Origin of the sequence: Rhodococcus gannanensis, assembly GCF_042681175.1 — a bacterium.
GTDB classification, from domain to species: domain Bacteria; phylum Actinomycetota; class Actinomycetes; order Mycobacteriales; family Mycobacteriaceae; genus Rhodococcus_G; species Rhodococcus_G gannanensis.
Window position 1 is genome coordinate 90733 of record NZ_JBHUFB010000019.1, and the last position, 55334, is coordinate 146066.

The 55334-nt window shown below is 68.9% G+C and carries 57 protein-coding genes and 1 pseudogene (2 of these 58 only partly in view); 28 read left to right on the forward strand and 30 right to left on the reverse strand.

The window, feature by feature from the left end; genetic code table 11:
- Together ACFSJG_RS19750 and ACFSJG_RS19755 are read right to left on the reverse strand one after the other, a co-directional pair.
- Window positions 1-153, reverse strand: partial view of a sulfite exporter TauE/SafE family protein gene (locus ACFSJG_RS19750; protein WP_378486939.1) — the start only. The gene continues 585 nt to the left of window position 1, outside the view; only the first 153 of its 738 coding nucleotides appear in the window; it begins with the start codon at window positions 151-153; its stop codon lies off the left edge, out of view.
- Entirely contained in the window at window positions 150-2030 is a 1881-nt protein-coding gene (locus ACFSJG_RS19755; RefSeq protein ID WP_378487197.1) for a penicillin-binding transpeptidase domain-containing protein, read from the reverse strand. The genes ACFSJG_RS19750 and ACFSJG_RS19755 overlap by 4 nt, the downstream gene beginning before the upstream one ends.
- Window positions 2031-2168: 138 nt before the next feature.
- Between ACFSJG_RS19755 and ACFSJG_RS19760 the strand changes: the two genes are divergently transcribed.
- From ACFSJG_RS19760 to ACFSJG_RS19770, 4 genes and pseudogenes are all read left to right on the forward strand, one after another.
- The gene (locus tag ACFSJG_RS19760) at window positions 2169-2720 is read left to right on the forward strand and encodes a hypothetical protein (RefSeq protein WP_378486940.1); all 552 of its coding nucleotides are present in this window, start codon (window positions 2169-2171) and stop codon (window positions 2718-2720) included.
- 247 nt (window positions 2721-2967) lie between these two features.
- A pseudogene (locus ACFSJG_RS27135) lies at window positions 2968-3480 on the forward strand (ATP-binding cassette domain-containing protein); the annotation flags it as partial.
- 327 nt (window positions 3481-3807) lie between these two features.
- Window positions 3808-4455: an ATP-binding cassette domain-containing protein gene (locus ACFSJG_RS27140; RefSeq protein ID WP_417716669.1), complete on the forward strand. Its 648-nt coding sequence runs from the start codon at window positions 3808-3810 to the stop codon at window positions 4453-4455.
- Between the two features lie 28 nt (window positions 4456-4483).
- A complete protein-coding gene (locus ACFSJG_RS19770; RefSeq protein ID WP_378486942.1) occupies window positions 4484-5896 on the forward strand; it encodes an amidase in 1413 nt (470 codons plus the stop codon).
- On the opposite strand, the gene ACFSJG_RS19775 is transcribed toward ACFSJG_RS19770, so the two are convergent.
- Entirely contained in the window at window positions 5893-7998 is a 2106-nt protein-coding gene (locus tag ACFSJG_RS19775; protein WP_378486943.1) for an MMPL family transporter, read from the reverse strand. The genes ACFSJG_RS19770 and ACFSJG_RS19775 overlap by 4 nt on opposite strands.
- Window positions 7999-8108: 110 nt before the next feature.
- On the opposite strand from ACFSJG_RS19775, the gene ACFSJG_RS19780 reads away from it, so the two are divergent.
- From ACFSJG_RS19780 to ACFSJG_RS19790, 3 genes are all read left to right on the forward strand, one after another.
- Complete coding sequence (locus tag ACFSJG_RS19780; protein ID WP_378486944.1) at window positions 8109-8537, forward strand: MarR family winged helix-turn-helix transcriptional regulator; 429 nt, start codon at window positions 8109-8111, stop codon at window positions 8535-8537.
- 377 nt (window positions 8538-8914) lie between these two features.
- Window positions 8915-9571: a M50 family metallopeptidase gene (locus tag ACFSJG_RS19785; protein ID WP_378486945.1), complete on the forward strand. Its 657-nt coding sequence runs from the start codon at window positions 8915-8917 to the stop codon at window positions 9569-9571.
- Between the two features lie 16 nt (window positions 9572-9587).
- A complete protein-coding gene (locus tag ACFSJG_RS19790; protein ID WP_378486946.1) occupies window positions 9588-10619 on the forward strand; it encodes a TIGR03617 family F420-dependent LLM class oxidoreductase in 1032 nt (343 codons plus the stop codon).
- A gap of 9 nt (window positions 10620-10628) precedes the next feature.
- Here ACFSJG_RS19790 and ACFSJG_RS19795 read toward each other — a convergent pair whose 3' ends face one another.
- Window positions 10629-11963 (reverse strand): lipase family protein, encoded by a 1335-nt coding sequence (locus ACFSJG_RS19795; RefSeq protein WP_378486947.1) that lies wholly within the window; start codon window positions 11961-11963, stop codon window positions 10629-10631.
- Window positions 11964-12156: 193 nt separating this feature from the next.
- On the opposite strand from ACFSJG_RS19795, the gene ACFSJG_RS19800 reads away from it, so the two are divergent.
- Window positions 12157-12810, forward strand: coding sequence for an Ltp family lipoprotein (locus ACFSJG_RS19800; RefSeq protein ID WP_378486948.1), 654 nt, complete (start codon window positions 12157-12159; stop codon window positions 12808-12810).
- Between the two features lie 19 nt (window positions 12811-12829).
- Here ACFSJG_RS19800 and ACFSJG_RS19805 read toward each other — a convergent pair whose 3' ends face one another.
- The 5 genes from ACFSJG_RS19805 to ACFSJG_RS19825 all read right to left on the reverse strand — a co-directional run bounded on the left by ACFSJG_RS19805 (window position 12830) and on the right by ACFSJG_RS19825 (window position 17257).
- Window positions 12830-14362: an HNH endonuclease signature motif containing protein gene (locus ACFSJG_RS19805; RefSeq protein WP_378486949.1), complete on the reverse strand. Its 1533-nt coding sequence runs from the start codon at window positions 14360-14362 to the stop codon at window positions 12830-12832.
- 309 nt (window positions 14363-14671) lie between these two features.
- Window positions 14672-15106 carry a DUF6278 family protein gene (locus ACFSJG_RS19810; RefSeq protein ID WP_378486950.1) on the reverse strand — a complete coding sequence of 145 codons (435 nt, stop codon included), beginning with the start codon at window positions 15104-15106 and terminating at the stop codon, window positions 14672-14674.
- A 31-nt stretch (window positions 15107-15137) separates the two neighbouring features.
- Window positions 15138-15800 (reverse strand): DUF6308 family protein, encoded by a 663-nt coding sequence (locus tag ACFSJG_RS19815; RefSeq protein WP_378486951.1) that lies wholly within the window; start codon window positions 15798-15800, stop codon window positions 15138-15140.
- On the reverse strand, window positions 15793-16365 hold the full coding sequence (locus ACFSJG_RS19820; protein WP_378486952.1) for a hypothetical protein: 573 nt from the start codon (window positions 16363-16365) through the stop codon (window positions 15793-15795). The genes ACFSJG_RS19815 and ACFSJG_RS19820 overlap by 8 nt, the downstream gene beginning before the upstream one ends.
- A 64-nt stretch (window positions 16366-16429) precedes the next feature.
- Entirely contained in the window at window positions 16430-17257 is an 828-nt protein-coding gene (locus ACFSJG_RS19825) for a protein phosphatase 2C domain-containing protein (protein WP_378486953.1), read from the reverse strand.
- Between the two features lie 202 nt (window positions 17258-17459).
- Between ACFSJG_RS19825 and ACFSJG_RS19830 the strand changes: the two genes are divergently transcribed.
- The 3 genes from ACFSJG_RS19830 to ACFSJG_RS19840 are packed head-to-tail and all read left to right on the forward strand — an operon-like array spanning window position 17460 to window position 20001.
- Entirely contained in the window at window positions 17460-18404 is a 945-nt protein-coding gene (locus ACFSJG_RS19830; RefSeq protein ID WP_378487198.1) for a metal ABC transporter substrate-binding protein, read from the forward strand.
- Window positions 18401-19135 carry a metal ABC transporter ATP-binding protein gene (locus ACFSJG_RS19835; protein ID WP_378486954.1) on the forward strand — a complete coding sequence of 245 codons (735 nt, stop codon included), beginning with the start codon at window positions 18401-18403 and terminating at the stop codon, window positions 19133-19135. The genes ACFSJG_RS19830 and ACFSJG_RS19835 overlap by 4 nt, the downstream gene beginning before the upstream one ends.
- Complete coding sequence (locus ACFSJG_RS19840) at window positions 19132-20001, forward strand: metal ABC transporter permease (protein ID WP_378486955.1); 870 nt, start codon at window positions 19132-19134, stop codon at window positions 19999-20001. Before ACFSJG_RS19835 ends, ACFSJG_RS19840 begins: the two co-directional genes overlap by 4 nt.
- A 9-nt stretch (window positions 20002-20010) precedes the next feature.
- On the opposite strand, the gene ACFSJG_RS19845 is transcribed toward ACFSJG_RS19840, so the two are convergent.
- Complete coding sequence (locus ACFSJG_RS19845; RefSeq protein WP_378486956.1) at window positions 20011-21774, reverse strand: oleate hydratase; 1764 nt, start codon at window positions 21772-21774, stop codon at window positions 20011-20013.
- Window positions 21775-22044: 270 nt separating this feature from the next.
- On the opposite strand from ACFSJG_RS19845, the gene ACFSJG_RS19850 reads away from it, so the two are divergent.
- Window positions 22045-22962 (forward strand): SMP-30/gluconolactonase/LRE family protein, encoded by a 918-nt coding sequence (locus ACFSJG_RS19850; protein ID WP_378486957.1) that lies wholly within the window; start codon window positions 22045-22047, stop codon window positions 22960-22962.
- Here ACFSJG_RS19850 and ACFSJG_RS19855 read toward each other — a convergent pair.
- Window positions 22940-24448 (reverse strand): flavin-containing monooxygenase, encoded by a 1509-nt coding sequence (locus ACFSJG_RS19855; protein WP_378486958.1) that lies wholly within the window; start codon window positions 24446-24448, stop codon window positions 22940-22942. The two genes, ACFSJG_RS19850 and ACFSJG_RS19855, sit on opposite strands and share 23 nt — an antisense overlap.
- A gap of 113 nt (window positions 24449-24561) precedes the next feature.
- On the opposite strand from ACFSJG_RS19855, the gene ACFSJG_RS19860 reads away from it, so the two are divergent.
- The 5 genes from ACFSJG_RS19860 to ACFSJG_RS19880 all read left to right on the forward strand — a co-directional run bounded on the left by ACFSJG_RS19860 (window position 24562) and on the right by ACFSJG_RS19880 (window position 26833).
- Window positions 24562-24987: a hypothetical protein gene (locus tag ACFSJG_RS19860; RefSeq protein WP_378486959.1), complete on the forward strand. Its 426-nt coding sequence runs from the start codon at window positions 24562-24564 to the stop codon at window positions 24985-24987.
- An 80-nt stretch (window positions 24988-25067) separates the two neighbouring features.
- A complete protein-coding gene (locus tag ACFSJG_RS19865) occupies window positions 25068-25517 on the forward strand; it encodes a MarR family winged helix-turn-helix transcriptional regulator (protein WP_378486960.1) in 450 nt (149 codons plus the stop codon).
- A complete protein-coding gene (locus tag ACFSJG_RS19870; protein ID WP_378486961.1) occupies window positions 25514-25897 on the forward strand; it encodes a DUF5313 family protein in 384 nt (127 codons plus the stop codon). Before ACFSJG_RS19865 ends, ACFSJG_RS19870 begins: the two co-directional genes overlap by 4 nt.
- A gap of 42 nt (window positions 25898-25939) precedes the next feature.
- On the forward strand, window positions 25940-26446 hold the full coding sequence (locus tag ACFSJG_RS19875; protein WP_378486962.1) for a DUF3558 domain-containing protein: 507 nt from the start codon (window positions 25940-25942) through the stop codon (window positions 26444-26446).
- Window positions 26447-26455: 9 nt separating this feature from the next.
- The gene (locus ACFSJG_RS19880; RefSeq protein WP_378486963.1) at window positions 26456-26833 is read left to right on the forward strand and encodes a hypothetical protein; all 378 of its coding nucleotides are present in this window, start codon (window positions 26456-26458) and stop codon (window positions 26831-26833) included.
- 6 nt (window positions 26834-26839) lie between these two features.
- On the opposite strand, the gene ACFSJG_RS19885 is transcribed toward ACFSJG_RS19880, so the two are convergent.
- Both ACFSJG_RS19885 and ACFSJG_RS19890 read right to left on the reverse strand, forming a co-directional pair.
- The gene (locus ACFSJG_RS19885; RefSeq protein WP_378486964.1) at window positions 26840-27148 is read right to left on the reverse strand and encodes a rhodanese-like domain-containing protein; all 309 of its coding nucleotides are present in this window, start codon (window positions 27146-27148) and stop codon (window positions 26840-26842) included.
- Window positions 27149-27178: 30 nt separating this feature from the next.
- Window positions 27179-27913, reverse strand: coding sequence for a lysophospholipid acyltransferase family protein (locus ACFSJG_RS19890; RefSeq protein WP_378486965.1), 735 nt, complete (start codon window positions 27911-27913; stop codon window positions 27179-27181).
- 79 nt (window positions 27914-27992) lie between these two features.
- Here ACFSJG_RS19890 and ACFSJG_RS19895 point away from each other — a divergent pair, with 79 nt between their 5' ends.
- Window positions 27993-28430: a 6,7-dimethyl-8-ribityllumazine synthase gene (locus ACFSJG_RS19895; protein ID WP_378486966.1), complete on the forward strand. Its 438-nt coding sequence runs from the start codon at window positions 27993-27995 to the stop codon at window positions 28428-28430.
- 81 nt (window positions 28431-28511) lie between these two features.
- Here the strand turns inward: ACFSJG_RS19895 and ACFSJG_RS19900 are convergent, their stop codons facing one another.
- Both ACFSJG_RS19900 and ACFSJG_RS19905 read right to left on the reverse strand, forming a co-directional pair.
- The gene (locus ACFSJG_RS19900) at window positions 28512-29480 is read right to left on the reverse strand and encodes an alpha/beta fold hydrolase (protein ID WP_378486967.1); all 969 of its coding nucleotides are present in this window, start codon (window positions 29478-29480) and stop codon (window positions 28512-28514) included.
- 4 nt (window positions 29481-29484) lie between these two features.
- Window positions 29485-30321 (reverse strand): alpha/beta hydrolase, encoded by an 837-nt coding sequence (locus tag ACFSJG_RS19905; RefSeq protein ID WP_378486968.1) that lies wholly within the window; start codon window positions 30319-30321, stop codon window positions 29485-29487.
- A gap of 56 nt (window positions 30322-30377) precedes the next feature.
- Between ACFSJG_RS19905 and ACFSJG_RS19910 the strand changes: the two genes are divergently transcribed.
- Complete coding sequence (locus ACFSJG_RS19910) at window positions 30378-31337, forward strand: DUF5996 family protein (RefSeq protein ID WP_378486969.1); 960 nt, start codon at window positions 30378-30380, stop codon at window positions 31335-31337.
- Here the strand turns inward: ACFSJG_RS19910 and ACFSJG_RS19915 are convergent.
- The 4 genes from ACFSJG_RS19915 to ACFSJG_RS19930 all read right to left on the reverse strand — a co-directional run bounded on the left by ACFSJG_RS19915 (window position 31322) and on the right by ACFSJG_RS19930 (window position 34646).
- Window positions 31322-32035, reverse strand: a complete 714-nt coding sequence (locus ACFSJG_RS19915; protein WP_378486970.1) for an SIMPL domain-containing protein — start codon at window positions 32033-32035, stop codon at window positions 31322-31324. The two genes, ACFSJG_RS19910 and ACFSJG_RS19915, sit on opposite strands and share 16 nt — an antisense overlap.
- The gene (locus tag ACFSJG_RS19920; RefSeq protein WP_378486971.1) at window positions 32032-33315 is read right to left on the reverse strand and encodes a hypothetical protein; all 1284 of its coding nucleotides are present in this window, start codon (window positions 33313-33315) and stop codon (window positions 32032-32034) included. The genes ACFSJG_RS19915 and ACFSJG_RS19920 overlap by 4 nt, the downstream gene beginning before the upstream one ends.
- Window positions 33316-33381: 66 nt before the next feature.
- Entirely contained in the window at window positions 33382-34056 is a 675-nt protein-coding gene (locus ACFSJG_RS19925) for a DedA family protein (RefSeq protein WP_378486972.1), read from the reverse strand.
- Entirely contained in the window at window positions 34053-34646 is a 594-nt protein-coding gene (locus ACFSJG_RS19930) for a TetR family transcriptional regulator (RefSeq protein WP_378486973.1), read from the reverse strand. The genes ACFSJG_RS19925 and ACFSJG_RS19930 overlap by 4 nt, the downstream gene beginning before the upstream one ends.
- Before the next feature lie 151 nt (window positions 34647-34797).
- Between ACFSJG_RS19930 and ACFSJG_RS19935 the strand changes: the two genes are divergently transcribed.
- The 3 genes from ACFSJG_RS19935 (at window position 34798) to ACFSJG_RS19945 (ending at window position 37427) form a co-directional block, all read left to right on the forward strand.
- Window positions 34798-35604 carry an SDR family NAD(P)-dependent oxidoreductase gene (locus tag ACFSJG_RS19935; protein WP_378486974.1) on the forward strand — a complete coding sequence of 269 codons (807 nt, stop codon included), beginning with the start codon at window positions 34798-34800 and terminating at the stop codon, window positions 35602-35604.
- Window positions 35605-35697: 93 nt separating this feature from the next.
- Window positions 35698-36678 (forward strand): pirin family protein, encoded by a 981-nt coding sequence (locus tag ACFSJG_RS19940; RefSeq protein ID WP_378486975.1) that lies wholly within the window; start codon window positions 35698-35700, stop codon window positions 36676-36678.
- Between the two features lie 2 nt (window positions 36679-36680).
- Window positions 36681-37427 (forward strand): pirin family protein, encoded by a 747-nt coding sequence (locus tag ACFSJG_RS19945; protein ID WP_378486976.1) that lies wholly within the window; start codon window positions 36681-36683, stop codon window positions 37425-37427.
- Between the two features lie 4 nt (window positions 37428-37431).
- Here the strand turns inward: ACFSJG_RS19945 and ACFSJG_RS19950 are convergent, their stop codons facing one another.
- The 7 genes from ACFSJG_RS19950 to ACFSJG_RS19980 all read right to left on the reverse strand — a co-directional run bounded on the left by ACFSJG_RS19950 (window position 37432) and on the right by ACFSJG_RS19980 (window position 44606).
- Complete coding sequence (locus tag ACFSJG_RS19950; protein WP_378486977.1) at window positions 37432-38325, reverse strand: carbohydrate ABC transporter permease; 894 nt, start codon at window positions 38323-38325, stop codon at window positions 37432-37434.
- A gap of 11 nt (window positions 38326-38336) precedes the next feature.
- On the reverse strand, window positions 38337-39299 hold the full coding sequence (locus tag ACFSJG_RS19955; protein ID WP_378486978.1) for a carbohydrate ABC transporter permease: 963 nt from the start codon (window positions 39297-39299) through the stop codon (window positions 38337-38339).
- A 25-nt stretch (window positions 39300-39324) separates the two neighbouring features.
- Window positions 39325-40212 (reverse strand): phosphodiesterase, encoded by an 888-nt coding sequence (locus ACFSJG_RS19960; protein WP_378486979.1) that lies wholly within the window; start codon window positions 40210-40212, stop codon window positions 39325-39327.
- A 30-nt stretch (window positions 40213-40242) separates the two neighbouring features.
- The gene (locus ACFSJG_RS19965) at window positions 40243-41007 is read right to left on the reverse strand and encodes a tyrosine-protein phosphatase (protein WP_378486980.1); all 765 of its coding nucleotides are present in this window, start codon (window positions 41005-41007) and stop codon (window positions 40243-40245) included.
- Window positions 41008-41030: 23 nt separating this feature from the next.
- Window positions 41031-42392: an ABC transporter substrate-binding protein gene (locus tag ACFSJG_RS19970; RefSeq protein WP_378486981.1), complete on the reverse strand. Its 1362-nt coding sequence runs from the start codon at window positions 42390-42392 to the stop codon at window positions 41031-41033.
- Window positions 42393-42443: 51 nt separating this feature from the next.
- Window positions 42444-43580 (reverse strand): ABC transporter ATP-binding protein, encoded by a 1137-nt coding sequence (locus ACFSJG_RS19975; RefSeq protein ID WP_378486982.1) that lies wholly within the window; start codon window positions 43578-43580, stop codon window positions 42444-42446.
- A gap of 144 nt (window positions 43581-43724) precedes the next feature.
- Entirely contained in the window at window positions 43725-44606 is an 882-nt protein-coding gene (locus ACFSJG_RS19980; RefSeq protein WP_378486983.1) for a MurR/RpiR family transcriptional regulator, read from the reverse strand.
- Window positions 44607-44729: 123 nt separating this feature from the next.
- On the opposite strand from ACFSJG_RS19980, the gene ACFSJG_RS19985 reads away from it, so the two are divergent.
- Complete coding sequence (locus ACFSJG_RS19985; protein ID WP_378486984.1) at window positions 44730-45506, forward strand: pirin family protein; 777 nt, start codon at window positions 44730-44732, stop codon at window positions 45504-45506.
- Between the two features lie 21 nt (window positions 45507-45527).
- Here the strand turns inward: ACFSJG_RS19985 and ACFSJG_RS19990 are convergent, their stop codons facing one another.
- Both ACFSJG_RS19990 and ACFSJG_RS19995 read right to left on the reverse strand, forming a co-directional pair.
- Entirely contained in the window at window positions 45528-46499 is a 972-nt protein-coding gene (locus ACFSJG_RS19990; RefSeq protein WP_378486985.1) for an isopenicillin N synthase family dioxygenase, read from the reverse strand.
- Window positions 46496-46990, reverse strand: coding sequence for a nucleoside deaminase (locus ACFSJG_RS19995; protein ID WP_378486986.1), 495 nt, complete (start codon window positions 46988-46990; stop codon window positions 46496-46498). Before ACFSJG_RS19995 ends, ACFSJG_RS19990 begins: the two co-directional genes overlap by 4 nt.
- A 98-nt stretch (window positions 46991-47088) precedes the next feature.
- Between ACFSJG_RS19995 and ACFSJG_RS20000 the strand changes: the two genes are divergently transcribed.
- Complete coding sequence (locus tag ACFSJG_RS20000) at window positions 47089-48633, forward strand: helix-turn-helix domain-containing protein (RefSeq protein ID WP_378486987.1); 1545 nt, start codon at window positions 47089-47091, stop codon at window positions 48631-48633.
- On the opposite strand, the gene ACFSJG_RS20005 is transcribed toward ACFSJG_RS20000, so the two are convergent.
- A complete protein-coding gene (locus ACFSJG_RS20005; RefSeq protein ID WP_378486988.1) occupies window positions 48583-50037 on the reverse strand; it encodes a purine-cytosine permease family protein in 1455 nt (484 codons plus the stop codon). The two genes, ACFSJG_RS20000 and ACFSJG_RS20005, sit on opposite strands and share 51 nt — an antisense overlap.
- 197 nt (window positions 50038-50234) lie before the next feature.
- Between ACFSJG_RS20005 and ACFSJG_RS20010 the strand changes: the two genes are divergently transcribed.
- From ACFSJG_RS20010 to ACFSJG_RS20025, 4 genes are all read left to right on the forward strand, one after another.
- Window positions 50235-51140, forward strand: coding sequence for a PaaI family thioesterase (locus tag ACFSJG_RS20010; protein WP_378486989.1), 906 nt, complete (start codon window positions 50235-50237; stop codon window positions 51138-51140).
- A 59-nt stretch (window positions 51141-51199) separates the two neighbouring features.
- A complete protein-coding gene (locus ACFSJG_RS20015) occupies window positions 51200-51820 on the forward strand; it encodes a DUF4190 domain-containing protein (RefSeq protein WP_378486990.1) in 621 nt (206 codons plus the stop codon).
- Between the two features lie 97 nt (window positions 51821-51917).
- A complete protein-coding gene (locus ACFSJG_RS20020) occupies window positions 51918-52904 on the forward strand; it encodes a peptidase associated/transthyretin-like domain-containing protein (protein ID WP_378486991.1) in 987 nt (328 codons plus the stop codon).
- A 79-nt stretch (window positions 52905-52983) separates the two neighbouring features.
- The gene (locus ACFSJG_RS20025) at window positions 52984-54942 is read left to right on the forward strand and encodes a M13 family metallopeptidase (RefSeq protein WP_378486992.1); all 1959 of its coding nucleotides are present in this window, start codon (window positions 52984-52986) and stop codon (window positions 54940-54942) included.
- A 52-nt stretch (window positions 54943-54994) separates the two neighbouring features.
- Here ACFSJG_RS20025 and ACFSJG_RS20030 read toward each other — a convergent pair whose 3' ends face one another.
- A protein-coding gene (locus ACFSJG_RS20030) for a DUF2252 domain-containing protein (RefSeq protein WP_378486993.1) crosses the window boundary here: on the reverse strand, window positions 54995-55334 show its final stretch. Its footprint extends 1022 nt past the window's final position; only the last 340 of its 1362 coding nucleotides appear in the window; its start codon lies beyond the right edge, outside the window; its stop codon occupies window positions 54995-54997.

Genomic DNA, 55334 nt, shown 5'->3' on the forward strand with positions numbered 1-55334 from the left:
CGCGACGGTGTTGGTGACGTTCGCGGCGATCGGCGTCAACCCGACGGCGAGGAGCGCCGGATAGGAGACGATCGACGCGAGACCGGTGACGAACCCGACGAGCCCTGCCCCGAACCCTGCGACGACGAGCAGTAGGTAGTCGAGCGCGGTCACCGGGTCAGGTTCGTCTGGATGGGCCGGAGGAATCGGCCCGCGGCGTCGACGGCAGGCCCGGAGCTGTCGGCGCCCGCCACGAACACCGCGAAGGCGACGTCCTGGTCGATTCCGACGAACCAACCGTGGGCGGGTTGCCCGGCGACCTCGGCGGTGCCGGTCTTGCCTCGAACGTCCGGGATGTCGGCGAGTTGCGTTGCGGTTCCGGACGTGACGGTCTCCCGCATCATCGCCTGCAGGTCGTCGGTGACCGTCGTGGGCGCGGGCGTGGGTGTCGAGTCGCCGACGCCGGGTTGCCCCTGCACGAGCATCGGCGCGGGGGTGGAGCCGCGGGCGACCGACGCCGCGACGAGCGCCATCCCGAACGGGGATGCGGTCACCCGTCCCTGCCCGATCGCGGATTCGACCCGCTCGGCGGGGGTGTCGGCGGGCGGGACGCTGCCGGTGACGGTGGTGAGGCCGGGGGTCACGTAGTCGACGCCGAGCCCGAACTGCTGGGCCGCGTCGTGCAGGGCCGTCGGCGTCATCGACACGGCGAGCTGCCCCATCGTGGTGTTGCAGGATCGGGCGAACGCGGTGTGCAGTGGCACCGATCCGAGGTCGAAGTTGTCGTCGTTCGGGATCGTGCGTCCCTCGATGGTGGCGACGCCGGGGCACGGCAGAACGGTGTCCGGGGTCACCGAACCTCCCTGCAGGGCAGCAGATGTCGTGACGATCTTGAAGGTCGACCCGGGCGGGTAGAGGCCGGTCAGTGCGATGGGCCCCTGTGCGCCTGCGGCGGAGTTCTGGGCGACGGCGAGCACACCGCCCGTCGAGGGCCGGATCGCGACGATCGCCGCCTGCTGCGGGAGGTCGGCGATCGCCGCCTGCGCGGACGCCTGGATCGCGGGATCGAGGGTCGTCGCGATGTCCGGGGCCGCGGTGCCGTCCTGCCCCGCGAGCCACTGGGCCGTTCCGTCGGACTGCACGAGTTGGACGGCCCAGCCTGCGGTGTCGGCCTGCGCCTGCTCCCACAGGGTGCGCAGCCCCTCGAACGCCGGAGACTGCGTGTTCCTGTCGACGGTGAGCAGTCGGCTCTGCTTGACCTGGGTAACGCCGGGGATCGCGGCGAGCTGCGCCTCGATGGGCGCGAGGTCACTGTCGCGCAGGGCGATCACGGTCAGCGGGCGTCCCTGCGACGCAGCGAGATCGGTGCTGATCGACTCGGCCGAGATGGCCGGGGCGATCGGCTGGAGCAGCGGCGCGAGGGCTGCGGCCGACGCGGTGGGGTCGGGCACCGCCGCGGGGTCGAGCGTGACGAGGGTGACGGTCTGCTCGGTCATCAGGGGAGCGCCGTTGTCCGCGAGCACCGCGGGCGATCCTCCGGCGAGGGCGGTGTAGCGCAGGGTTGCGTCGGCCGTCAGCCCCGGGGCGAGGAGTGCGGGATCCCACGGGATGGCGCCACCGTCGGCGACGGCCTGCCCTCCCCCTGTCGTCGTGTAGGTCCATTCGCGAGTGGCGGGCTCCGTTGGTGTCGTGGTCGCGGCTTCGGAGGCCGTCGGCGTGGTCGTCTCGCCGGCAGCAGTCTGATCGGGACCGCCGGCGAACGTCCAGTCGGCGTCGAGGGTGAAGGTACCGGCGTCACTGTCGGTGCTCGCGACGACGAATCGCGCGTCGGTCGGGTTCAGCCCTTCGAACATCTGCCCGATCGCGCTGGAGGCGGCGGCAGGGTCGGACGTCAGAGCGGCTGCCGCCTGCACGTCGCGTCGGCTCAGTGCGTCCGCAAAGTCTTGCGCGGCGGTCTCCGTCTCCGTCGGCCCGGTACTGCAGGCGACACCACCGAGGACCAGCGCCGACACGGAGACGGCCACGACACCGAACGTGATTCCGGGGCTCATGCGCATGCCCCGACCCTAGGCGGCTCCGCCACCTGTGCGCGTTCTCGGTGGTACGCGCCACCAGAAGTGCGCACAGGTTCGGCGCGAGAGGCGTAGTCTTGTAATCAAGTAATCATTGCAACAGCCGAGGTGAGAGCAATGGGACACTCGTCGAACAGTCGCAGGTTCGGCCGCAGCGGCGGCTGGCAGCAGGCTCAGGCACCCGACACGCGCGACGTCGCCGACTGGTTCGGCGGACGCCTGCCCGACGACTGGTTCACCGGCCCGCCGACCATCGAGGTCGATCGGGAGGAGATCGTGGTCACGGGCGAACTTCCCCCACCCGACGACGCCACCGACGCGGCCGTCGAGGGCCGGGTGTCACGGTTCCGGGAGACGACGCGGTCGCAGCGGATGCGTATCGCGGACGAGGCGGAGGCCCGTTACGGCCGCAAGGTCGCGTGGGGCGTCACCGTGGGCGAGCACCACGTGCTCTTCACCCACCTGGCGGTGCCGGTGATGACCCGACTGCGCCAACCCGAACGCAAGGTCCTCGACACCCTGGTCGACGCAGGCGTCGCCCGATCCCGGGCGGACGCGCTGGCGTGGACGGTCCGCCTGGCAGGGCAGCACGCCGAGGAGTGGCTCGCCGAGCTGCGGGAGGCGATGCGCAAGGTGGACGACCTGCGCACCGAGGGGCCGCAGTTGTAGCACCGCTCATATTCGCTTGCACGAGTCGACGGCCCACGCCTACCGTGGACGGCGACCTGTTGTCGACGATCGGACGGACCATTGCTCATTCGGAGGTAGTTACCGCGCGCCGCGGTTCTCGCGTGCGCTTCGCGACCACCCCGAAGGAGCGTTCATGCCCTCACTCGTCCTGTCCGACCTCTCGTTCTCCTGGCCCGACGGCGATCCCGTGCTCGTGGGCGTCGACGCCGTCTTCCCGTCCGGCCGCACCGGCCTGGTCGGGCGCAACGGCGCAGGCAAGTCGACGCTCCTGCGCCTGATCGCCGGTCGGCTCACTCCCGATCGTGGCTCGGTCACCGTCGGTGGCGACCTCGCCTACCTGCGCCAGGACCTCACTCTCGACCCGACACGCACCGTCGACGCCGTTCTCGGCATCGACGGGCAGCGACAGGCACTGCACCGCATCGAGTCCGGCGACGGCACCGAGGACGACTACGCGACGATCGGCTCGCACTGGGACGTCGAGGAACGTGCCCTCGCCACGCTGGACCGGCTCGGGCTCGCGCACGTCGCGTCGGATCCGGCCGACCTCGACCGCACCGTCGGCACGCTGTCCGGCGGCGAGACGATCCTGCTGGGACTGACGGCTGCGCTGCTCACCGAGCCGGACGTCCTGCTCCTCGACGAACCGACGAACAACCTCGACCTGGCGGCGAAGGCGCGCCTGTACGAGGCGGTGCAACGGTTCGCAGGCATCGTGGTGGTGGTCAGCCACGACCGCACCCTTCTCGACCTGATGGACACCACCGCCGAGCTGCGCGACGGCGAGATCCGCTTCTTCGGAGGTAATTTCACGCACTACCAGCAGGTGATCGACGCCGAGCTGGAGTCCGCGCGGGCCGCGGTCCGCGACGCCCGCAACGACGTTCGCAGGCAGGGCCGCGAACTGGTGGAGGCGCAGGTGAAGCTCGATCGGAGGCAGCGGTACGCGAAGAAGACGGAGTCGAGCATTCCGAAGATCCTGGCGGGCAAGCGCAAGAGCGAGGCACAGGTGTCGGCGGGCAAGCTCCGCGGCACCCATCAAGAGAAGCTGGACGACGCGCGTCGCATGCTCGACGAAGCGCAGGAGGCGCTGCGGGAGGACCGCGAGATCCGGATCGACCTGCCGGACAGCGTCGTTCATCCAGGGCAGCGGGTTGTCGACGTCGATGCGACGCTGCGCACCGGGCAGCAGGTCGAGTTCGCGGTGACCGGCCCGGAGCGGATCGCACTCGTCGGCCGCAACGGCGTCGGCAAGACCACGCTGCTGCGGGAGATCGTCGACGCCCCACCGGCGGTGCCGTGGCGAGTGCTGCCGCAGCGACTCGACGTGTTCGACGAGTCCCGAACGCTGGCGCAGAACGTCGCCGACGCCGCCCCGCACGCGACCGACGAGCAGATCCGGGCGCGGTTGGCGCGCTTCCTGTTCCGCGGCCGCGGCGCCGACGTCGCCGCCGCGGCGTTGTCCGGGGGTGAGCGACTGCGGGCCGCCCTCGCGACGGTCCTGCTCGCGGAGCCTGCTCCGCGGCTGTTGCTGCTCGACGAGCCGACGAACAACCTGGACCTGCCGAGCGTCGCGCACCTGACGGAAGCACTGTCGCAGTTCCGGGGCGCGGTGATCGTGATCAGCCACGACACTGCCTTCCTGCGGGAGATCGGCATCACCCGATGGGTGGAGTTGACGGAGTCCGGCCTCGACGAAGTCGATCCGCTCTAGAGTCGGGTAACCGACCCGAAGGAGCACGATGTCCACCGGCACCACCGCGGTCCACGCCTTCCGCGACGACGCCCTCGCCGACCTCGACGCGACCGGTGTCGCGCAGCGCATCGCGTCCGGAGAGATCACCGCAGGTGAGGCGGTGGAGGCAGCCATCGCTCGGGCCGAGTCGGTGGCGTCGCTCGCGGCGATCGAGACGCCGGACTTCGCGCGGGCCCGCGGCGACGCGACCGACCCGCACGGCGGCCCGTTCGCGGGTGTCCCCACCTTCGTGAAGGACAACGTGGACGTCGCAGGGCTGCCCACCGGGCAGGGCAGCGCCGCGTTCACCCCGAATCCCGCGCGCAAGGACAGTCCCGCGGTGGCGCAGCTGCTGTCGACGGGCCTGGTGTCGCTGGGCAAGAGCCGGTTGCCTGAGTTCGGGTTCAGTCCGACGAGCGAGTTCGCGGACGCGGAACCTGTGCACAATCCGTGGAATCCCGCGTTCTCGTCGGGTGCCTCGTCCGGCGGCGCGGCTGCGTTGGTCGCCGCGGGCGTCGTGCCGATCGCGCACGGCAACGACGGTGGCGGCTCGATCCGGATCCCGGCGGCGGCGTGCGGGCTGGTGGGGCTGAAGCCGACCCGGGGGCGGATGGTTCCGGATCCCACCGACCAGACGATGCCGGTACGTCTCGTCACGCAGGGTGTCGTCACCCGGACCGTGCGCGACGCCGCCCGCTACTACGCCGCGGCGGAGGATCACCACCGCAACCGGAAGCTGCCGCCGGTGCGACTGGTGACGGGACCGAGCTCGACGCGGCTGCGCGTCGGCGTGATCCTCGACTCGATCGGCGGCCTGCGCAGCGACAGCGAGACCCGGGCGGCCGTCACCGCGACGGCGGACCTGCTGTCGGACCTGGGCCACCACGTGACCGATGCGCCGTTGCCGGTGGGCCCGCAGTTCGTCGACGACTTCTCGACCTACTGGGGTTTCCTGTCGTTCGCCATCTGCTCGGGCGGGAAGCGTCTGCTGGGACGCGATTTCGACAAGGCGCGCACCGACAACCTCACGAGGGGCCTCGACGCGCTGTACCGCCGCAACATCGTGAAGACGCCGGGGGTGCTGTACCGGCTGCAGCGCAGCGCCCACCTGTATGCGACGGCGTTCGCCGACTTCGACGTCATCGCCTCGCCGGTCCTCGGTCACACCGTCCCCGAACTCGGGTACCTCTCCCCCACCCAGCCTTTCGAGGAGCTGTTCGAGAAGCTGATCCGCTACACAGCGTTCACCCCGGCGAACAATGCCGCCGGCGGCCCGGCCATCTCACTCCCCCTGCACACGACCGCGGCGGGAATGCCGCTGGGCGTGCACTTCTCGGCCGCACACGGCGACGAGCGGACCCTGCTCGAACTCGCCTTCGAGCTCGAGCAGGCCAGCCCGTTCGCCCGGATCCAGGGTTAGGCGGTCACCTTCTCCGGTTCCTCGTCCGCCGGTTCCGGGCGCTTCGCCAACGCGCTCGGCCACCACACGCGCGGTCCGATGTCGTGGACGAGGGCCGGAACCAGGAGCGACCGCACCAGCAGCGCGTCGAGGAGCACACCGAACGCGACGATGAACGCGAGCTGCGCCAGGAAAATCAGCGGGATCACCGCCAGCGCCGAGAAGGTCGCAGCGAGAACCACTCCGGCGGAGGTGATCACGCCACCCGTCACCGTGAGTGCCCGCAGCACGCCGGGCCGGGTTCCGATCCGCAGTGCCTCCTCGCGGGCCCGTGTCATCAGGAAGATGTTGTAGTCGATTCCGAGGGCAACCAGGAACACGAAGGCGAACAGCGGGACCACCGGGTCGGCGCCCGGGAACCCGAGGATGTGGTTGAACACGATCGACGAGACGCCGAGTGTCGCGGCGAACGACAGGATCACTGTGCCCATCAGCAGCAGCGGAGCGAGCAGCGACCGCAGCAGCAGGCAGAGGATCAGGAACACCACCAGCGTCACCACGGGGATGATGAGGTTTCGGTCGTGGGTGGCCGTCGTCTTCGTGTCGAGGTCGGTCGCCGTCGGGCCCCCGACGAGTGCGTCGGCGCCGTCGACGGCGTGCACCGACTCGCGCAGACGCTCGACGGTGTCCTCCGCGGCCAGCGAGTCCGCGGGGTCGGACAGGGTGGCCTCGAGCGCCACCCGACCGTCGACGACCATCGGCGCACCGCCCTCGGTCACCACCGAGACCGACTCCACGCCGGGCACGTCTGCAGCCGAGCGGACCGCGTCCAGGGAGCCCTCCGCGGCGATGATCACTGCCGGGGAACCGTTTCCGGCGTTGAAGTGCTCGGTCAGCACCTTCTGGCCGGCGCTGGAGTCGGCTTCGAAGAGGAAGGTGTCGGACTGTGCGATGCCACTGGCCTTGAACTGCGGCAGGAACAACGCGAACAGGATCAGCACCAGTGTGGAGCCCACCCAGAACTTCCGCGGGCTGCGACCGATGCGCGTTGCGAGCTTCGCCCACCAGCCGTGCTCGGCCTCGATGTCCACCTTCCCGGTGTACTCGGGCCGACGCGGCCAGAACGCCGCACGGCCGATCAGCACCAGAGCGGCGGGCAGGAACGTCATGGACGCGGCGAACGACGCGGCGATTCCGATGGCGGCGACAGGTCCGAGGCCGCGGTTCGAGTTGAGGTCCGAGAGCAGCAGGCACAGGACACCGGCGATCACGGTCCCCGCGGACGCGGCAACGGGTTCGAGGGTGGCCCGCCAGGCGGTACGCATCGCGGCGTAATTGTCCTCGGTGCTGCGCAGTTCCTCACGGAAGCGCGCGACGAGCAGCAGCGCGTAGTCGGTGGCAGCGCCGAAGACGAGGATGAACAGGATGCCCTGACTCTGGCCGTTGAGGGTGATGGCGCCTGCGTCGGCGAGCACGTAGACGAGCAGGCTGGCGAGCACGAGCGCGAAGAGCGCCGAGAAGATCACCACGAACGGCAGGATCGGACTGCGGTAGACGACCACCAGGATCAGCATCACCACCGCGCCGGCGACGAGGATCAGCAGTCCGTCGATGCCGCCGAAGGCGGAGCTGAGATCGGCCGCGGTGCCTGCGGGTCCGGTGACGTACACGGACAGGCCGTCGGGTGCGTCCGCGAGCGCGTCACGCAGTTCGGCGACGCTGTCCTTGATCTCTCCGGTGCTGTCGACCGGGACGAACATCTGCAGGGCTCGGCCGTCCTCGGACGGAATCGGCGGCGAGAACTGCGGCCCGAATCCCTCTGCACCGGCGAGCGACTCGGTGTTGTCGGCAAGGAACGCCGAGTCGGAGGGGGTGATGCCGGAGTCCCGCTGGGCGACCACGATCGCAGGCACGAAGTCTGTGTCCTGGAACCCGGCCTGCAGCCGGGCGACCTCGGTCGCCTCCGCCGATTCCGGGAGGAACGTGGTGTTGTCGTTCGACTGGACGTCGGTGAGCTTGCCCGCGAACGGCCCGCCCGCGCCCGCGAGTGCGAGCCAGGCGAGAATCAGCACGGCTGGCAGAATCCAGCGCAGGCGTCTCGTCTTGCCGGTGGTCGTGGTCACGTGTCTTCCCTACCCGCCGACAGCTCGGCGTCCGTAGTGTCCGGATTCGGCACCAGTTTGCTCAGCCTGCTGAACAAATGCAAATGGCGCCGAACGAATCGAGGTGACGAATGAGACCCGACGACATCGACGACTGGCCCACCGGCCGGCTGTTGTCCACGGCGGCAAGGCTGGTCGAGCAGTCGTGGGAGTCGGTCTTGCGTGCACACGACCTCACCCACGCGGGCCTGTTCGTGTTGCACGCGGTCGAGCACGCACCCGCGTCCCAACGCGAGATCGCCCGTACCGCGCGCGTCACCGACCAGACCATGAGCCGCACCATCGAGAAGCTCGAACGCGCCGGATACGTCACTCGCGAGCCTTACCCCGGAGACGAGCGGCGCAAACTCGTCACCGTTACCGACACCGGACGCACCACCTACCGAAAACTGATCGAACTCGAACGCGAGGACGCAACGCTCACCGCCGCCGTCGGCGACGTCGCGGCTCTGCGCAGCCAACTGCTCGCACTCGTGCGCGCACTCCACACGGTGCCCTGAGACCCAAAAAGGCCCACACCCAATTGCGGGTGTGGGCCTCATCACACTGTCGGTGACGTGGACGCGCTTTCAGGACAGGCGCGGTTTACACCGAACCTGTCAGGACTGCGAGTAGATCCCCGCGCCGACGGCGACGGCGATCAGCGCGAGACCGCCGATACCCGCGAAATAGCTGATGGCGGCGATGTTGTCCTCGGACGAACCCATGCTTGAACTCCTTCTGTACGGGGATGCTGCTCACCGGCGGCTGGACGCCACGGAGTGGTGCAATGCCGGCTCGCAGGTCCATTGGTACCCACCGGACCGCCGACCCGCAAGGCCGACAACCTTCGGGATTCCTCCGAGCCGCCCCGCGACGTGACGGGCACCATGGTCGGGTGAACTCGTACTGGGCCGACTGGTCGGCATACCTTCCGCTGGCGCTCGCGGCGCTGCTGGTGCTGTGGCGGCCGCTGTGGAACCTGACACGCCACGCGGTGACCCTGGCCCACGAGGCCGGCCACGCCGTAGCGGCCGTCGCGACGGGGCGACGCCTGACGGGCATCCGGCTGCACTCCGACACGTCCGGGCTGACGCTGTCCCGGGGGAAGCCCCGCGGCCCCGGAATGGTGGTGACGGCGGCCGCCGGGTACCTCGCGCCGTCGCTGCTCGGTGTGGCCGGTGCCGCGCTGATCGCCCTCGACCAGCTGACGGCGCTGCTGTGGGGTGCGGTCGGCCTGATTGCGCTGATGGTGCCGTTCATCCGCAACGCCTTCGGGCTGCTGGTCCTCGTGGCGTCCGGTGCAGCGGTCGGTCTTGTCGCCTGGTACGGAACACCCACGGTGCAACTGCATTTCGGCTACACCGCGATCTGGCTGCTACTCCTCGGCAACCTGCGGACGATCGTCGAGGCGACCCGGCACCCGACCCGCGGTTCCGATCTCGACCAACTGCGCGGCCTCACCCATCTGCCTCGGCTCGTGTGGTCCGTGTTCTTCGTCGCGGTCGCGGTCGGGACCGGTGTCCTGGCCTGGCGGGCCCAGTACGCGGCCTGACCGGTAGAACGGACGGATGAAGGTCTACACCGGGACCGACGCCGCGATCGACCTGTCCGCAGTCGCGGACGTCGCGCGCCGCGCCGAGGCGGCCGGCTACGACGGACTGCACGTCTCCGAGACGGTGCACGACCCGTTCCTGCTGGCCCTGCTCGCCCTGCAGGCGACGGAGCGGATCGTGGTCCGAACCTCGGTGGCGCTGGCGTTCGTCCGCAGTCCACTACTCACCGCGTACACGTCCTGGGATCTGTCGACGCTGTCGGGTGGGCGGTTTCACCTGGGCCTGGGAAGTCAGGTGCGGCAGAACATCGAGGACCGGTACGCGATGCCGTGGACCGCGCCGTCGAACCGGATGCGCGAGTACGTCGGCGTCGTCCGGGCCGCGTTCGACACGTTCCGCACCGGCGACCTGGTGCCCTTCGAGGGCGAGCACTACCGGTTCACAAGAATGCAGCCGTACTTCAATGCCGGCCCCGACACCACCACCCCGGCGCCTCCCGTCTACCTCGGCGGCGTCGGCGAGCGGATGCTCCGCGTCGCGGGCGCGGTGGCGGACGGGCTGGTCACCCACCCGACGAACTCCGACCCCGGGTATCTCACCGACCGGTGCCTGCCGATGCTGACGGAAGGCGCTGCCGCCGCGGGCCGTTCACTGGAGCGGTTCGAGCTCGTCGCGGGACTGCAGGTGATCACCGGCCGCACCGACGCCGACGTCGCCACCGAACGCGAACGTCGGCGCCGCCTGTTCGCATTCCTCTACTCGACGCCCGCGTACCGGGGAGCGTTGGCGCGACACGGTTTCCCCGACCTGCAACCCGAGTTGGCAGAACTGGTGCGGCACGACGACTGGCGCCGGCTGACGGAGGTCGTCACCGACGACGTGCTGTCCGCGGTGGTGCCGACAGCCCGATACGACGCTCTCGCCGCCGTGGTGCGCGAACGGATCGCACCGTTGCAGGGCGTCGACGTCGGCGTCACCCTCGCGCTGCCCGACGACCCGGCCGACGACGCCGCGATGGCCGAGGTCGTCGCCGAGCTCCGCCGCTGACCGGCGCGGTCAGCGACCGACCTGCGGCGCGAGCGACGTGCCCGGCGCGATGTTCCCGCAGTTGGACGGCGCGGGCTGGCCGGCGAAGCGTCCGTTGATCCACTGCAGGGCGCCCGGCAGCCAGAGGATCGCACCCGGGACGTGGCTGAGTGTGTCGTACTGGTCGTACTGCACGGTCACCCCGGCAGCGCAGTACATCGCCATGAGGGTGCGCACGTCTCCCGCGAGCATCACGCCGTCGCCCGCCCCGGCGCCCGGCGTTCCCTCGAGGATGCCGTTCGCTCCCTGAGCGACGAACAGCGGAATCGTCGGCACCGCAGCGGTTCCCATGTTGATCTTGTTGACGGCTTCGACGTACTCGGGCACGGAGTTCGGGTCGGCGTACTCCGGCTTCACGAGGTCCTGCCACGTCAGGCCCGGGTACTGCAGGAGCACGTTCCCGATGGATGCATCTTCGAGATGCGCCATCACGTCACGACCTCGCTCGTTCAGATACGGGCCGAAATCGATTCCGTAGGAACGGCTCACGCCCAGGACGGCCATTCCTGCGACGCCCGCCCACATCGGACTGCCGCCGACATAGGAGAGGTTGTTCGCCGGATTGACCAGCACGCCACCCTGGGCCGCACCGACCAGGTCGTCGTTGATCTCCGGTGCGTACTCGGGACCGAGAATGGCCGCCCAGTTCGTCGCGATCGCACCGCCGGAGTAGCCCATCAGGGCGATGTCGGCGCCCGGCGTGATTCCGGTCGTGGGCACGGCTCGGGCAGCACGCAGCGAGTCGAGGGTCATCATCCCGTACTCGGGTCCGGCGGCGAAGTTCGCGTCGGGACCTTCGGTGTCAGGGAGGACGACGGTGTAGCCCTGCGCGAAGAGCGGCCCGAACAGCGCCAACTCGACCGAGGTGAAGGTGCCACCGATGTTGAGGTTCCGGCCGCTGGGGGTCCAGTCGAAGATCGGCGTATTCCCCGCGACGGCGCGCGACGGGCTGTCGTCGGGATTGAGGGAGTCGTAGAACGACTGGTAGGAGACCACCTTGCCCGGCTGCGCGTTCCCCGGCCGGAGCACCGACGTGACGTTCGCGGACGGATTGCCCTGGGCGTCGGTGGAGCGGTAGAGGATCTGCGTCGCCTCGACCGGAGTCGGCAGGTTCACGAAATGATAAGGGACAGTGCGGGTCTTCAGCACAGCACCGGGATCGTACGACGCGAGCGGCGTCGCGCCGTCGTACCGGAAGAACGGGTCGTTCACCACCGGCGCCGCGGACGCCATCGGAGCCACCCCACCGGCCAGAACCAACGGCACGATCGCCGCGAGCACACGCGAAAGAACCTTCGACACCATCGCCCCCACTGTTACGCAACCCACCGGGTTGTATCTAATGTGAGCTGGACCATACATTACCGGCGAGTAGTGACACCAGGGGTTGCTGCGCCAGTCACCGAACGAATCGTGTCGGTGGGCTCTGTCATTCTGTGCGGCTCTCGCAATTGCGGGACGCGTCGACCACGACGCACCATCTCCACAGGAGCACGACATGACCGAGCCCTACCCCACCCTGCAGCCCTGCTACCAGGCCGTCGCACCCGCACCGACGAAGCGGAAGAAGTGGCCGTGGGTCGTCGGCGCCATCGTTCTGGTTCTCGGCCTCGCCGGCACCTTCGGCGAAGGCTCGAAAGACGACGGCGTCGCCACGACGGCGGGCGCACCGAGCAGCCAGGCGGTGGTCGCCTCGACGACCGCGCCGAAGCCCAGCATTTCGCCCGCCGTCCCGAGCATTGCCCCTGCAGCAGCTGCCGAGCCTGTTGCGAACAGCGCGCCGGCCGCAACCATCGTTCCCCCGGTGGCCACGCCGGCGCCCGCACCCGCGCCTGTGGTCGCGCCTGCCCCGGCCCAGCCGCAGATCAGCTCCAGCCAGCGGAATGCCGTCCGGTCCGCGCAGGATTACCTCGACTACTCTGCCTTCTCCCGCAGCGGATTGATCGACCAGCTCGAGTTCGAGGGCTTCTCGACCGAGGACGCAACATACGCGGTGGACAGCCTGAACGCTGACTGGAACGAGCAGGCAGCACGGAGCGCCGAGGATTACCTCGACTACACCTCGTTCTCGAAGGCGGGGCTGATCGATCAGCTGGTGTTCGAGGGCTACACATACGCGCAGGCCGAGTTCGGCGCCAACGCCGCCTACTGACAGCGAGCGGGCGAGAGGTTCACGGCGCGTTGTCGTCTCGCGCGGCTTCTCCTGCCGCGACGGTGTGGGTCGCTTGCTCCGATCGGTTCCGCGGTCTGCGCATATCGGCGCTGCAGGCGGTTCGATGGCGTGCAGTTTCCCTGGCAACAAGTTGGTCCAGGTGGTGGCGGTGGTTGACCCGCGGCCGCCGATCCGGATCGATGTGTGGCGGCGCGATCCACTCGGTTCGACCGGCATGTACCGATTCCGGCGGTGCGACACGGGTTTTCCATCCGCCTGGGCCGTCATGGACGAGGGCGTGGCAGCTGTCGCAGGCCAGGTCCTCGTTGGTGATGTCGGTCGCGCCGCCGTCCTGCCATTCGGTGATGTGGTGCACGGCGGTGAGGGAGGCGGGAGCATCGCAGCCGGGGCGGGTGCAGCCCCGGGAGGCCGCGATGAGCGCGAGGCGCTGATCCGCGGACGCGAGACGTCGGCTGCGGCCGAGGTGCAGGGGCCGGCCGTTGTGATCGAACAGGGCCAACACAGGGTGTGCGCCCTGCGCCATCCGCAGCGCGTCGCGGATGGGAACGATGCCACCGGTGGCGGTGGTCGCCACGCCGGCCGCCTTCTCGAGTTGCCCGATCGTCATGGTGATGATCGCGGTCACCGGTAGACCCCGATGGCTACCGAGGATTCCTGACGAGAGCATCTGCTGCAGCGCCACTTTCAGCCCGTCATGGTTGCGCTGCACGGCGGTGCGGGTGTCGCGGGCAGCAGCCCTCGCCAATGCTGTGCGGTCCAGGTTCGGGGAGTAAAGCTCCCCGGACGGGGATTCCGGGTCGTCGGGATTGTTCATGCCCGGCCGGGCGAGCTTGGCGAGGACCGGTTCGAGTAGCGCCCGCGTCTCGGGGTCCAGGAGCCCTGAGATCGGCGTCAGGAGGTCTGCGCCCTGCTTGCCCAGCCTCAACCCGCGGCGGCGCTTGCGCTCACGCTCGTCCGGGATGCTGCCGTCCGGGTTGAGGTGGGCGAGCAGGTGGATACCGATCTTGGTTACGTCCTCCGGCGTGGCGGAGCGTGCGGTGTCCGCGAGAATCTCTTCTGCAACGGCGATTTCGTCGGCGGTTGTACCGTGCGGGATCTGCCGCATGGTCCGCGCGATCGCGGCAACGTGGTCGGGTCCGATGGCGCCGTCCCGGACTGCCGTTGCGGTGACGGGCAGCGTGGCCTCCATCGGCTCGCCGCTGACGGTGTGCCAAGTTCCGGTCTTGGTGGCACCCTTCACGCGCTTCGCGGCGTCGGCCGCCGAGATACGGAGAGTCGAGACGAGGAAGTCGTTGACGGAACGGCAGGCGAGGTTCCCGGGGATCGACCGCTCCACGGATTCGACGACAAGCCGGTGCCCGACCGCGGACGCCTTGCGCAGCGAAACCTCCATCCGCTGTATCGCTTCGACGATCTCGGCCTCGGTCAACGCGGTCAACGGCTCGGCGAGCAATCCGTCGACGGCAGCGTCGAGGGCGGTCAGGTGACGTTCCACCTGACCGTTCCCGCCACCACAGCTGTTCGAAAGCATGTTCGAAGGTTAGCTCGAACCTCCGACAAGTTTCGGGGATTCGAGCAACTCCTCCTCGATGCGTCCCTGGACTTCCGCCAGGGCGGATCTACATCCCCGAATCTCGTACTCCAATAGTTCCCACGCCTGCCGATCGCCAGACGTACTGCCCCCGAGACACATCCGAGCCGAGGCCGGTGCCGCTGTGGGCGGCTGGTCGCTGCTCACGATCGAGCGTGGCAGGGTGCGGACCGGGGAGAACTATGCGACCCACACCTCTTCTCACAAGATTCGACCCGGGGATGAGCAAGCCTCGTACGATGCTCCGGCTCACATTGCCGAGAACAGGACTTCGGTGAGCCGCGGAGATCCGGTCGAGATGCGCTTGGTTGCAATCGCAAGGACGTCGATGTCCCGGTCGTCGGCCAGGCGCACGACCGGGTGGCCGTTCGGCCAAGCATGCCAACGGGCGCCGTCAACCCGGCTGACGAGCACCACGCCCAAGAACTTGCCCACCTCGAGGTCCAGCATCGTCCGCGTCGTCGGATCGCGGGACAGCTCGTCGACCGCGAGGTCAATCGCTTCGAGGCCCTCCGACGAGTAGGTCAGATCGCGACCGCGGTCCCTCATCCATGCGTGCAGTCGTTCCGGCATGAGCATTTCGGGTCGGCCGCGGATGTCGGAATCCTGAACATACATCGCAATTCCACGAGACACCCCGTACTTCGACCCGAAACGAAAGAGCCTCTGCACCAGTCGAATCACGACACCAGCCCTGCCTCGCTCTTCACCGAGCTCACCCGTCGACGTTGGGCACGTACTTCTTTCCTTGCATCCACGCGAGCACGTCGAGGATGCGCAGCGCGGGCACGCCCTCGTCGAAGCCCGCCTTCGCACGGAGCTCGACGAGCCACCCGTGCAGCGCTCCGTCGTTCTCGCGCAGCGCGGCGCGGATCGGTTCGGTGTGCGCGACCGTGGTACCCAACTGGAGGCCGATGACGCGGTCGTAGATCGGGAACAGTCGTGGGCGTTTGCGGGCGACGAGTTTGGTGGCGGTGGTGCGGCCGATGCCGTGCACCTCGGTGAGGGCCGCTTCCAACCGCACCATCGGTGACTCGTCGGTGATCGGGTCGCTCTCGACGGCGAGGTCGCGGTCCTCACCCACCTCCCGCAGCAACGAGGTCAGCTCGGCGCTCTTGTCCCCCAACAGGATCAACGCGCCTTGTGCGGGGATCTTCACGGACAGGAGGGTCACGGCGACGAGGTCGTCTGCCGTCACCACGTCGCGGTCGATGTCGCGGCGGCCGCTGGGATCGAAGGTGTCCCACAGCGCGCCGGTGCGCAGGTACCCGGTCTTGACGAGCTTGCGAGTGAAGTACTCCTGCAGCACGTCGACGGCGGCGTCGTCGTCCTCGTCCCTCAGAACCTTGGGCAGCCGGAGTGCGACCGCATCACTCATCGTCGGACGCCCGGCTGAGGACGTGCGCGGCGAAGGCGCGGTTGTGCTGCTGGGCATAGGGTCCGCGTCCGTGCGACGCGAGGTCGTCGGCGAGCGCCCGGATCGCCTCGGCCAGTGGCAGGTCGAAGAACTGGTCGTCGGCGCCTGCGTCGGAGACGAACCAGTCGACGAGGACGTCGTCGCCACCGGTCGTCGTGGGGGTGAAGCGCAGCAGCGGGAACCGCGCGGACAGTCCGCCGGGCGCGATCCCGGTCCTGTCGGTCAGCACCGACGCGGACAGTGCGAGGACGACGCGATAGTCGACGATCTCGCCGTCCTCGAGGAACCGCTCGACGTACAGCACGTCCGTCGGACCCACTGCGAGGGTGAACATACGGTGCCGGTCGGCGGCGTGATTGGTCGACGGCAGGGCACTGAGCGTCCAGCGGTCCACCTCGCCGCCCGCCGGGTCGTCGAAGGCGTCGTTCAGACAGTCGACGATGAGGTCGGTGGCGACGCCGAAGAACGGGTCGCGCTGCAACTCGCCGAAACTGGTGTCGCTCGCGGCCGGGTCGATGGTGGTCATGTGGCTCTCCTTGTCCGGATTGCGGCTGTGCACTCTGAGCGAGCCACGACGAGCACCGTACTCGTCAGCGCGGCGTCCACACTCCGACGACGGTGCGGTCGTCGACCTGGCGGTCGGCGTCGAAGGCAATGCGGTCGGCGAGATCGCTGATGCGCGGCGGGTTGCTCCACCCCGACGCGAAGGACGCGGCGACTGCGCTGGCACCGTCGTCGAAGGCGTCCGCCACGCCGTCACTGCACACCAGCAGCAGTTCCTCGTGACCTATCTCGAAGCTGGCGCCGGTGACCGTCACGTCGTCGGGCAACGGCAGCACCAGCGCGCGGGACGTCGCGATCTCCTGCCTGGTGAGCCGCCCACCCGACATGAGCAGCCACGGTTCGAAACGGAAGGCTCCACCGCGGGTGCGCCGCCACCATGCGCTGCTGTCGCCGACGGTCGCGGTGTGTGCGAGCCAGGGGCCACGGCCGAGGTCGGTGGGTTCGACGACGAGCGCGGTCACGGTGGTGGCCATGACCGAGTACACGTCGTCGAGGCTCGGGGCGCGGTCACCGAGGAGTTCGCCTGCGGCACGGGTGACCGCGAGGGAGGCGACCTTCAGGTGCGCGGTCCAGTCGCCGGACACCTCCAGTTCGGCGGTGATCAGGTGTTCGGCGAGCGCGGCGCTGGCCGCAGCGGCCGCGAGGTCCGAGTGTTCGGCGGCCCCGACCCCGTCGCACACGACAACAGCGATTCGCCCCCCGCCGTGACGGACGGCGTAGGCGTCCTGTCTGCGGGACTTCTGCCGGGTGTCGCCCTGGCGGGACGCGGCGCGCACCGTCCAGCCGTGGGTGTCGACGGCGTCGTGGACGCTGTGCGGGACGACGACGCCGCGTGTCGAGTTACTCGTCACCATGTGCCCTCGATCGGTCTGAGGAGTCGGACACCGCACTCCGACCCGTGCGTCCCCGGCTCCCTTCGGTCCGCGTCGTATTGTCGTCGCCTTCGGTCGCGATCCGGCGCCTCCGGCGGCACGCGGCGTGTCCCGCCGCCCACCAAGATCACACGAACCCCAATTGAATTGTTCGGGCACCCGAACTTATGATCTCGTCATGCCAATGTTTCGTCGTGCCGGCGCCGGTCCCCGGTGGCGTCGGCCGATCGTCGCGGCCGCCGCCGCCGCGACCGTCGCCGCCGCTCTCACCGGGTGCGGGCAGGTCCTGACCAGCGACGACGACCGACCGGTCGTGCTCACCACCTTCACCGTCCTCGCGGACGTGGCGAGCAACGTCGCGGGTGATCGGCTCGCGGTCCAGTCGATCACGAAACCGGGCGCGGAGATCCACGGCTACGAGCCGACCCCGGGCGACATGCGACGTGCCGCGTCCGCGGACATGATCGTCGACAACGGCCTCAACCTGGAGGCGTGGTTCGAGCAGTTCGTGCACGAACTGAACCGCCCGCGGATCGTCGCGAGCGAGGGCGTCGAGCCCATCGACATCGCCGCGGACGCCTACGCGGGCAAACCGAATCCGCACGCCTGGATGAGCCCGCTGAACGTGCAGATCTACGTCGACAACCTCGTCGCCGCGTTCACCGACCTCGACCCCGACGGCGCGGCCGAGTTCGCGGCGAACGGCGCCCTCTACAAGCAGCAGTTGCAGCAGGTGCAGGACGAGATGACGGCGCGGCTCACGGCCCTGCCCGAGCGTCAGCGGGCGCTCGTCACGTGCGAGGGCGCCTTCTCCTATCTCGCCCGGGACGTCGGCCTCACCGAGCGGTACATCTGGCCCGTCAACGCCGAGCAGCAGGCCACCCCGCAGCAGCTCACCGCGGCGATCGAGTTCGTGAAGGCGAACGACGTCCCGGCCGTGTTCTGTGAGTCGACCGTGTCGGACGCGCCGATGCAGCAGGTGGTCTCGGCGACCGGTGCGCGCTTCGGCGGCACCCTGTACGTCGACTCCCTGTCCGAGGCCGACGGCCCGGTCCCCACCTACCTGGACCTGATCCGGCACGACGCAGACACGATCGTCGCCGCCCTCACGGCGGGGAGCACGTCATGACCGCACTCTCGATCCGGGACGTCACCGTCCACTACGGTCCGGTCCTCGCCCTCGACCACGTCTCCCTCGACCTCGCACCGGCCTCGATCTGCGGGTTGATCGGGATGAACGGATCCGGGAAGTCGACGCTGTTCAAGACGGTGATGGGCATCGTCCGGCCCGACACCGGCTCCGTCGAGATCGGTGGCGGCGGGTCCGCTGCCGCCCGCAAACGGGCCGCAGTCGGATACGTGCCGCAGGCCGAGGAGATCGACTGGGCGTTCCCGCTGTCGGTACGGGACGTCGTGATGACCGGGCGCTACGGTCACCTCGGCTTCACCCGCCGGCCACGGCGGCGCGACCACGACGCCGTCGACGTCGCGCTCGACCGCGTGCATCTGACGGACCTGCAGGACCGCCAGATCGGGCAACTGTCCGGTGGCCAGCGCAAGCGCGCCTTCGTGGCTCGCGCGATCGCGCAGGAGGCGTCGGTGCTGCTGCTCGACGAACCGTTCGCCGGCGTCGACAAGCGCAGCGAGGCCACGATCACGTCGCTGCTGCGCGAACTGGCGGACGACGGCACCGCCATCCTGATCTCCACCCACGACCTCCAGGCGCTTCCTCGTCTCGCCGATCGCGCGGTCCTGCTGATGCAGCGCATCCTCGCCGACGGCGACATCGCGGACGTGCTGCGGCCCGAGAACCTGGTGCGGGCGTTCGGAATCGACCCGTTGGAAGGGCCCGTCCGGTGAACCTCGTCGACCTGCTCCTCGATCCGTTCGCGTACTCGTTCATGACGCGGGCGCTGGCGGCGACGCTGATCGCGTCGGTGGTGTGTGCGGTGCTGTCCTGCTGGCTGGTGCTGATCGGCTGGTCCCTGATGGGTGACGCCGTCTCCCACGCGGTGCTGCCGGGCGTCGTCCTCGCGTACGTCGTCGGGGCACCGTTCGCGATCGGCGCGATCATCTTCGGCTTCCTCGCCGTCGCCCTGATCGGCGCGGTCCGGGGCACCAGCCGGGTGAAGGAGGACGCCGCGATCGGCATCGTCTTCACCACCCTGTTCGCGCTGGGCCTGGTGCTCATCTCGGTGACACCGAGCCAGACCGATCTGAACCACATCATCTTCGGCAACCTGCTCGGGGTGTCGAGGTCCGACCTGACGCAGATCGCGATCCTCGGCGCCATCGTCCTCGCGGTGCTCCTGGCCAAGCGCCGCGACTTCACCCTGTACGCGTTCGACCGCATCCACGCGCACGCCATCGGGCTGAATCCGCGGATGCTCGGCGCGACGCTGCTCGGGCTGCTCGCCCTGACGTGTGTGGTGGCGTTGCAGGTCGTCGGTGTGGTGCTGGTGGTGGCGATGCTCATCATCCCCGGCGCCACCGCCTACCTGCTGACCGACCGTTTCGGCCGGATGCTGTTGATCGCGCCCGCGACGTCCGCGGCCTGCGGGGTGGTCGGCCTGTACGTCTCCTACTACCAGGACACGTCGCCGGGCGGCATGGTCGTCCTCACGCAGGGAATCCTGTTCACCCTCGTCTACCTGTTCGGGCCACGGCACGGGCTGGTGGCGACCCGCTGGCAGGCCCGTCGCCGCCGCGCACTCCTGGCGGGATGAGCGGAACCACTACTCGACCAGACCGAACTCCTTGAGCAGCACGCCGACCTCGGTGGCGTCGAGCTTGCCGAGCAGCCACTTCTTCAAGACGGCCGGACCGGGGATGTCCAGTTCCTTGCCGTCCCGCAGCCGTGTCGTCGCGGCGAGCAGGGACCGCAGGTCGTAGGTGGAGTTGAACACCTCCGGCACGCCACGCTCGATGTCGAGCAGCGTGTACACCGCCTCCATCGGCGTGCGCACCGAGTACTCGGTGGTGAAGATGCAGTCCCGGGTGCTGCTCTCGGCGAACTGCCCGATGAACGCGAAGTTCTCCGATCCCTTCGGCACCACGTCGGGCCGGTCCCCGGCATGCCTGGGCATGAAGAACGCCGTCACGTACGGCATCATCACCGGCACCGTCTTCGCACCGGTGGCGGCCAGTTCCGGAATCTCCTCGACCGGAACACCCATGTGGTACAGCCATTCCTGGGTGATCTCCTCACCCGTGCACTCCTGGATCGTCTTCTTCACGTAGTCGCCGGGACGGTCCGAGAACAGCGCGTACACCCACGCGACGATCTGGTCCTTCGGCTGCTGCTTGAAATGCGGCTGCCGGTTCACGGTCCAGCTCATCAACCAGCTCGAGTCCTGCACCGTGACGATGCCACCGGTGACGACCTTGCCGCTGAACGGGTCTCGCTTGGTGATCTTCTGGATGTACCGCGGGATGCGCTCGTCCAGCGTCGTCACCGTCGCCGACTCCCACTTCGTCTCCGGGATGTGCGCACCGAAGACGTCGGGGCGGCCGAACGACGGGTCCTTCGCGGCGATCCGGCGCCACAACTCCCAGGCGGGCGCGGGACTCTCGTCGAGCTTCGCCGGCGTGTGGTGGTCACCGTTGTCCGAGTTCTCGGTCAGTGACCCGATCGTCATGAACAGCAGGTCGTCGGGACCGAGGTCCACGCCTCCGGCAGACCCCTCGCGTACCCAGTCGATTCTTGTGGCGCGCTTGCGTTCCGGTGTGATGTCGAAGTGGACGTCGGTGACCTCGGTGTCGAAGTGGATGGCGACGCCCTGGTCGAGCAACCATGTGTACAGAGGCAGCACCAGCGACTCGTACTGGTTGTACTTGGTGAACTTCAGCGCCGAGAAGTCGGGCAGTCCGCCGATGTGATGGATGAAGCGGTGCAGGTACAGCTTCATCTCCAGCGCACTGTGCCATTCCTCGAACGCGAACATCGTCCGCCAGTACAGCCAGAAGTTGCTCGCGAGGAAGTCCTCACCGAAGACCTCGTTGATCCGCTTGCCCTCCATCTCCTCACGGTTGGCGATGAAGAGCTTGACGACGTCGCGTTGCGCCTTCTCGTTGAGGGTGAACAGGCCGTCCGTGTGCGCGTCCTCGCCGCGGTTGACCGTCGCCCGTTGCAGTGAGTAGTTCGGATCGTCCTTGTTCAGCCAGTAGAACTCGTCGAGCACACTTGCTCCCTCGACCTCCAACGACGGGATCGAGCGGAACAGGTCCCACAGGCATTCGAAGTGATTCTCCATCTCGCGGCCACCGCGGACCACGAAACCCCTCTTCGGTTCCTTGATGCCGTCCAGTGCGCCACCGGGAAGCGCCAACCGTTCGAGGATCGTGATCTTCGAACCGGGCATCTGGCCGTCCCGGATGAGGAACGCCGCCCCGGACAGTGATGCGAGACCCGCACCGACGAACCATGCGGTCTTGTCCTCCACCCCGTCCGGCTTGCGTGGCCGGCCGAATGCCTCGTAGTTTCCGCTGCTGTGGTACACGCCCGCTCCTCCTACGCTCGACTTACACGGCGATCGACGTATTCCGTTGCGACACAGAGCATTGGCACCGCCGAAGCGCGGTTCGCGCCGTCGACAACCGAACTCGGCGCGGTTGCTTCGATGTGACGGCAGCCCGTCGTGGTCGAGCGTACGCCCGCGACCACACGGCGCAACCGCTCGCGACAGGCGCCCACGTCGGCGAGGCGATTCACCGGCCGCAGCGCCGCTCCGTGCGACAATTCACGGACGCGTACAGACCGGGGGACGACGATGGTGACAGTTCCGGCAGCAGGACGACTGACCGCGGCAACGGTGACCGCCCTGGTCCTCGGCATCGGCTCGGCGTCGGCGTTCCCCCTATCTGCGACGACGCCGATGTGCAGCGACGTGGGCGCACCGCGCTCCGTCGCACAGCCGAGCGCCTACGAGGCCGTCGCCTTCGACAGCGACGGCCGGATGCTGGTGAGCAACGCCTTCGGCAACTCCGTGGACATGGTCGACACGCCGGGCGCACCGCCCCGGTCGGTCGCGACGGTCCCCTCGCCCGGCGGGATCGCACCCCTTCCGGACGGCACCGTGCTCGTCGGGTCGGGAAACTCCACGACGGCGTTCCTGGCGCCGACCGCCGAACTGCGGCAACTGAACCCGACGACGGGTGAGCAGCGCGTCGTCGCGAACGGGTTGTCCATGGCGAACGGTGTCGTCCGCGCGTCCGACGGCACGGTGTACGCGTCGAGCGACGTCGAACCCGCGATCGACCGCGTCCACCCCGACGGCCGAGTCGAACGCGCCTGGTACCGGGCGTCGACGGCGAACGGCCTGGCCCTGTCAGCCGACGAGCGCACGCTGTTCGCGAACGTCTCGATCGGCGACACGAGCATCGTCGCGATCGACACCGAGACCGGTGCGAGCCGGGTCCACTTCCGGCCCCCACCTGCTCTGGCGTTGGCGTTCCTCGACGATCTCGACATCGACGGCGCGGGCCGCCTCTACACGAACGCCTTCCTCGCCGGACAGACGTGGCGGGTCGACCCGGACGGCAGCTTCTGCGCCGTCGCGACGAATCTGGTTTTCCCCGCGGGCATCTCGGTCGGCGCCGCGGGCTCCCCGTTCGCCGCCGACAGCGTCTACGTCACCACGTACTCGGGTTCGGTGTACGAGATACCTAGGGCCGTCCCGCGGCCGTAGCCTCCAACCGGTAGTCGTCGAGCGGGAAGTTGTCGGCCTCACGGAACGCGTTCGCGGTCGAGGTGGGCCGTAGCAGTGCCGCCTCACCGTGCTGGTTGAAGTAGTAGCTCCGTGCGGTGGAACAGCTTCCGCCGTAGAACACCGAGTCGCCGAGGTTCTCGGTCATCCGGTTCAGGAAGCGGGTGTTCGCGTCCTCGGTCACCTCGAACACGTCGGCGCCGCGGCGCTTCATCTCCCCGAACAGCCGGGTCAGGTGCGCCATCTGCGACTCGATGGTCATGAAGTAGGACAGCCCGCTGTACGAGTAGGGGCTGGCGAGGGTGAGGAAGTTCGGGAACTTCGGGACGGCGACGCCCTCGTATGCCTGGAACCGGTTGTCCCGCCACCACTTCCCGAGGTTCTGCCCCTCGCGGCCGATGACCTCGATGGCCGGGAAGTTGACGTCCCACAGGTTGAATCCGGTGGCGAGGATCAGCGTGTCGATCTCGGTGCGGCGACCGTCGGCGGTGACGACGGCATCCGGCTCGATCCGCGCGATCGGCGTCGTCTCCAGGTTGACGTTGGACTTGGTGAAGGTCCGGAAGTAGCTGTTGGAGAACGTCGGACGCTTACAGCCGAAGTCGTAGTCCGGGGTCAGACTGCGCCGCAGCTCGGGGTCGCGCACCTGACTGCGCAGGAACAGCTTCGATGCCGCGGCGGCGCCCTTGTTGAGGAACTTCGCCTGACGGTAGTGCAGCACCGCGCTGACCATGATCGCCTCGAGGAGTCCGTCGCTGACCTTGCGGGCCAGGCGCTGCGTCAGCGGAACACGCTCGAAGAGTCGTTGCACGACAGCAGGAATCGGGAAGTCCATCTTTGGCACCACCCAGATCGGGGTGCGCTGGAAGACGGTGAGGGCAGCCGCGTCCCGGGCCACCTCGGGGATCAGCTGCACGGCGGTAGCGCCGGTACCGATGATGGCGGTGCGACTGCCGCGCAGGTCGAGGGTGTCGTCCCAGGCGGTGGTGTGCACGACCCGGCCGGCGAAGGTGTCGATGCCGTCGATGTCGGGCATCTTCGGCTGGGAGAGGAATCCGGTCGCGGTGAGCAGATAGCGGGCGGTGACCGGCTCCTGCCCCTCGACGGACACCACCCAGCGCTGGGCGTCCTCGTCCCAGCGGGCCCCGGTGACGACGGTGCCGAACCGCATGTAGCGGCGCAGGTCGTACTTGTCGGCGACGTGGTCGGCGTAGCGCTTGAGTTCGGCGCCCGGCGCGAACAACCGGGACCAGTACGGATTCGGCTCGAAGGAGTACGAGTAGGTGACCGACGCGATGTCGACGGCGAGGCCCGGATAGCGGTTGACGTGCCACGTTCCGCCCAGGTCGTCCTCGCGCTCGAGGATCGCGAGGTTCGTCAGTCCCAGCCGGTTCAGCGCGATCGCGGCGCCCATCCCGCCGAAGCCCGCGCCGACGACGACTGCGTCGTACTGCTCGTGTCCGTCCACAACTCCACCCTCCGCCAAAGTGTCTGCAACTGTCAGTATCACTCACTTTGCGGTTCCAGACCACCCCCTTCGCCAGGAGGACAACCCGACCGACCTGGCTCAGAATGAAGGACATGGGCGATCCGCACCGTACCGACCTCGAACCCACCGACGCCGCCGGAACCGCGGTGGCCGGGTCGGCCGCGACCGTCGCCGGGTCCGCCGTGGCCGGGTCCGCGGCCACGGTCGCGAGTACCGCCGTTGCGGGTTCGGCAGCCACCGTGGCCAGCGCAGGCGTGGTCAACTCGGCGGCCACGGTCGCCAGCACCGCCGTGGCCGGGTCGATCGGCACGGCCGGGAGCGCCGCGGTCGCCGGAAGCATCGTCACCGCGGCGTCGATCGGCGTCGCGGGAAGCATCGCCTGCGTGGCCTGCGCGTTCTGCAAGCGGTGTATCGCATGCCTGGGCTGCGTGGGGTGCACGAAGTGCATCGGGTGCGTCGGCTGCCACAACTGCTCGGGACTGCGCTTCGCGGTCGGGGCGCGCGACGTGCACGCCTGATCTCCAGGCAAATCGACCGACGCCGCCGCATCGACGATGCACTTAGTTAATGCACGATCTATTCGTGTACTCTCTGTTTCGTGACCGTCGACGACCCTCTCGCCCTCGACCGCCAGGTGTGCTTCGCACTCGCCGTGGCGAACAGAGCCGTGCTCGCGGTGTACCGCCCACTGCTCGAACCGATGGGACTGACGCACCCGCAGTACCTCGTGATGCTCGCACTGTGGGGCGAGGCGCCGATGTCGGTGAAGGCGATCGGTGCTGCGCTACAACTGGATTCGCCGACACTGTCCCCACTGCTCAAGCGTCTCGAGGCGTCCGGGCTGATCACCCGGACGCGGAGCGCAGAGGACGAGCGAACCCTCGTCGTGGACCTCACGGACGCCGGCCGCGCCCTGCGCGCCGAGGCCGAGAAGATCCCGCCCGCCGTCGTCGCGGCCCTCGGCGTCGGACTGCCCCAACTCGAAGAACTGCACCGCGTCCTCACCGACATCAACAAGGCAGCACTCACGGCAGGAGCTCTGAATTGACAGGCAAGATGGGCGTGACCCGCCCCAACCCGCTGCAGTGGATCGCGTACTCGTTCGGAGCGAAGCTTCCCGAGTCGATGAACGACTGGGTCCGCAACGACATCACCGGCGACCACTACTTCATCCGGCACATGGTGCGCGCACAGGTCCCGTTCATTCCGCTGTACGTGTTGTTCCTGCTGTTCCCCGGGCCGCTGTGGCTGCGTGCCTCGATGGTGCTGCTCGGCATCAGCCTCGCCGTCTTCTACTCGATCGTCTACATCCACCAGAACCGGGCCCGCCGCCTGCAGAAGAACGGTCTCCCGATGGACCTCGACAACGACAAGCGGCGCGCCGCCCGCGAATCGGAGATCGACGCGTACTCACGCGCCTGGCGCTAGCCCCACGGATATAGTCTCCCGGGACATTCGAGGGGGACGCGAGTGAAGAAATCGGTGGGCCTGCTGGCCTGCGCGGCCGCCCTGGTGGCGGGCTGCGGCACGGTCAGTGGTCAGGCGGAACCCGCGGGATCGTCGATCACGGAGCCGGCGTTCAGCCCGTGCGACGACATTCCCGACGAGGCGATCCGCGCCGTCGGGTTCGATCCCGCGACCGAGGGCAGAGACGTGTCCGGGGTGAAACAGCCCGGGTGGAACATGTGCAATTGGCAGAACGGGCGGCGCATTCTCAGGGTTCAGTCCAACACCTACAGCCTGGACGACGTGCGGAAGAACCCCGACTACCGCGATTTCCGCGACGTCGACATCAGCGGTCAACCGGGCCTCGAGTTCGGGCATGTCACCGAAGCCCCTGAAGTCCTGTGCTATGCGGTGACCGACACGTCAGGCGGGCTGATGATGGTGGTCGCGACCATTCGGTCGAACGACGGCGATCCGTGCGAGCTCGCACACTCGGCTGCGGTCGAGTTCCTTCCGTACGCGGACAAGTGAGGGTGACCGATGACCGAATCGGGTGCATTCGGATGGCGGCAGGTCATGGGGGCCGCCGCCGGCGGAAGCCTGGTCCTCGACGAAGGTGTGGGCGCGCGGTGCGCCCAGCACTGCGACGTCCTCATCGCGAAACTCGAGGGTCTCATCGATCAAGCGAAGTACTTGGCTGATGTGAAGGGGCTCGGCACGCTTCCGAGCGGAGTAGCGGTGGCCACGAAATTCTCTCGCCTCGCGGACGGAGGCGAGTACTCGATGGTGCAGGCACTGACGGACCACATCACCGAGGTACAGGCGATGAAGGACGTGTTCCTGCAGATCGAAGCCCAGTACGCCGCAACCGATCAGGCGACGGCGGACACCCTCGGCGTGATCGATCCGGGCGCCTGACCGCCGTCAGCTGCCGGAGTCGACGGCGCGACCGGAGGCGATCCACGCCTCGGTGCCGCCCGCGACGTTCACGGCGTTGACGCCGGTCCGGCCGAGGTAGTCCACGGCCTGCGCGGACCGTCCGCCCTTCGCGCAGATCACGTACAGCGTGTCCGCGGACGGGATGTCGCCCAGACGGGCGGTGAACTCGCTGAGCGGGATGAGCACCGCACCGGGAACGCGTGCCTGCGCGTACTCGTCGGCCTCGCGCACATCGATCAACGCGGCACCGGCGGCGAGCGCCTGCTCGAGTGCTGCCACATCCACTTGCTGCATGTTCTGTCCTCCAGACGGGTCGGCGTCAGCTTACCGACGGCCGAATTCGACGGCCCCGTCGACGGCCTCCTGCAACCGATCGTGGACGAGTCGCGCGATGGCGGCGGGCTTGTCGGGCAGGTCGGTGACGGGTTCGGAGAAGTAGACGCTCGCGCCCTTCGTCTCGCCGCCGTAGCTGATGCCCATGTGCAGCAGTGCCGGGGTGACGCCGAGCCGGATCGCGCGGCTCGTGATGTGCCCGACGCCGCTGCCGACCGCCTGCAGCCGCGTCGGATCGCCCTCGTTGCAGGTGCCCTCCGGGAAGATCGCGACGCTGTCGCCGCGGCTCATCCGGGTCGCGCACACGTCCATCATTCGCTGACCTGCGGCGTTGACGGCCCGCATGCCGTGGTTCTTGCCGCGAAACACCGGGATCGAGCCCATCAGGTCGATCCGGTCCCGCAACTTCGCCTCTTCGAACAGTTCGTCCTTCGCGAGTACCCGGGTGCGGCCGATCACCGGTCGCAGCGGACTGCGCCACGCCGCGGCCGCGACCGTGTACGGATCGGATTCGGACAGGTGGTTGACCGACAGCACCAGTGGGGTGCCGGAGCGCACGAGATCCCGGATCGCGCCCCGGGCTCCACCGGCGTACCGGACCTGCGGCCGGAACTTCGCCGCGAGCGTCGCGTAGGCAGCCTTCGCCAGCAGCCGGTTCTGCCGATGCCCGAGGTAGTAGTCGTAGACGGCGTCGCTGTTCTCGAGGGTCACATCGGGCTTCGTCATGCTACCTACGGTACCGTAGGTTAGCTGAGGTAGTCGGGAGCGCGACGCCGGCCCGACGGTCCCGGACTAGCATTTCCCCATGACCATTGCGTTCGTCCAGGCCACCTGGCACCGGTCCATCGTCGACCACGCCCGCGACGCCTTCGTCGCCCGCTGGCGCGAACTCGGGCACGATCCCGCCGACATCGAGTTCTACGAGACGCCCGGCGCGTTCGAGATCCCGCTGCACGCGCAGCGACTCGCCCGCACCGGTCGCATCGACGCCGTCGTCGCGGCGGGCCTCGTCGTCGACGGCGGCATCTACCGCCACGACTTCGTCGCCACCGCCGTCATCGACGGACTGATGCGCGTCCAGCTCGACACCGACGTCCCCGTGTTCTCGTCGGTGCTCACCCCGCACCACTTCCACGAGCACGCCGACCACGCCGACTTCTTCACCGCCCACTTCGACAAGAAGGGCGCGGAGGCGGCCAACGCCTGCTCGGCGACCCTCGCCTCGCTCGCGACCATCAAGTAGCACCCGCACCTGTGGGCTGAATGTCACATCGTGCGCACCGAATGCACACGATGTGACATTCAGCCCATGACGCGACTGTGGTCAGCCGTCGAGTCCGGCGAGGAAGTCCAGCAGGATCGCGTTCACCGCGTCCGGCTTCTCCATCTGTACGAAGTGCCCGGCGCCCTCGACGACGTGCGTGCCGGTCAGCCCAGGGACGAGGGCGCGCATCGCCGCGAACGGGTCGCGGCCCATCATCTCCAGCACCGGGTCCTTCGAGCCCGCCACGAACACCGTCGGCACCTCGACGGGCTTGTCGTGCAGAACCTCGTTCTGCGTCCACACCGCATCCTCGGCGCGGTACCAGTTGAGTCCGCCGGTGAATCCGGTTCGCGTGAATTCGCCGACGTAGTAGTCGAATTCGTCCTCACCGAGCCACGGCCACGGCAGGGCGGGCGGCTCGGGCAGGACGTCGAGGTAGCCGTTGCCCTCGGACGGGAACTCCCAGCAGTCGAGGTAGCGGTTGGCGCCGGACAGTGCGTGCAGGATCCTGGCGAGGAACTCGCGCGGGCTGCCGTTCAGCTCGGCGTCCGCGACCCCGGGTTCCTGGAAGTAGTGGACGTGCGCGAAGTGCTGGGACGCGAGGTACGCGAACGCGACACTGGGCTGCACCGGAAGCCGTGGGGTGCGGGGCACGCTCAGCTGCATCAGTGCACGGACCCGACCAGGCGCCCAGGCGGGCAGATCCCACACGAGGTGGGCGCCGAAGTCGTGACCGCCGAACACGGCCTGGTCGATGTCGAGGGCGTCGAGCAGGCCGACCATGTCCGCGACCGTGTGCTCGCGGTCGTAGGACGACGCATCGGCGGGCGCGCTGCTGCGCCCGTACCCGCGCATGTCGGGGGCGATGACGCGGTAACCGGCCGCGGACAGCGCGTCGAGCTGATGCCGCCAGGTGAACCACAGTCCGGGGAATCCGTGGCACAGCACGATCGGCTGCCCGGTCCCCTGTTCCGCGACGTGCAGTTCGATCCCGTTCACCTCGAGGGTGCGGTGTGTCAGGTTCGGCACGGCGTCAGCTCAGGTGCGCCTTGAGCCACCCGACGACGTCGTCGAGCACCTCGTCCTGCTCGGGCTCGTTGAAGATCTCGTGGTAGAGGCCCGGGTACTCCTTGTAGGTGAGGTCTGCGGTGCCCGCGGTGGAGGCGATCATCCGGCTGCCGTCGACCTTGGCGAGCCCGTCCTGCTCGCCGTGCAGCAACAGCAGCGGCAGCGTCAGCGACGGCAGTCGGGCCGGGAGCGACTCGGCGTTGAGGATCATGCCGCGCGCGATGCCTGCGGGCACCTTCCCGTGGTGTACGAGCGGGTCGGCGTTGTACGCGGCGACGACCTTCGGGTCGCGGGAGACGAGGTTGGCGTCGAGATTCTCCACGGGCAGACCGGGCAGGTACTTACCGACGATCTTCCCGATCGCGACGACGACGGCCGGCGTGCCGGAGGTGACGTCGACGGCCGGCCCGGACAGGATCAGACCCGCGAGATCGGCCTGATGGCCGAGGGCGTAGTCGAGGGCGATCGCGCCGCCCATGCTGTGCCCGAGCAGGTAGACCGGCAGCCCCGGATGGGCGGCGCGGGCGATGCCGAAGACGCGATGCAGGTCGTCGGTGAAATCGCGCCATTCCTTCAGCTCGACACGCTTGCCGCCGGACCGGCCGTGCCCGCGGTGGTCGGGCGCGTACACGACGATGCCGAGGTCGAGCAGGCGCGCGACGACGTGGTCGTAGCGGCGGGCGTGCTCGCCCAGCCCGTGGGCGAGGACCAGCACGGCGACCGGGTCGCCGTCCGGGGTCCAGATGTCGTAGTCGATCCGGGTGCCGTGGTTCCCGGTGAAGGAGTCCTGTTTGTGCGCCACGCCTCCCACGATAGGCCTGGCCTAGACTCGAGGAGCCCCCAATCGAGGGAGACACGATGACCGACCGGAACTCCTCCGACGGTTCGTGGCCGTCGCTGCGCGTGGACGGCTGGACGCCGACCCGCGACACCCTGCACATGTGGATGCAGATCGTGGGGAAGGTCCGTATGGCACTGTCGCCACTGGTCAATCACTGGTGGCAGGTCACCCTGTACGTCTCGGCGCGCGGCCTGGCCACCGGCGCGATTCCGGTCGGCACGCGAGTGCTCGACATGGAATTCGACTTCGTCGATCACGCCCTGGTGCTGCGGACGAGCGACGGCGGAGTCGCGACCGTCGCGCTCGAGCCGAGGACCGTGGCCCGGTTCCACGGTGAGGTGCTCGAGGCTCTCACCGGACTCGGCGTCGAGGTCACGATCAGCGCGACGCCGAACGAAGTCGACCCGGCGATCCCCTTCGCCGACGACGTGATCCACGCGTCGTACGACGCGGACGCCGCGACGCTGTTCTGGCGTCAGCTCGTCCAGGCCGACCGGGTGGTGCGCGACTTCCGCGCGCACTTCATCGGCAAGGTCTCGCCGGTCCACTTCTTCTGGGGCTCGTTCGATCTCGCGTGCACCCGGTTCTCGGGCCGGAACGCTCCGCCACATCCGGGCGGCGCACCGAACTGCGGCGACTGGGTGATGGTCGAGGGGTACTCACGTGAACTGAGCAGTTGCGGTTTCTGGCCGGGCGGCGGGGAGGAGGGCGCGTTCTACGCGTACGCGTATCCCGAGCCGGAGGGGTTCGCGGACGCCGCGGTCGGGCCGGACGGCGCCCATTACAACGCCGACTTCCGGCAGTACCTGTACCCGTACGAACGGGCCCGCACCGCGCCGGATCCCGATGCCGCGGTCACCGAGTTCCTGCAGAGCGCCTACGCCGCGGCAGCGGACCTCGCGCAGTGGGATCGCGGCGCCCTCGAATGCGATCCGCGCCGCTGGGATCTCGAGCCCGGCCGTCAGCCGATGTCGTAGACCACCGACACGGTCACGGTGAGGTCCTGGGTGCCGGGTTCGACGGGCGTCGACGCGGCCTGGTCGGACATCACCCGTCCCGGGAGCGGGGTGGGCGTGTTCGCCGCGACCTCGGTGATCGACCGGACGTCGCCGAGCGAGACGCCCGCGGCGTCGGCGATCTGCCCGGCCTGCGTCTGCGCCTGCTGGACGGCCTTCGCGCGGGCCTGCGCCCGCAGGTCGCTGTCGTCGTCGATGGAGAACGTCAGCGACTGCACCCGAACGGCGTCGCCCGTCGCGGCGGCGGCCGCGTCGATCAGCTCGCCGGCACCGGAGATGTCGTGCACGGTCGCGGTCACCATGTTGGTCACCTGATACCCGGTGATGTCCATGGACGAGGTTCCGTAGGTCGGGTTCACCGACAGCCCGCTGGTGGCAATGTCCTCGGCCGCCACACCCTTCGCCTTCAGACTGTCGATCAGCGCGGTGGCCCGTTCCGAGTTCGCGGACAGAGCGGCCTCGGCGGTGGCGTCCTGGGTCTGCACGCCGAGTACCACGGTCGCGGTGTCGGGGGCCGCGGTGACCGTCCCGACCGCCTGCGTGCTGATGCCCGGCGGCACGGAGTCGGAGCCGCCGGACGTCGCGCCGTCAGCACAACCCGCGGTGAACACGAGGCCTGCGGCCGCCGCAGCGACCGTCAGGGGCCGGAGAATTGTCATGCCTCACTATGACGCACGGGGCGGCGCACGAGCAGCCACCCGACCGCCGCGGCGAGCCCGACCGTCGTCGCGGCGAAGACGATCATGAGGGTCTGTGTGTCGAGCGGCGAACTGGACTCCGAATCACCGATCTGGGTCACCGACACCGGGGACGCGAGCGTGGACGACACCGCGGCGACCCCGCCCTTCAGAGGAATCGCTCCGATGCCCTCGCCGAGCTTGGTGCTCACCGAGGCCGACACCGTCTTCAGCTGGTCGACCGCCGACACGATCTGGTCGCTTGCACTCGCCACCAGGTCCGGGGCCTGCGCGGCGATCGGCCCGATGCCGGCCTGCAGTTGCGAACCGGCACTCGACAGCTGCGCCGACATGCCCTCGACCTGCCGGAATCCGCTGTCCAGTGCGGCACCGAGATCGGTGCCGTCGCCGACGTCGGTCCCGAGCAGCGCGGTGAGCTGGGACAGCTGCGCGGTGAGCGCCGTCAGGTCTGCGGTCGTGCGGTCGAGTTCGGCGGCGTCGACTCCCGCGGCGCGCATCGTGTCGGCGGCCGCCGTGAGCCCGCGCCGAAGGTCCTCGGCGCCGGCGGTGACGTCCCCGATGGTCACGCCGAGCTCGGACAGCCGTGTCGACGCCTCCGAGACGGGCCCGCGCGCGCCGTCGACCATGCCGGACACCTGGCCCGCGACGTCGACGAGCTGGTTCGCTCCGTCGTTCGCGGTCTGCAGGAGAGGCAGCACGTCGTCGACGCCGCCGAGGACCTGCTGCACCTGCTTGTCGGCGGCTGCGGTGGCACTGGTCAGGATCTGCGCGGGCAGTGTGGCCTGCTGCAGCTGCGACCGAGCCGACGCGACGCCGGTGAGGAGATCACGGATGCCTGCGGCGGAGGTCACCTCCGAGACCGACGCCGAGAGCGCCGCCACCTGCGCGTCGTCGGCGGCGGGACCGCGCTCGATCGTCACCTCGGCCTGCTGTGGGTCCGGACCACCCAGGGCCGTGACCCGGTCGGTGAAATCGGCCGGGATGGTCACCACGGCAATGTGATCGGAGGAGACCGCGGGTGCGGTGTCCACGATCTGCCATTCGTGACCCTCGTCGGCGGAGAGCGTGACGGCGACCCGCTCCCCCACCTCTCCGGTGTCCTCGTTCACGATCGCGACGACGTTCGGTGTGTCGGGGGTGCGCAGCGCGAGAAGGACTCCCGCGACCGCGACAACGGCCACGGCGACAACGGCGACGGCGGCCCACACACGACGGGCATGGGGCACGGACGAGAACGGCATGCCGTCCGAAGGTACGGACGATTCGTGAGGCCGTCGAGTGGCGATCGGTGAGAGATCTATGAGGAATCAGCCCGGGAGCTCGGGCTCCGGCGGAGCACTCCCCCAGGGGAGTCGCGCAGCGCTCTCGTCGTGTGGTCGCCGCTCGCGCCTGGCGTGGATCCTGCGGCGCGCCCGCCATGCGACCGCACCGGCCAGGAGCACACCGAGCACCACCCAGAGCCCGCCGCCGAGTACGGATTCGACTGTCGCGTACGAGCTTCCGACGGTATAGCCGAGCAGGACACTGCCTGCCCCGAACAGGGTGGCGGCTCCCACGTTGAAGCCGAGGAACCGCCGGTAGGGCATGCCGGTCATGCCGGCGAGGGCAGGCATGGCGGTGCGGACGAACGCGACGAACCGGCCGAGGAACACCGCGGGGCCGCCTCGCCTGCGCAGGAACGCCGCGGCGTCGTCGAGGCGTTTCCCGGACACCATCGGGATGCGGTGGACGCGCGGCCCGATGCTTCTGCCGATCCCGTAGCCGACGGTGTCGCCCAGCACGGCGGCGCACACCACGACCGCGATCATCACCCACAGTGCCGCGTTCGACTGGCTGGCGATGACTCCGCCGGCGATCGCCGCGGCCTCGCCGGGGACGACGAACCCGATCAGCAGGGCGTCCTCGAGGAACACGAACCCGCTCACCACGAGATAGGCGACGTAGGGTTCGACGCCGTGCAGCCGCTCGAGAAGGGTGGTCACCGGGTGCCTGCCACTGTCATCAGTCCCGCTCCGAGGGTGTCGAATCCGCGGCGCAGCAGTTCCTCGAACCGGGCGGCACCGTCGGCGGGCCGCCAGGCGCGGTAGGCGGTGTGCGCGACGGCGAACGTGGAGTTCACGACGAGCGCGGCGAGCATCGGCTCGCCCGGCAGCCGGCGCGTGACGCATTCACCGAGGAATCGCCGGAACGGCTCGCTCGCGGCGAGGGCGGGCTCGAGCGGCGCCTGGCACTGCTCGATCATCGCCTTGCGTGTCAGCAGTTTCGACTCGTCGTCACAGACCGCGCCGACGACGATCTCGCGGACCGATACCCAGATCGGCTCGTCGTCGGGACGTGCATCGGCGAGGGCACGCCAGCGGTCCGGATCCTCGGGGTCGGGGTCGAGGAGCAGTGCTTCCTTCGACGGGAAGTAGTTGAACAGGGTGCTCTTGGAGACGCGGGCGGCGGCGGCGATCTCCTCGACGCTGACGTCGTCGAATCCGCGTTCGGCGACCAGCTCGATCGCCGCGGCGCGCAGGGCGCGCCAGGTGTCGAGCTTCTTCGCGGCACGGAGGCCGGACGGCTGGGTCACCCACCGAGGATACGGCGATTGTTGAACTCGGTACAAGTTTGTGCCGAGTCCGGCCGGCGTCCCGATCTGCCGGCCGCGGCCGATTGACAGCTGGACACGTGTATGAATACTTGCCCACTACGTGATCCAGATCTCACCGAAGGAGTGGACGTTGCACGATGTCACGACGGGAACCCCGCGAGTGTCCGTGATCGTGGGCGGAGCCTCCGGTCTCGGCTGGGCCACCGCTCAGCTCCTGCATGCACAGGGCGACGCCGTCGTCATCGCCGACATCGCGGGCGACCAGGCTCGGGCCCGCGCGGACGAACTCGGAGGCTCGGCCGCCGCACGACAGGTCGAGGTCCGCGAGGAGGCGAGCGTCCGAGCGCTGTTCGAGGATGTCCGCGAGGAGCACGGATCGGTCGGCGCCGTCGTGAACTGTGCGGGCATCTCCCGCCCCGGCGCACTCGTCGACATCTCCCTCGACGACTGGAGCGCGACGGTCGACGTCTGCCTGACCGGGTCGTTCCTGGTGCTGCGCGAGGCCGCGAAGGCGATGGGCGAGGGCGGGTCGATCGTGCTGATCGCCTCCCTGAACGGGCGCCAGCCGGGCGTCGCGATGGGCGCGTACTGCGCGGCGAAGGCAGGCGTCCTCATGCTCACCGAGGTCGCCGCACTCGAACTCGGGCCCCGGAAGATCCGGGTGAACTCGGTCTCGCCCGGATTCGTGCCGACACCGCTGACCGCGGGCGCGTCACTGGTCCCGGGCCTGGTCGAGGACTTCGTCGAGAACATCCCGCTCGGCCGCGCGGGCAATCCCGACGACGTGGCGAACGCGGTCGCCTTCCTGTTGTCCGAGCAGGCGAGCTGGATGACCGGCGCGTCGCTCGATCTCAACGGTGGCGCACACACCCAGCGGTACCCGAACGTGCTGCAGCACGTCGCCGCGATGGCGGCAGCCACGTCGCCGGCGAGCTGACACCTCCGGGGGAATACTCCGGGGCTCCTCGCGTTATGCTCGACGAAGTAGTTGATTTCTCAACTACACCGCATCGAACCCGAGGAGCACGCCATGCCCGCCGTGACCGTCGACAACGTCCTCGCCCTGCCCCGCCTCACCGAGACCGCCCCCGACGCCACGCCGCGACCGGTCCTCGCGGTCACCACCGCACCGACCGGGTACGAGGGCGAGGGCTTCCCCGTCCGCCGTGCCTTCGCCGGCATCGAGATGCGCCACCTCGACCCGTTCATCCACATGGACCAGATGGGCGAGGTGAACTACGCACCCGGCGAGCCCAAGGGCACCCCGTGGCACCCGCACCGCGGCTTCGAGACCGTCACCTACATGATCGACGGGACCATGGAGCACCAGGACTCCAACGGCGGCGGTGGAGTCATCAGCGGCGGCGACACCCAGTGGATGACCGCGGGTGGCGGCATCCTGCACATCGAGGCCCCGCCGGAGCACCTCGTCATGAGCGGCGGCCTCTTCCACGGCGTCCAGCTGTGGGTGAACCTGCCGAAGAACAACAAGATGGCCGCCCCGCGCTACCAGGACATCACCGGCAGCAAGGTGGCACTGTTGTCCTCGCCCGACGGCGGCGCGCTGGTCCGCGTCATCGCCGGTGAGCTCGACGGCCACCACGGGCCGGGCTCCACGTACACCCCGATCACCCTGCTGCACGCGACGATCGCACCCGGCGCGAGCGTGACCCTGCCGTGGAACCCGGAGTTCAACGCCCTCGCCTACGTCCTCGCCGGAGACGGCGCGGTCGGCACCGATCGCCGGCCGGTGCACATGGGCCAGACCACCGTCTTCGGCCGCGGTGACACCATCACGATCTCGGCCGCCGACACCCAGGACTCGCGCACCGAGTCGCTGGAGGTGTTCGTCCTGGGCGGCAAGCCGATCCGCGAACCCGTCGCGATGGCCGGACCGTTCGTGATGAACACCAAGGCCGAGGTGATCCAGGCGTTCGAGGACTTCCAGGCCGGGCGTCTCGGCTCGATCCCCGCCGCCCACGAGACCCTCGGCTCCGAGAGTTCGGAGTGACCGTGCCCGGCACGGTCGTCCAGCGGTCGGGCGAGCGGGCCCACCAGAGGTACGGCTGGCTGGACTCGCACCAGAGTTTCCCCTTCGCAGGCAATTTCGACCTCGCCGCGAACGCCCACGGTCTGCTGCAGGTGAACAACGAGGACGTCGTCGACATCGGCGAGGGCTTCGACATGCACCAGCACCGGGACGCCGAGATCGTGACCTGGGTGCTCAGCGGCACACTGGTACACCAGGATTCGGAGGGGAACTCGGGTGTCGTGTATCCCGGTCTCGCGCAGCGGATGAGCGCGGGACGCGGGATCCTGCACGCCGAACGCAACGACCGCCGGCTCCCCGACGGCACCCGCCGATCCGAACCGGTCCACGTCGTCCAGATGTGGATTCCACCGGACGAGGCCGGAATCGAGCCGAGCTACCAGGAACTGCCCATCGACGACGAACTCGACGCGGGCCGACTGGTCGTGGTCGCGTCCGGGCTGCCGCGTCACCGCGGTGACGCGGCGATCGGCCTGCGCAACCGGTACGCCGGACTGCACGCCGCGCGCCTGCAGCCCGGCCGTTCCGTCACCGTCCCCGACGCGCCCTACGGCCACCTGTTCGTCGCCCGCGGGACCGTCGACGTCGAGGGCGTGGGCCCACTCGACCACGGTGACTCGCTGCGCCTCACCAGGACCGGTGGGCAGCGGGTCACCGCGGTCACCGCAGCCGAGGTGCTGATCTGGGAGATGCACGCCGGCCTGCGGTGAGGGGTCACTTCAGGCCGGAGCGGACGAACGCGTCGACCACGTAGCGCTGCAGGAACAGGTAGATCAGGAAGATCGGCAGGCACGCGAGGCCCGACGCCGCCATCACGGCTCCCCAGTTGTCGCCCTCGGCGCCGAGGAAACTGCGGATGCCGATCTGCACCAGCGCGTCCGACTGTCGCAGCACCAGTGCGGGCCACAGGTACTCGTTCCAGGCGGAGATGAACAGCATGATGCCGAGCGCGGCGAGCGCCGGCTTCATGTTGGGCACCACCACCTTCCACAGCGTGGCCCACGAGCTCTGGCCGTCCATCGCCGAGGCGTCCAGCAACTCGGTCGGGAACGCCTCCATGTGCTGACGCAGCAGCAGCACACCGAACGCAGAGCACAGGTTCGGGATCACCACACCGGCAACGGTGTCGAGCAGTCCCATCTGCGAGATCAGCAGGTAGTTCGGAATCATGGTGACCTGGAACGGCACCAGCCACGACCCCACGAACAGCATGAACAGGACCTGCTTGCCGACGAAGGTCCAGCGTGCGAACGCGTACGCCGCCAGGATCGCGACGAGCAGCTGGCTGACCGCCATGGCCGCCGCCATCGCGAACGTGTTCAGCAGCATCGACGCCATCGGGATCGTGTCCCAGACGTATCGGAAGTTCTCGACGCTCAGCGGCCACGGGATCGGACTGGACGAGAGCATGTCCTCGGGCCGCCGGAAGGCGGTCGCGAACATCCAGTAGACGGGGAAGATGCTCAGCAGGGCCAGGACCGCGAGCACCACGTGGCCGGTTGCGACACGGCCGGTGGTACGCGATGCGACGGGTGCGTCGCCGACCTCCCGCGGCGGCGTCGAGACGGGGGCGGTGCGCGCAGGCGCGTCGACCATTACGAAGGACATGTCGGTGTCACCTAGTTGTCGTAGAAGCTCAGGCGGTCGGACAGGCGGACGAAGACGAATGCGATGACGCCGAACCCGAGGAAGAACAGCGTGCCCGCGGCGGCGGAGAGTCCCGCGTCGAAGTTCCGGAAGCCGAACTCGTAGAGCAGGTAGTAGATGTTGGTGGTCGAGCCGCTCGGCCCGCCCTGGGTGAGCACGTCGATGACGGGGTACGTCCACTGCGCGCTCAGCAGGACCGTCATCAACGCCAGGAACACCAGTGTCGGCGACAGCAACGGCAGCACGATGCGCCTGGTGATGGTGGCCCGGGACGCGCCGTCCAGTGACGCCGCGGATGCGTAGTCCGGGTTGATGCCTGCCATCCCGGCGGACACGACGAGGACGCCGAATCCGAGCATCTGCCAGCCGACGATCACGACCACTCCGATCAGGGCGGTGCTCGGGTCCCGGAACACGTCACCGAGATCCGCGCCGAAGGTCGCCGCGACCCGCGGGATCGTGCCGGTGTCGGGCGCGAACAGCCATCGCCAGATCGCGCTGCTCGCCACCGGCGTGACCAGGAAGGGCACGAAGATCAACGCCTGGTAGATCGTTTTCGACCGTCCGGTCACCTGGTTACTCAGCAGCGCGATCCCGACGGGGAGCACGAGGGAGAACACCATGAACGCGCCGATGTAGAGCACCGTGTTCCACAGCGCCTGATGCAGTTCCGGCAGAGCCAGCACCGTCGCGTAGTTGTCCAGTCCCACCGGAATCTTCGGCGTGGTGGGGATCATGTTCCACTGGTAGAACGACAGCCCGATCGTCTCGGCGAGCGGCTTGTAGATCCACACCACCAGCAACGCCACCGACGGTGCCAGGTACGCGAACGGAACGAGCCTGCGGCGCAACGCGGGCCACCGCCTGGGCCGGGCAGGCCCCTCAGCGGGCCCGGTCACCCACACCGCGGACGCGGCGGACACTTCCACGAACATGGTGTTCTCCTCGTGTTCCCGCCGACTAGTGGGCGACGGGCTGCGACATGAAGGCCAGGGCCTCCTCGGTCGACATGTTCTGGATGGCGGCCATCGTCTCGGCCTTCATCTCGTACAGCGTCGGCCCCTCTTCGACGGGAACGACGGTGTGCAGCACCCGGTCTGCGTACACGTGAACGAGATTGAAGGACTGCCCGCTGTCCTGGCCGCGCATGCCGCCACCGGGGAACAGGTCCTGCGTGTAGCAGGTCGCCGAGGCCACCGACACCGGGATGCCGCCGAAGGTGCACGTCGTCGAGTAGTGCAGGTGGCCACCGAGGATGCCGCGAACGTCGGTGCCCCGCAGCACGTCCTCCAGCCGTCGCTGCTCACGGAGCTCCACGAACTCGAGGATCGACAACGGGCTGGGCACCGGCGGGTGGTGCAACGCCAGCAGGGTGCCGTGCGGTGCAGGCGTCGCGAGGACGTCGGTCAGCCAGTCCAGCTGCTCGTCGGTGATCTCGCCGTGGTGGTGACCCGGCACGGTGCTGTCGAGGGCGATGATCCGCAGCCCGTCGATGTCGTGCACGATGTCGACGGATTCCTGGGTGGGTTCGGCGTCGAGCAGCCCGGCCCGGAACTCCGGACGGCTGTCGTGGTTGCCCATCACCCAGATCACCGTCGCGCCCAGCTTCGCCGCGGCGGGCTCGACGAGATCCCGCAGTCGCGCGTACGCCTGCGGGTTCCCCGCGTCGGCGAGGTCGCCGGTGAACACGATCGCCTCCGGCCGCTGCCCACTCTTGTCGAGCCGCTCGAACAGCCGGCCCAGCTTGGCGTCGCTGTCCACCTTCCCGTGCAGCAGTTCACCGTCACCGACGAAGTGGGTGTCGCTCACGTGGAGGATGTAGTGGTCGGGATTTCCGTACTCGGACATGTCTTCTCCTCGATCTCGTTGACTGTGTGCTCAGGACAGCAGGGACGTGCGCAAGGTGGTGAGTTCGGCGTCGCTCATGCCGTGGCCGCGTAGGTAGTTCGCGGCGCCGCCGTGCTCGGCGTCGAGGTCCGCGAGGACGGTGCGCATCAGTTCCGCGGGGCTGGCCGAGACGATGCCCTCGATGTCGAATCCGTCCGGCAGGTCGACCCGGGCCCGGAACGAGGCGACCATGGCCTCCGCCCATTCGCCGTGCAGCATCGTCTCGGACAGCGCGTAGTCGGCGACGACGTCGCGCGCCCCGACCCCGACTGCGGACAGCGTGAGGGCGACGACCAGACCGGTGCGGTCCTTGCCTGCGGTGCAGTGCACCAGCGCGGGCGTGTCGGCGGCGGCGATCAGTCGGACGGCGCCGGTCAGGGTCTCGCCGTTGTCGGCGATCATGTTCCGATACAGCGACGCCAGGTCGAAGGCGGCGCCGGGACGGCCGGAGATCGTGTACTCGACGGGCCCGTCGTACACGGGGTTCTGCACCTCGCGGTGGCCCAGACCGGTGAGGGCGTTCGGCGCGGTGGTGCGCTCGTCGTCCTCGCGAAGGTCGACGACGAGTCCGAGTCCCAGCTCGGCGAGGGCGTCTCGACCGGGCTGGTCGACTGCGTGCAGGGCGTCGGAGCGAAACAGTCTGCCCCAGCGGGTGGTTCGATCACCCGCGGCGTAACCGCCGACGTCGCGCAGGTTGTAGGTGCCCGCGAGCGGCAGGCGGCGGGTCGCCGACGCCGGCGGAAGCGTGCTGGTCATGATGTGGTGCCTTCCGTTCGTGATCAGGAGATGAGGTCCTGCGCCCGCTGCTGGGCGGCGCCGAGCGTCGCGGCGGGATCCTTGCCGTAGAAGACCGACTCCTCGATTGCCGTGGCGAGGATGTCGTCGACCTGCACGTAGCTGTTGCCGGGGTACGACACCCAGGGCTCCAGCCGGTCGAGCTGGGCCAGGTTCGGCTCGATCAGGGGGTTGGCCTGCGCCCACGGCTGCAGGGTGTTCGGGTCCTCGGTCAGGGAGGTGCGCAGCGGCAGGTACCCGATCTTGCTGGAGATCTCGGTGTAGGCGTGGTCGGAAGTCATGAACTTGATCAGTTCCCACGAGGCGCGCTGCTTGGCAGGGTCCTGGGAGAAGACGAACAGTCCCGATCCCGAGTTCGTCGGCACGGCCTCGTGGCCCTCGAAGGCGGGCATCGCAGCCGTCTGCAGGTTCCAGCCGCCGGTCTTCGCGGCGTTGATGAACGCGCCCTGGTAGGCGGAGGTGGTCAGCGTCAGCGCGGTCTCGCCCTTCATGAAGGACTCACCCTGCGAGGTGGCCGCCTGATTCGCGAGTACGCCGGCGTCGAACATCTCGCGGAGCGCGGTGACGGCGTCGACCGACTCGGGCTCACCGAACTCGATGGTGCTGCGGTCGTCCGACAGCACCGCGCCGCCCGAGGAGCGGAACAGGGCCTGCATGCACCAGTTGCCGCCCTTCACCGAGCACGAGATCGACAATGCCGGTTTGCCTGTCGCGGCGGTCACCTTCTTCGCGACGTCCACGACATTCGGCCACGTGGACAGGTCGACGTCGGCGGGCACGCCTGCCTTGTCGAGTGCGGAGGCGTTGAAGAACAGGACCGGGGTCGAGAAGACGTACGGAACGCCGTAGGTGGCGCCGTTCCAGTCGCCGAGCACCTTCGCGCGCGGATGGAAGGGATGGTCACCACCGAAGTTCTCCTCGACCGCCTCGGCGCCGACCAGTGCGTCGAGGTTCTGCGCCTTGAGCTGGTTCACGGCGAAATCGACGGTGTCGAAGGTCATCTGACCCACATCGGGGGGACTGCCGGCGAGCATCTGGGTCTGCACGCTTGCGGCGGTGGCGACACCGGAGGCACCGGCGGCACCTTGCGGCGGCTGCGCCTTGACGGTGATGTTCGGGTGTTCGGCCTCGAAGTCCTCGATGAGTCCGGTGATCGTGTCGGTCCACACACCGGCCTGCTGGAGGTTGTACGACTCGAAGACGATCTCCACCTTCTGGTTCGGATCGAGCTCCGGGACAACGCTTCCGCCTCCCGCTGCGGCGTCGACCGTGCCGGTGGCACAACCGGTGAGGGTGAGCGCGGCCGCCGTCAGTGCGACGGCCGCGGACACAGTGGTTCTGCGCATTGCTGGAAACACTCCTTGGATGTGTCTGTCAGGGGATGTCGTGGTGCTCTGTCAGGCCGAGGTCAGCACGGCGTGGCCGGGGTCGAGCTCGCTGCGCTCGGGAACGTCGAGCCATTCGAGTCGGCGCCCGGTCTCGGCGTCGAAGAGGTGTACGTGTTCGGGCGCCGCCGCGAGGGTGACGTCCCGCCCCTCGGTCAGCTGGATGGGACGGGGTGCGCGGACACAGATCGTCCGGTCGCCGACTCGGCAGTAGGCGATCTGCTCGCTGCCGAGGTTCTCGACGGACTCGACCCGCGCCTCCATCCGGACACCGAAACCGTCGGAAGGCACTGTGGTGCCGAGGTGTTCGGGGCGGACACCGAGCGTCACCGCCCGCTCGTCGCACCGGCCGGGCCACAGATCGGCCTCCAGGCCGCGGCCCGAGGCGACGACGACGCCGCCGCTCGACCCGACGGTCGCGGGCATCAGGTTCATCGGCGGACTGCCGAGGAACCCCGCGACGAACACGGACGCGGGCGCGTCGTAGACCTGCTCAGGGGTCCCGATCTGTTCGATGCGACCGTTGTCGAGCAGCGCGATCCGGGTGGCCATCGTCATCGCCTCGACCTGGTCGTGGGTGACGTACACGAAGGTGGCGCCGAGCCTGCGGTGCAGTTCGGTGAGCTCACGCCGGGTGGCGGTCCGCAGCTTCGCGTCGAGGTTGCTCAGCGGCTCGTCCATCAGGAACGCCTTGGGGCTGCGGACGATGGCACGCCCGACGGCGACTCGCTGACGCTGGCCGCCCGAGAGTTCCTTGGGCTTGCGGTCGAGCAGGTGCGCGATGTCGAGCTGGTTCGCCACCTCGTCCACGCGGGCAGCGGATTCCGCCTTGGGCACCTTGCGGATTCGCAGCGGGAAGCTCAGGTTCTTCGCGACGGACAGGTGCGGGTACAGGGCGTAGTTCTGGAACACCATCGCGACGTCGCGGCGCTTGGCGGGGGCGGAGGTGATGTCGTCGCCGTCGAGGAGGATCCGGCCGCCGGTGGGTTCGAGGAGGCCGGCGATCATGCGCAGCAGGGTGGTCTTGCCGCATCCGCTGGGCCCGAGGAGGACCAGGAAGTCGCCGTCACGGATGTCCATCGAGATGTCGTCGACGGCGGTGACGTTCTTGAAGGTGCGACTGAGCCCCTCGATGCGAATGCTGCCCATGCTCAACTCCCGATGAAATAGCGTTACCCAAACGCGTTCCGTTTGGAATTCCTGTTACATCGGTAGTCAGCCAGCCGAAGGTGAACTGCCGTCGAAGCGGAACACAACCGTTCGTGATGCTTACGGCAACGGTTGCGTCGTCGATCACCCTCCCGGGTTGAGCAGCCCCACAACCTGTTTCAGGCTGCGCTCCGCCGCGGCCGCCGACCCGTCACGCACGTTGCACACCGCCACCTGCAGTCCGATCAGGAACGACAGCACGACCACCGTCGAGGACACGCCGTGCGCGCTCCACGGCCCCGCGCCGCCCACGACCAGTGCGATGTCGGCGCGGGCCACCAGATCGGATCGGGCATGCCCCGTGACACCGATGACCGTGGCACCGGCGTTCCGTGCGGCGTCCGCCGGCGCGAGCGTGTACGAGTTCATCCCGCTGTCACTGATCACCAGGCACACGTCGGACTCCGTCAGGTGACTGGCGCTCAGCTGCTGCACGACCACGTCGACGGGCGCCTCTGCCGGGCGGCCGTTGAGAACGAAACGGAACGCGAGCGCCGACGCGCACGGTGCGGACGCTCCGCCGTTGCCGACGATCAGGACCCGGTCGGCCCGGGCGAGCGCCGTCACCGCGGCGTCGAGCGCGTCCTCGTCGAGCGGGGACAGCCCGGTCCCGAGGTCGCGCGCCACCTCGTCGAACACGGTCCTCATCAGACCCATCGGCGTCTCGGTCGGGTTCGCCGCGCCGGACTCACCGCTGTTCGCCGCACCCAGGTCACGCAGCAGCAGCATCCGCAGGTGCTGGAACCCGGTGAACCCGAGGTTCTGGCAGGCCCGGACGACGGTCGCCGACGACGTCGACGCCTGCTCCGCGAGATCCGCCGCCGACCACCACGCGACCTCCCCGGGCCTGCCCAGGCACACCTCCGCTACCCGCCGTTCACTCGGCGCGAGGGACGTGACGTGGGCGCGGATCACGGCCAGCGTGGACCCGACCGGTGGATCGCTCTGCTGAGGTTGCACCGGCATTTGCTAACACAGCTGCGTGAACACCTGGTTACCGCAACGTTCAGGCATCGGAGCGATCACGACAGAAGGCATTGCAGAACGGCCTGGTTATGTTGGAGGGCGAGTTTCCCGAAGGAGGTACCCATGACGGCAGCGACGACGCCGCGCGTCGACATCAGGCGCGCCGAGGATCGGCTCTCCACACAGATCGCCTGGCTCGACTCGAAGCACTCCTTCTCCTTCGGCCAGCACTACGACCCCGACAACACCCATCACGGCATGCTCCTCGTCCACAACGACGACATCGTCTCCCCCGGTCAGGGCTTCGACACGCATCCGCATCGGGACATGGAGATCGTCACCTGGGTGCTGCGCGGATCCCTCGTCCACCAGGACTCGATGGGACATGCGGGCGTCATCTACCCGGGTCTCGCCCAGCGGATGAGCGCGGGCACCGGCATCCTGCACTCCGAGAAGAACGACTCGTGGCGGCTCGCCGGCTCGCAGAGCCCCGAACACTCCGAGCCGGTCCGCTTCATCCAGATGTGGGTGCTGCCCGACGAAGCAGGCGTGTCCCCCGGCTACGAGCAACTCGAGGTCGAGGACGAGCTGATGCGCGGCGGTCTCGTCCCGGTGGCGTCCGGGATGCGGAAACATCGCGGCGGCGCGGCGATCGGCATCAACAACGCGGGGGCGGCCCTGTACGTCGCTCGGCTCCGGTTGGGCGAGTCCGTCACCCTCCCGGAGGCGCCCTACCTGCATCTTTTCGTGGCGGAAGGTGACGTGGACCTCGAGGGCGCGGGACGCCTCGCGGAGGGCGACGCCGTCCGATTCACCGCGACCGGAGGCCAGAAGGTCACCGCGGCGAGCGGACCTGCCGAGATCCTCGTCTGGGAGATGCACGGCCGCCTCGGCGGCTGAGCTGCCGAGGCGGGTGTCGCGTCAGGACCCCACGGTGATCGCGTCCAGGCGTTCCTTGACGAAGTCGCCCGCCACCACCGGGGGTCGGCCTGCGACAGCGCCGACAGGCGGGTCGAGCGGGTGCACGACCGCGTCGTGGTTCAACTCGTAGAAGAAGATCAGCGACACCAGATCCTCGTCGGCAGCTTCGGGCTGCGGCGGCAGCACACGATGCCGGCCGGCGGGCCAGCGTCCACCGGACCAGTACTCGAGGATGTCGCCGATGTTCACCGTCAACGCCGCCGGATCGTACGGCGCGTCGGCCCAGCCTCCCTCGGCGCTGTGGACCTGCAGCCCGCCGGCCCCGGGCTCCCGGTCGAGGATGGTGACTGTGCCGAAGTCGGTGTGCGGACCGATCCGGAACTGCCCCTCCTCCGGGTTCCCCACCTCGGTCAGCGGCGGGTAGTGGTTGATGTTCGACGTCCAGGTCGCCCGGTCCGCCAGTCCGTGGAACGGATTCGCCGCTCCCGACAGACCGAGAGAGGTGGCCATGAGCGCCAACAGGTCGTCGGACAGGGCCTTCATCTGTCGGGTGTACTCGAGGAACAGTGCCTGCAGACGTGGGACCTCGGCGGGCCACACGTCCGGCGGGAACCACAGCGCATCCACCTCGGGATCACCGACCGGTGTCTGGGCGCCACTGTTGTAGGTCTCCTTCAGGTCCGGTGGAGTCTCGGTGCCTTCGGAGTACCCGTTGGCCTCCATCCCCGGGCCGATCCAGCCTCGGCCACCGACCGCGACGGCGTAGCGGGCCTTCACCTCGGTGGGCAGCGCGAAGAACTCCCGGGCGGCGGCGCGCAGCGCACCGCTCAGGTCCGGATCGACACCGTGCCCGGTGACGAGCAGGAAGCCGGCCTTCTGGAGGCTGTCGTCGACGGCACGGCACAGCGCCTCCGCGGCCGCCCCGCCCGAGCGCCACGTCGAGATGTCCACGGTCAGGATGGGACTGGTCATCGCACGTTCTCCCCTGTGCTCGTTCCGAGGTCGGCGACCCCGATGTCCTCGTTCCACAACTCCGGGCGGGCGGCGATGAAGTCGGCCATCATCGTCACGCAGCGGTCGTCGTCGACGACGACGACCTCGACGCCGAGCTCGCGGAGCCACTCCTCACCTCCCGAGAACGTGCGGTTCTCCCCGATCACCACGGCACCGATCCCGAACTGTCGGATCAAGCCGCTGCAGTACCAGCACGGCGCAAGGGTGGTCGCCATGATCGTGTTCCGGTAGTCGCGCTGACGACCCGCTCGGCGGAATGCGTCGGTTTCCCCGTGCACCGACGGGTCGTCGTCCTGCACCCGCCTGTTGTGACCGCGACCGAGCAGGGTGCCGTCTGCCGCGAACAACGCGGCCCCGATCGGGATACCGCCCTCTTCGAGTCCGGTCCGAGCCTCCCCGTAGGCGGTGTCGAGAAGTGTTGCGGGCGAGAGCCCGCCGGTGATGGTCATGCCGGTCACCCTGCCCGCGTTGCGGCCGACCGACAACCGACATACTGTCCACCTGATCCCGCACGACGGCGGGCAGTTCGTACATCGGAGAGCCGCTCGTGGGTATCACTCTGCGTGACGTACTCCGTCATCATCTGGCACCCGCGGAGCCACTGGTGCTGACCGCCCACGAGTCACTCGACCAGGACGTGCGGTGGGTGCATTCGAGTGAGATCTTCGAGATCGGACCCCTGCTCTCCGGTGGCGAACTGCTCCTGACCACCGGGCTCGGACTCGCAGGCGTGGACGCGGGAACCCGGCGCCACTACATCCGTGACCTCGCCGACCGCGGCGTCGCGGCGCTCGCCGTCGAACTCGGTCGCACGTTCGAGACGATGCCCGCGGAACTGACCCAGGCCGCCTCAGCCGCGCGTCTACCGCTGATTGCCCTGCAGTCGGTGGTGCCGTTCATCGACCTGTGCCGGACCGCGAACACCGCAATAATCTCCGGCGAAGTGGCCGGGCTCCGGATGCGCGCCGACCTCGACCGCGAACTGCACACCGCCCTCGTCGCGGGCAGCAGCACCCCGGCCGTGCTCGCGCGCGTCGCCGATGCCCTGCGGTGCCCGGTGATCCTGGTCGGTCACAGCGGCGCGCTGGTGGCCGCGCACGGCGTCGACGACGACCACTCGGCGTGGGCCGCGGTCGACGCATCGACCGCCTCGGTACCCGTTCACGCCCGCGGAACCATCGTCGCAACACTGATCGCCGGTCCCGGATCCACACTCCCCACTCGCGAGCTCGTGGCGGCGCTGGACGTCGCCGCCGGCCCCGTAGCGGTCACCCTCACCTCGGCCGGATCACTCGGCGGCCTCCCCCATCGCACCGCCGCGTCGCTGGTGTCCGACCTGCTCGACGGGCGGGTCGACCGGCACGCAGACCTGGTGTCCCGCTGCGCCGCTGCCGGTTTCCGGCCGGCCGGGCGGGTCCGCATCGTCCCGATCGCCGTCGACGCCCCCACCACGAGGTTGGCATCACGCATGATCGGGGCAGCGGCCCGCACCCTCGGCTCGACCACGCTGCACGCCGAGGTGCACGCCACCACCTACGGACTGATCGCGGTACCCGCCGCCGGCGACGACCCGGTGGCGTCGATCGTCGACGCGCTGCACACCACGCGCACCGGCGAGAACTCCGCCGCGACCGTCGTCGTCGGCGATCCGGTGCGCTTCGACAGCCGCCTCCTCGGCAATGCGCTCGACCGGGTCAGGCGAACTCTCGACGTCGCGGTGGCGTTGCGCCGCAGCGGAACCGTCGGACCGGAGGGCTCGGTCACCTCGGCGCGGGCACTCGCCGGGGACCTCACGGTCGCCGGGCTCGATCCGACGGCCCGGCGGGTCCTGGTCGACTCGGCACTCGCCCCGGTCGCAGCGTGGGACCGCGACCACGGCAGCGAGCTCGTCCGCACCCTGGAGGTACACCTCCGCAACGGGTGCAGCGCCACCCGCTGCGCGGCGGCGCTGCACCTGGGACGGCAAAGCCTGTATCAACGGCTGGATCGAATCCGGTCGCTGCTCGGATTCGACTGGGACGCCGAGACGTACCCCACCCTGCTACTCGCCGCGATCGCCCATCGGCTCGAACTTGCCGACGCGGTCGGGTGACTCGGACCGGATCTTTCGAGCACACAGCGCCAGGTAGAGCACACCGGCGACGACGAACCCGATGAAGAAGGCGATGTCGCCGAACGCCGGGACCGCCCGCGCCACGAGTCCGACGAACAGGGTCTGGTTGCCGAACAGGAGCACCGACACCACGAGCGCGACGACGAAAGAGGCGAATCCGCCCCAGTTGCTGTACTTCGGGTCGTACAGCAGGTTCGCGACGGGCCGGCCCCGCCGCAGCCACTGGTCGGCGAACATCACTCCCAGCCACGGGCCGATCCAGTAGGCGACGACGAGCAGAAAGGCCTCGTACGATTCCGCGGCATCGGCCAGTGCCCACCACGCGACCAGGAATCCGACGATGCCGCAGCCGACGGTGACGAGTGCCCGCTGCAATCCGACGGAGAACCGGAAACCCATGGTCACGAATGCCATTGCGCCGGAGTACAGGTTGATGGTGTTGGCCGCGATGGCGCCGACTGCGATCGCGAGCAGCGTCAGGTTCGCCACCAGCGACGGGAGGGTGGCGGTGAACGCATCGGCAGGGTTGTCCGAAGCCGGATCGCCGATGGTCACGGATGCCGCTCCGACGGACATCAGTGCCGTGGTCGAGATGAACAGCCCGCCCGCGGCGTACAGGCCGGTCCGTACCCGCGAGACCGTCACCGGCAGGTATCGGGTGTAGTCGGCGGCGTACGGTGCCCACCCGGCGGTGTAACCGAATGCTGCTCCCACGGTGAGCAGGAAGCCGCCGACGCCCCCGCCCCCGGCGGTGGCGGGGGCACCGAGATCGGCGTCACCGAAGACGAAGACGGCCGCGACCACGAACACCACCGCCAGCACCGGCGCCACGAGCCGCTCGAATCGCTGGACGAAGTTGTGGCCGAAGAACGCGAGCACCGTCTGGATCGCGACCACGAGGAGCAGTGCCAGCACCGGTTCGACGCCGAACAGCGTGCTGAGCGCGAACGCGCCGCTGATGCTGTTCGTCGCGAACCAGCCGATCCCGCACATCACCGTCATGAACGCCGACGGAAGCATGTTCCCGCGGTACCCGAACCCCAATCGCCCCAGCACCATCTGCGGCGCGCCGTGCAGCGGACCGCGAGCAGACAGGACGAAGTGCGCTGCCGCGCCGAGCAGGTTGCCCAGAGCCATCGCCGCCAACGCCTGCCAGAAGCTCAGCCCGAAGTACAACACCGACAGCACCCCGACGAAGATGGTCGCGAACTCGAGGTTCGGTGCGGTCCAGGTCCAGAACAGACCCCGCGGGCTACCGTGCCGCTGATCGGCAGGCACCGGTTCGTTGCCGCCGGGTTCGACCGCGAGGACGCGGTCACCGTAGTCGCGGTGTGGATCCGCGTCGATGTCGTCGCCGGCGAACGGCGTCAGGTTCTGGGTCATGGCGGACACACTGCTCGTACGTGCCAGGGCCGACAACCGACAGTTCGTCCGCTCGGCACCGTCCTCGGGGCGACGAACTGTCGGGCCACCTGCGCCGCTCAGGTGAGCGCACCTCGTGCGCCGTCAGCCCGCACCGACGCTGTGCAACGCCTCACCCGGTGATCCGCCGCCCCGGCGTCGGTGATAAGCAATTGGTCATGACCTCCACCGATGCACCACGGATCGACCGGCTGATGGCGATGATGGGCGCCCACCCCGGCCCGATCGAGCCCGGACGCATCGAGTTCACGCAGGCGGTCGGCTCCCGGTTCCACGATCACCGCGGCCGGACCATCCTCGGATCGGTCGGCGTCCTCGTCGACGGTGTCCCGGGAGGAGCCGCCGGACGATCCGTCCCGCGTGGTACCCAGACGGTACTGTCGCAGATCACCGCGACTCTCGCCGCACCCCTGCCGGTCAGTGGCCCGTTGGTCGCCCGCGGACACGTCGTCCACCTCGATCTCGACAGCGGGATCGGACTCTCCGCGGGTGAGCTGACCGGCGCCGACGGGCAGCCCCACGCGGTGCTGACAGCGCGATCCGTTGTCGTCACGCGCGGCGCCACGCACGCAGACGCGGTATTCGGCGGTGACGCGCTTCCGGTACCCGAGGCCGAGGCCGGTACGGACACGGCAGAGTTCGCCGGGCTGACCGGGCTGGAGATCGTGTCCGCGATCGGAGCAGGCACCGTGGCCCGCGGACCGCTCGCGGGCCTGTTCGGTGTCGAGGCGGTTGAGGTCGAACGCGGCCGGGTGGTCTGCGAGTTCCTGCCGCAGCCGTGGATGGCGAACTACCTCGGCACCGTGCAGGGCGGCAACCTCATCTCCGTGTCCGACGTGGTCGCGGGCCTTGCCGCACAGACCCTCACCGCAGCCGGGCAGGACTACCGGTCGCTCGACCTGCGCATCGACTTCGCCCGCTCGCCCGCCCTCGACGGCGGCCCGGTCCGGGTGCGGTCCGAGGTCGTGCGGGCGGGCAGGCGACTCGCCCTGCTCGACACCGAACTCGTCGACACCTCGGGAATCCTGCTCGCACGCGCGCAGTCCAGCGTCCAGTTGTTCTGACGTCCCCGGGTCTACGCTGCGAAGGTGGGCGTCGCCCGGCGCCAGGCCGGAGGAGCGCAATGACGAATCAGCCACCGAATCCCGACGAGACACCCGAAGGTCAGCCACCGCAGTCCGGGCCGCCCGGATCCGGTCAGCCGCAATATCCGGGTTCGCCGCAGTATCCCGGTCAGCCGCAGTACCCGGGCCAACCCCAGTACCCGGGGGCGCAGCAGTACGGCCAGCCCTATCAGGGTGGTTACCCACCTCCCGGCAACCCACCAGCCGGGTATCAGTCGCAGCCGCCACGGTCGCCGAGCAACGGCGCGGGTATCGCGGCGCTGATCCTCGGCATTCTCGGTGTCCTCACCCTGTGGACGATCATCGGCGGCTTCGTGTTCGGCGTCCTCGCGATCATCCTCGGAGTCGTCGGCCGCTCCCAGTTCAAGAAACACCAGGCCACGAACGGTGGAATGTCCGTCGCAGGAATCGTTCTCGGCGTCCTCGCGCTTCTCGGGACGATCGGGTTCGTGGTGCTCGGGATCGGCTTGTTCTCGATGATCGGGGGCCGTGACTTCGTCGACTGCGTGCAGGATGCCGGCAACGACAGCGCCGCCGTCCAGCAGTGCGAGGACGAGTTCAGGCAGAACGTCGAGGACCGGTTCTCGATCACCCTCACTCCCGAACCGGCCCCGCGCTGACCCCGTTCGCTCACAGCAACCTCACTGCAAGGGTCGAGGGAGGTCACAGCGGCGAACGACAGGATCGACTCGAACAACGAGAGCGATCGGAGTGAACGTGAACAAGGATGTCGAGCAGAGTCGTGCGCGAGTCAGTCGCCGGAGGGCATTGGCGCTCGGCGGCACCGTCGGTCTGAGCGGACTCATCGCTGCCTGCGCGGGCGGCGGGTCGGACACCGCGACGACCACTGCGTCCGCCGCGTCGACGGGAACGGCAACGGCCGGGAACGACGCGCTGGCCCTCCTGGCCCGGGCGCCGCAGTGCGTGACGAGCCAGGAGGAGACGCAGGGCCCGTACTGGTTCGACGTCGACTCCATCCGCAACGACATCCGCGAGGACCGTCCCGGCACCACCTTCGAGCTGGTCCTGCGGGTGCAGGACTCCGCGACGTGCACACCGGAGGGCGGGGGCGGCATCGCGAACGCGGTCGTCGAGATCTGGCACTGCGACGCCGGCGGCGTGTACTCCGGCTTCGAATCCGGCTCGGTGGGCGCGAACGGTGGTCCGCCGTCCGGCTCCGGCGGAATGCAGCCGCCGTCGGGGATGGGTGAGCCGCCGTCGGGAATGCCGCCGTCCGGTATGGGCCAGCCGCCGGAGGGCATGGAGCCCCCGGAGGGAATGGAACCGCCGCAGGGTGGGGGCGGAGCACCCGGTGAAGGCACCGGCGAGACGTCGAACGGCTCGTACAGCGTCGGCGACACCGAGTCCACACCGACCGACGACGGCACCTACCTGCGCGGCGCGCAGACCACCGACGCGAACGGCGTCGCCACGTTCACGACGATCTTCCCGGGCTGGTACACGGGCCGCACGACGCACATCCACCTGAAGGTGCACGTCGACAAGGAGACGGTGCTGACGACGCAGCTGTTCTTCGAGGAGGACCTCGTCGGGGAGATCTACGCGACCAGCCCGTACGACGAGCACGCCGGCTGGGAGAGCAACGTCACCAACGCGACGGACAGCATCTTCGACGAGTCCGGCATGGTGACCGTCGAGAAGACCTCCGACGGCTACCGCGGCGCCATCAACATCGGCGTGTAGGCACTCCGCACCTGTGCGCGTTTTTGGTAGTCAGAGCTACCAGAAGCGCGCACAGGCGGTGTGCCGCCACAATGGAGGGATGACGCGTTCCGGAATCGACCTCACCCATCTCGACACGGGCGTCCGCGCCCAGGACGACCTGTTCGTCCACGTCAACGGCCAGTGGCTCGACAACTACGTGATTCCCGCCGACCGGGCCGTGGACGGCGCCTTCCGCACCCTCTACGACCAGGCCGAGATCGACGTGCGCGCGATCATCACCGAGGCCGCCGACACCGGCAGCGAGGACGGCAGCGCCGCGCAACAGATCGGCGACCTGTACCTGTCGTTCATGGATGCCGACGCGGTCGAGGCAGCGGGCCTGAACCCCGTCGCCGACGAACTCGCCGCCGTCGACGCCGTCACGAGCACCTCCGAGCTGGCCTCGTTGCTCGGCAACCTGCAGCGCACCGGCGTCGGAGGGCTGATCGGCAACTACGTCGACACCGACGCCAAGAACTCCGCCCGCTACCTCGTGCACCTGACGCAGTCCGGAATCAGTCTCCCCGACGAGTCGTACTACCGCGAGGACTCCTACGCCCCCATCCGGGAGGCGTTCGTGGCGCACGTCGAGGCGATGCTGACCCTCGCGGGACGCCCCGACCCGGCCGGGGCCGCGCGGCGCATCCTGGAACTCGAGACGGCGATCGCCTCCGGCCACTGGGACGTCGTCAAACGACGTGACGCCGAGCTGAGCTACAACCTCGTCACGCTGACCGACCTGGCCGCCGAGAACGCCGGATTCGGCTGGACCGAGTGGATCTCCGGCCTGGGCGGCACGCCCGAGTCGTTCGCGGAACTGGTGGTCCGGCAGCCGAGCTTCCTCACGAACCTGACCACACTGTGGACCGGTCGCCCGCTCGCCGAATGGCAGGAGTGGCTGGCGTGGAAGGTGATACACGCCCGCGCCCCCTACCTGACCGAGGCACTCGTCGCGGAGAACTTCGCCTTCTACGGCAAGACGCTGTCGGGTACCGAGGAGAACCGGGAGCGCTGGAAGCGCGCCGTGACCCTGGTTCAGGACCTGCTCGGCGAGGCCGTCGGGCAGCTGTACGTCGAGCGACACTTCCCGCCCGCCGCGAAGGCCCGCATGCAGGAATTGGTGGCGAACCTCCAGGAGGCGTACCGCCGCAACATCACCGACCTCGAGTGGATGGGGCCGGACACCCGCAAGGCCGCCCTGGCGAAGCTGGAGAAGTTCACCCCGAAGATCGGCTACCCGGACCGCTGGCGCGACTACTCCGGGCTGGCCATCGCCTCGGACGACCTCCTCGGCAACTTCCGCCGCGGCTACGCGCACGAGCACGACCGCGACCTCGCCAAGCTCGGTGGTCCCGTCGACCGCGACGAGTGGTTCATGACACCGCAGACCGTCAACGCGTACTACAACCCGGGCATGAACGAAATCGTCTTCCCCGCAGCGATTCTCCAGCCGCCGTTCTTCGACGCCGACGCAGACGACGCCGCCAACTACGGTGGCATCGGCGCCGTCATCGGCCACGAGATCGGGCACGGCTTCGACGACCAGGGCGCCAAGTACGACGGCGACGGCAACATGATCGACTGGTGGACGGACGACGACCGCACCGAGTTCGGCAAGCGCACCAAGGCACTGATCGAGCAGTACAACGAGTTCGAGCCGAAGGCTCTGCCCGGGCACACCGTGAACGGAGAGTTCACCATCGGCGAGAACATCGGCGATCTCGGTGGCCTGTCGATCGCGTTGGAGGCGTACCGAATCGCCCTCGAAGGTCAGGACGCTCCGGAGCTGGACGGCCTGACGGGGCTCCAGCGTGTGTTCTTCGGCTGGGCGCAGGTGTGGCGGACCAAGGCCCGGAACGAAGAGGCCCTGCGCCGCCTCGCCGTCGATCCGCACTCGCCGCCGGAGTTCCGGTGCAACGGTGTCGTCCGCAACCTCGACAGCTTCCACGAGGCGTTCGACGTGCAGCCGGGCGACGCCCTGTTCCTGGAGCCGGAGAAGCGCGTCAAGATCTGGTGACCTCGGTGGTGCACTGCCGCACCTGTTTCCGGCAGTGCACCACCCGCCTGGTCTAGGCTCTGGACGCCTTCACACGTTCGTAGTCGGCTCGGTTCTGCTTCTCGTACCCGAGGGCGTACTCGACGATCGCCTCCTCGAACGCCGTACCGGATCCGAGGTAGCCGGCGATGGCGACCGGGTCGCCGGTGCGGGCGTGAGCCTTGACGAGAGCGACCGCGCACATCCTCGCGTACAGCCGCATCCCGTCGGGCCGCATCGTGGCGATGTCGAAGCCGCCCTTCTTGTCCCGGAGCTGGCGAACGTAGAAGTTTCGGCCGAGCGGACCGGTTCCGGTGAACCAACCGAGGAACGGGTCGGACGCGCTCTGGATCATCCGTTGTCCGTCGACGACG

What these genes read in the sequence shown, in the direction of transcription:
- ACFSJG_RS19755 (WP_378487197.1), bottom strand. Translation starts at nt 2,030, where the DNA reads ATGAGCCCCGGAATCACGTTCGGTGTCGTGGCCGTCTCCGTGTCGGCG.
- ACFSJG_RS19760 (WP_378486940.1), top strand. Translation starts at nt 2,169, where the DNA reads ATGGGACACTCGTCGAACAGTCGCAGGTTCGGCCGCAGCGGCGGCTGG.
- ACFSJG_RS27140 (WP_417716669.1), top strand. Translation starts at nt 3,808, where the DNA reads ATGCTCGACGAAGCGCAGGAGGCGCTGCGGGAGGACCGCGAGATCCGG.
- ACFSJG_RS19770 (WP_378486942.1), top strand. Translation starts at nt 4,484, where the DNA reads ATGTCCACCGGCACCACCGCGGTCCACGCCTTCCGCGACGACGCCCTC.
- ACFSJG_RS19780 (WP_378486944.1), top strand. Translation starts at nt 8,109, where the DNA reads ATGAGACCCGACGACATCGACGACTGGCCCACCGGCCGGCTGTTGTCC.
- ACFSJG_RS19790 (WP_378486946.1), top strand. Translation starts at nt 9,588, where the DNA reads ATGAAGGTCTACACCGGGACCGACGCCGCGATCGACCTGTCCGCAGTC.
- ACFSJG_RS19795 (WP_378486947.1), bottom strand. Translation starts at nt 11,963, where the DNA reads ATGGTGTCGAAGGTTCTTTCGCGTGTGCTCGCGGCGATCGTGCCGTTG.
- ACFSJG_RS19800 (WP_378486948.1), top strand. Translation starts at nt 12,157, where the DNA reads ATGACCGAGCCCTACCCCACCCTGCAGCCCTGCTACCAGGCCGTCGCA.
- ACFSJG_RS19805 (WP_378486949.1), bottom strand. Translation starts at nt 14,362, where the DNA reads ATGCTTTCGAACAGCTGTGGTGGCGGGAACGGTCAGGTGGAACGTCAC.
- ACFSJG_RS19815 (WP_378486951.1), bottom strand. Translation starts at nt 15,800, where the DNA reads ATGAGTGATGCGGTCGCACTCCGGCTGCCCAAGGTTCTGAGGGACGAG.
- ACFSJG_RS19820 (WP_378486952.1), bottom strand. Translation starts at nt 16,365, where the DNA reads ATGACCACCATCGACCCGGCCGCGAGCGACACCAGTTTCGGCGAGTTG.
- ACFSJG_RS19825 (WP_378486953.1), bottom strand. Translation starts at nt 17,257, where the DNA reads ATGGTGACGAGTAACTCGACACGCGGCGTCGTCGTCCCGCACAGCGTC.
- ACFSJG_RS19830 (WP_378487198.1), top strand. Translation starts at nt 17,460, where the DNA reads ATGTTTCGTCGTGCCGGCGCCGGTCCCCGGTGGCGTCGGCCGATCGTC.
- ACFSJG_RS19835 (WP_378486954.1), top strand. Translation starts at nt 18,401, where the DNA reads ATGACCGCACTCTCGATCCGGGACGTCACCGTCCACTACGGTCCGGTC.
- ACFSJG_RS19850 (WP_378486957.1), top strand. Translation starts at nt 22,045, where the DNA reads ATGGTGACAGTTCCGGCAGCAGGACGACTGACCGCGGCAACGGTGACC.
- ACFSJG_RS19860 (WP_378486959.1), top strand. Translation starts at nt 24,562, where the DNA reads ATGGGCGATCCGCACCGTACCGACCTCGAACCCACCGACGCCGCCGGA.
- ACFSJG_RS19880 (WP_378486963.1), top strand. Translation starts at nt 26,456, where the DNA reads ATGACCGAATCGGGTGCATTCGGATGGCGGCAGGTCATGGGGGCCGCC.
- ACFSJG_RS19885 (WP_378486964.1), bottom strand. Translation starts at nt 27,148, where the DNA reads ATGCAGCAAGTGGATGTGGCAGCACTCGAGCAGGCGCTCGCCGCCGGT.
- ACFSJG_RS19890 (WP_378486965.1), bottom strand. Translation starts at nt 27,913, where the DNA reads ATGACGAAGCCCGATGTGACCCTCGAGAACAGCGACGCCGTCTACGAC.
- ACFSJG_RS19895 (WP_378486966.1), top strand. Translation starts at nt 27,993, where the DNA reads ATGACCATTGCGTTCGTCCAGGCCACCTGGCACCGGTCCATCGTCGAC.
- ACFSJG_RS19910 (WP_378486969.1), top strand. Translation starts at nt 30,378, where the DNA reads ATGACCGACCGGAACTCCTCCGACGGTTCGTGGCCGTCGCTGCGCGTG.
- ACFSJG_RS19915 (WP_378486970.1), bottom strand. Translation starts at nt 32,035, where the DNA reads ATGACAATTCTCCGGCCCCTGACGGTCGCTGCGGCGGCCGCAGGCCTC.
- ACFSJG_RS19920 (WP_378486971.1), bottom strand. Translation starts at nt 33,315, where the DNA reads ATGCCGTTCTCGTCCGTGCCCCATGCCCGTCGTGTGTGGGCCGCCGTC.
- ACFSJG_RS19940 (WP_378486975.1), top strand. Translation starts at nt 35,698, where the DNA reads ATGCCCGCCGTGACCGTCGACAACGTCCTCGCCCTGCCCCGCCTCACC.
- ACFSJG_RS19950 (WP_378486977.1), bottom strand. Translation starts at nt 38,325, where the DNA reads ATGTCCTTCGTAATGGTCGACGCGCCTGCGCGCACCGCCCCCGTCTCG.
- ACFSJG_RS19955 (WP_378486978.1), bottom strand. Translation starts at nt 39,299, where the DNA reads ATGTTCGTGGAAGTGTCCGCCGCGTCCGCGGTGTGGGTGACCGGGCCC.
- ACFSJG_RS19960 (WP_378486979.1), bottom strand. Translation starts at nt 40,212, where the DNA reads ATGTCCGAGTACGGAAATCCCGACCACTACATCCTCCACGTGAGCGAC.
- ACFSJG_RS19965 (WP_378486980.1), bottom strand. Translation starts at nt 41,007, where the DNA reads ATGACCAGCACGCTTCCGCCGGCGTCGGCGACCCGCCGCCTGCCGCTC.
- ACFSJG_RS19970 (WP_378486981.1), bottom strand. Translation starts at nt 42,392, where the DNA reads ATGCGCAGAACCACTGTGTCCGCGGCCGTCGCACTGACGGCGGCCGCG.
- ACFSJG_RS19975 (WP_378486982.1), bottom strand. Translation starts at nt 43,580, where the DNA reads ATGGGCAGCATTCGCATCGAGGGGCTCAGTCGCACCTTCAAGAACGTC.
- ACFSJG_RS19980 (WP_378486983.1), bottom strand. Translation starts at nt 44,606, where the DNA reads ATGCCGGTGCAACCTCAGCAGAGCGATCCACCGGTCGGGTCCACGCTG.
- ACFSJG_RS19985 (WP_378486984.1), top strand. Translation starts at nt 44,730, where the DNA reads ATGACGGCAGCGACGACGCCGCGCGTCGACATCAGGCGCGCCGAGGAT.
- ACFSJG_RS19990 (WP_378486985.1), bottom strand. Translation starts at nt 46,499, where the DNA reads ATGACCAGTCCCATCCTGACCGTGGACATCTCGACGTGGCGCTCGGGC.
- ACFSJG_RS19995 (WP_378486986.1), bottom strand. Translation starts at nt 46,990, where the DNA reads ATGACCATCACCGGCGGGCTCTCGCCCGCAACACTTCTCGACACCGCC.
- ACFSJG_RS20005 (WP_378486988.1), bottom strand. Translation starts at nt 50,037, where the DNA reads ATGACCCAGAACCTGACGCCGTTCGCCGGCGACGACATCGACGCGGAT.
- ACFSJG_RS20010 (WP_378486989.1), top strand. Translation starts at nt 50,235, where the DNA reads ATGACCTCCACCGATGCACCACGGATCGACCGGCTGATGGCGATGATG.
- ACFSJG_RS20015 (WP_378486990.1), top strand. Translation starts at nt 51,200, where the DNA reads ATGACGAATCAGCCACCGAATCCCGACGAGACACCCGAAGGTCAGCCA.
- ACFSJG_RS20025 (WP_378486992.1), top strand. Translation starts at nt 52,984, where the DNA reads ATGACGCGTTCCGGAATCGACCTCACCCATCTCGACACGGGCGTCCGC.